The sequence below is a fragment of the bacterium genome (genome assembly GCA_023382385.1).
GTDB lineage: Bacteria > Electryoneota > RPQS01 > RPQS01 > RPQS01 > JABWCQ01.
Genome location: JAHDVH010000002.1, coordinates 288,358 through 346,028 on the forward strand (window position 1 = coordinate 288,358; position 57,671 = coordinate 346,028).

The following is a 57,671-nucleotide window of genomic DNA, read 5'->3' on the forward strand; positions in this document are numbered from 1 at the left end:
ATGTGGGTTCCGTGAACAGTCTTGGATCGCATTATCTGAATCTTTTTGCGTCGTCAATCACGGAGCTGGATTACTGGGGACTCGAGTCGGCGCACTCGACGGGCACCCCGCCACCGGTCGGGAATCTCGTGATTACTCGTGACGGAAACGATATCCGGCTTTACTGGACAGCGGTTCCGGTGGCAGTGAACTACATGGTGCAGTCGTCGCCCAGTATCAACGGTCCGTGGACAACCTTGACGACAACTGCTTCAACCAGCTACACGCATCTGAATCAGGCCAATGACGCGACTACACAGCTTTACTATCAGGTGATTGCCGTTGGTCCGTAGCAGAATCGGGCCGCGAAAACGGTCCTAACCTGAAAAATAGATTGGGGAGAAGAGACGGGGTAGTTTCGCGAGAAACTGCCCTGTTTCTGTGTTTATCCACAGCTGTCTGCCTCATGCGGGGTCGCGATTTTGTCTATATCATATTGTTTTATTTTTGTTTAATGGGTAATTTGCGGGTTGACTCTCGGGGCAATTTTTAGTAATTTTCAATGCTCTCGACAACTTAGAGTTTGGTGAGCTGCAAATATCAGCTTACAAGTACAAGATTAGGAGAACAGATCGTGGCAACGGAAGCCAAAGACAACAAGAAGAAGGCCAGCCCCAACGGCGGCAAAGGCAAGACGAAAATTTATCAGAATTTTATCGCGGGCAAGTGGTGTGATTCGTCGAACGGCAAGATTTCGGAGAATCGCAATCCGGCGCAATGGTCGGACTTGATCGGAACATTCCCGCACAGCACGACGGAAGACGTGGATCGCGCAGTGAAGTCGGCGCAGAAGGCGTTCAAGACGTGGCGTCTGGTTCCGGCTCCGCACAAGGCGAAGTTGTTCTACAACTTGGTGGACATTCTGACCAAGCGCAAGGAGCAGTACGCCTTTGAGATGACTCGTGAGATGGGCAAGCCGATCTTCGAGACACGCGGCGACGTGCAGGAAGCAATTGACACGGCGATGTATGCCGTAGGCGAAGGCTACAGACTATTCGGCAAGACGGTTCCCTCGGAATTGCCGAACAAGTTCAACATGACCATCCGCTTTCCGATCGGCGTGTGCGGACTGATTACTCCGTGGAATTTCCCGATGGCCATTCCGTCGTGGAAGATCATTCCCGCGCTGATGTGCGGCAACACGGTAGTATTCAAGCCTGCGGAAATTACGCCGTTGTCTGCGCACAATCTGGTGGAAGCGATCCTCGACGCGGGATTCCCGCCGGAGATTATCAACATCGTGCACGGGTCGGGCCGCGAAGTCGGCACGCACATGGTGACTCATCCTGATATTCCGGTGATTTCCTTCACAGGGTCATCGGCAGTCGGCAGGATGATTGGCCGCGAAGCGAGCGGGATGCTCAAGCGCGTTTCGATGGAGTTGGGCGGCAAGAACGCGCAGATCGTGATGAACGACGCGGACATCGATCACGCAGTGGATTGCGCGATCTGGGGCGGCTTCGGAACAACCGGACAGCGCTGCACGGCGTCATCACGAGTGATCGTCGAGGAAGGCGTTCACGATCTATTTGTTGAGAAGTTCATCAAGGCCACCAAGAAGCTCAAGATCGGCTACGGCAACGACGCGGGCATCACGATGGGACCGTGCGTCAGCGAAGGACAGCGCAAGACGGTGGCGGAATATGTGGAGATTGGCAAGAAGGACGGCGCGACATTGGTTTACGGCGGCAAGATGTTGACCAAGGGTGAGCACGCCGACGGCTGGTTCCATGAACCGACCATCTTCACCGATTGTAAGCCGAAGATGAGAATCTCGCAGGAAGAGATTTTCGGACCGGTGGTGTCGGTGCTGAAGGCCAAGAACTTTGACGACGCGATCAAGATCTGCAACGAGATCGACTACGGTCTGTCGAGCGCGATCTTCACGAAGAATATCGACAATGCGTATCGCGCGTTCCGCGATTTGGAAACGGGCATCACGTACGTGAATGCGGCGACCATCGGTGCGGAAGCGCACATGCCGTTCGGCGGCATGAAGGCGACGGGCAACGGCCACCGTGAAGGCGGCTGGGAAGCCTATGAATTCTACTCAGAGACGAAGGCTTGCTACGTGGATTACTCGGGCAAGCTGCAGCGCGCACAGATCGACGACTGAGAACTGAGCACGGGCGGGGCGAAGGCTCCGCCCGTGACTCCAGCATTCATGCCTGAACCCGCGACCAAGAAACAGGAGCTTTCCGCGAAGCAGCGCGCCGAGTTGCTCATGGTGCTTTCAGAGCGATTTGAGGCGAACGAGAAGCGGCACAAGGGAATCAGGTGGGCGGACGTGGAAGCGAAACTGCTTGCGACTCCCGCGGCGCTGTGGTCGCTAAGCGAGATGGAGCGAACGGGCGGCGAACCGGATGTGGTGGGGTTTGACAAGAAGACGGGCGAGTTTATCTTCTTCGACTGTTCGGCAGAGAGTCCGACGGGCCGCCGCAGTCTCTGCTACGACCGCGATGCACTCGAAGAACGCAAGGAGAATAAGCCGAAGGGGAACGCGGTGGATGTTGCCGCGGCGATGGGTATCAAGCTTTTGACCGAAGAGCAGTATCGGGAGCTTCAGAAACTTGGTGAATTCGACTTGAAGACTTCAAGTTGGCTGCAGACTCCGGTCGACATTCGCAAGCTCGGCGGCGCAATATTCGGCGACCGCCGCTACGACAAGGTGTTCGTGTATCACAACGGCGCGCAATCGTATTATGCCGCACGGGGATTTCGCGGTTCGCTGAGAGTCTGACTTCCGCGCAGATGCACACTTTTTATGCCACGCTGATTGAGTTTAACACGTGGGCGAACAACAAGACGGTTGACTCGCTGAAGTCGTGTGGCGAGGTGCCGGAGAAAGGTGTCGAGCTGTTCTCGCACATCTTGCAGAACAACTGGTATGTGCTCGATTTGATTGAAGGCCGTGACGACGGCAGACGATGGTACGGCGCGGCGGACTACACGTTGGAAGAGTGCATCGAGACTATCCCCAGGATTGATCGGGCTTACAAAGAGCTGCTCGCAAGCGCTGGACAGGCGGGACTGGAGAAGCCTGTGACTTTCGTGGATGCCGCTGGCAGAACTGTCACGCGGACCATCGCAGAACTGATTTTTCACACGCACGACCACTGCACGTATCATCGCGGACAGATTGCGGCGCTGGTGCGGCAAGCGGGCGGAGAACCGGCCAAGACATGGTTTAACAGGTTTATAGCAGAGACGCGGACATGAGAGCCTACTATCAGCGGCTGTTTCATTTCGATCACTGGGCGAATGTTGAAGTCGAAAAATCGCTAAAGAGCTGCGCGGTTCCGCCACCGAAAGCAGTCGCGCTGCTAAGCCACTATTTGCAGGAGCAATGGGTGGCGCACAAACTCTTGACGACCGGAGTAGCCACGAACCGCAACGAGATTGCTACGCTGACGTTCGAGGAATGTCAGGCTGAAATCCAAAGGCTCAACATCGCCTGGCGGGAGTATCTGGCAAATAAGCCGGACTTGCACTTTGACACAAGTTTCACCTACACGAACGCTGTCGGCAAGCCGACCGACCGCGTGGTGGGAGACCTGCTGACAGACATCGTCGATCATGGGACATATCATCGCGGGCAAATCGCCACGCTGGTGCGGCAGGCGGGCGGCGAGCCGGCAAAGACTTGGTTTACCAGATGGGTGAAGGAAACGAAACGCGGGACGACGGTATAATTGCGGGCCAACGGTAGTCAAAAGAAGTAGTGAAATGAATCTATCTGACATGTTAAAAGGCGCCCAGAGTATGCTTGGCGGTCAGCAGGAAGAGACTAACATCGCCGCGTTAGCAGGACCCCTGTTGGGCATGCTTCAGAAGGAGAGCGGCGGAATCGGTGGACTGCTGGAGAAGTTTCAGAGCAGCGGTTTAGGTGATGTTGCTCAGTCGTGGGTCGGCACGGGCGACAACCTTCCCATATCACAGGATCAGCTGATGCAGGTTTTCGGCGAGCAGAAGCTCGGTGCGATGGCTCAGGAGTCGGGAATGGATTTGAAAAAGTTCCTTCCAATCCTGATGGCCGCGCTTCCGATGATCATCGACAAGTTAACACCGGATGGCGAGGTTAACGACAAGAGCAACAATCTTCTCGAACAGGGCATGGGCTTGCTGGGGCAGTTCCTGAAGAAATAGAAAGTCCGGCGGTGTGCAGAGTCTTTGTTTGCTGCTTCCTGTTGCTGTTCGGCGCAACCGTCGCAACAGCACAGGAAGTCTCCGTGCCGCTGGACAACGCAGGCAAGATCTTTGTCATAACGAGTGAGTTGGAAAACAAGCTCGGGCTGTTTCTGGAATATCCGGGCTTTGTCGAGGCACGGCTCTATCAGGCGAATGATAGTGCATATTTTCTCGAAATTCTCGAGCAACGGGATTCGAGTATCGTGCGCATGCGCGTCCCGCAAACTCTCGAACAGGTCAGGGAACTGCGCAAGCAGGTTTCGAGTGCGATCGCGCAGCGTTCCCCGCAATCGATGTACGATCAGGATGGTCGCGGCGGGTTGATTATCAACAGCGCGATATTGTCTGCAGGGTTTTACGGCTGGGCCATTCCGGTAGCCTCGAAAGCCGACGGATCAGGCGCGGTTGCGCTCTACTTCTTTATTACGGCGGCGGGCGTGTTGGGTCCCTACTTCGCAACCGAGAACGCAGACATTTCGCGCGCGACGGCGATGATGGATTTTTACGGTGGCTCACGCGGCATTGCGCACGGCATAGCACTGTATTACGCGTTTGACCCTGAAGAGGACAGCGAACGCGCGCCCTACGGCTGGGCCACCATCTTCAGTCTGGGCGAACGGATCGCATTGAATCAGTGGTCCGCGAAGTCCGGAATGACCGTTGGAAAGGCCGCAGTGATTGGAGTGGGAGGGGATTTCGGTCTGGGCATGAGTGCGATTCTGGTTTCCGGTCACGAGTTGTGGAACCGTGAGCACCAAAGCGTGGCGGGGATTTCGATTCTGGGCGGTTCGTTGATTGGGATGATTGCCGGAACACAGATGGCGGATCAGGGGAGTTATACACGGGGAGACGCGTATGTGCTGCGCGGTATCGGAATCCTCGGTGCGGCATTGCCGGCGGCTCTCGCGGACGTAGGAGAACAAAGCGGCAAGACGGCCGCGAACTTGGCGACGCTGGGCACAGTCATGGGGTTGGGTCTCGGGCACGGCCTGTTGCGCAACAAGGATTTCTCGAGTTCGCAAGGTTTGACAATTTTGCTGGCCGAGTTTGGCGGCGCTGCTTTGGGAACTGCGGTGGTAATCGCTGCCAAGCCGGACGATTCAGGTCCCTATTCGATGGCCGCCGCAGTCGGCGGGACTCTGGGATTCATGCTCGGATATGCGAACGCCAGCCGCTCAGGCCGCACGATTCGCCGGACGTCGGATTTGGAAATCCATTTCAATCCTCTGCCGCTGATGACCGAACTGCCGCGAGGCTCGAATGCGGAAACGGAACATCGCGCAGGGCAAGCGCTGTCGCTCACCTATAGGTTCTAAGTATGAATGAACTTGCTTCGCATCTGAAACAGATTCAGAAGGCCTTTGAGGGCGACGCCTGGCACGGGCCGTCACTCATGGAGGCGCTGGACGGTGTGGACGCGCATATTGCCAAACGACATTGGATTGACGGAGTGCATACGATTTGGGAGCTGGCGTTGCATACGGTAGCGTGGAAGCGCGCAGTGACCAAGTGGATAGAGGGAGACGATTCGATTCGCGTAGCGGACGACGAGAACTTTCCTCATCCTGAACAGGGCGACACGGCCGAGTGGCAGCACGTGCTGAACCAACTTCGAGTGGCCCAAGCCGAGCTTCTGACGACCGTTTCGCATTTCACGAACGAGAAGCTCTATCAGAATCCGCCGGGCCGCGAGACCGTTTATTCGGATTATATTTTTGGCATCGTTCACCACGATCTCTATCATGCCGGCCAGATTATGCTGATCAAGCGCGCGGCGGAGAAAGAGATTCAGCGGAGCGGAATGAAGTAGACGCGGTTTTAATATGCCGAATGAAGAATATCTCACAACTGCCGAAGCGGCCAAGCTCTTGAAAGTGAGCCGCGGCACGGTGTGTCTGCTGGCTCGCGAGGGGCGGCTGCCGGCCTTGCGGGTGGGCAAGCAGTGGCGGATTCCACATGAGGCACCGGAACTCTGGATGTATCGGCAGAAGCAGGCGGCCGTGCGAAATGCCAAAACGACCACACAACGGTCTGCGGCGCGGGCCAAGCGCTCCGGATTTGATGATTTATTGAAGTTGGCCGCGCCAATCAAACTGCGCAACAGACCTTGACGTGCTGAAGTGCATTGACACAAGCATTCTGCTGGCGGCCACGGATACGACACATCCGCTGCACGCTCGCGCGGCAAAGTATTTGAAGAACTGCGCGGGGGACCCGTGGGTGACGTGCGTGTGCTATGAGAGTCTGCTCCGCTGGTGTGACGTGATTACTTCAAGCGAGCACTGCGCGGCGCCGCTCAAGCCACTGGTTGTGCAAGGTGCGCTCGACGCAATGTTAAAGCGCAGAGAGCCATTGGTGTTGTACGGCGACGAGCAAATCTTGAGACGGGCGCTGAAGCTGTCCGACCGGCACGCTGCGCTGAAAGACCACCTTCACGAAGCACACGTTGCGGCGACGGCGATGGCGCATGGCGTGAACACGATTGTGACTGCGGACAGCGCGCCCTACATTTCGATTCGCGATTTGACGGTCGAAAATCCGTTTGAAACTTTGTTTGCCTGAAGCTCGTGGCAAACTGGTTTGAGGTTTCGAATTTCGGGTTTCAGGAATTCTCCGCAGGGGGTGTGCGGACCTTTGCCGTGGTGGAAGGACAGCAGAGCGCGTTTCCCATAGTGCTCTTGCACGGCACGCCGGCCGCAAGTTTCATCTGGTCTACCACAATTGCGGCAATCGGCCGCTCGCGCCGATGTATTGCACTCGATTTGCCCGGGTGGGGCCGCTCGCTTGAGCGGAACGGTCGGCCGCAACTGGTTTTGTCGCGCGAAAGTTTGCGCAAATGGCTGAGTGATGTCGTGCAGGCACAGCAGATTCAGGAGTTCGACCTGCTGGGCATTGGCGATGGAGCACTGCTTGCATTGGAATATCTACAGGCGGAACCACAGCGGATTCGCAGACTTGGACTGATCAATACTCCTCTCAAGGCAGGTGCGAATCGCCGACTGATATGGCCGTGGCAAAAACCCGGCTGGCGGGCCGCGCGTCTGCAAAGCTGGATTGAACGCGACTCCGGACTGCCGGAAAAGACGAGACAGGCGATTGAGCCGCAGTTTCGGGAATTGTTGTCCGGCGGGTGGCATGCCGAACGCTCACCGGAGTTTCCCGTGCAGGAATTCCGCTCCGGATTTGCGGGATACAAGCGGTGCCTTCGCGAGTTTAAGGGAGAGACCCTGCTGGCATGGGGTGCAAACTATTGTTCTTACGACGAAGGGCAGGCTGCCGACTTCGCGCAGGGCAGAGAGGCTATCCTTTGGCAAGAAGCGGGCAACTTCCCGATGTGGGAACAGCCCGAGGCATATTTAGCCGAGATTGTCGAGTTTTTCAGAGCATGATTTTTCTTCATATAGACTACAATGCGCTGACCCAGCGCTGCACGGGTTCGACGGATCCTCCTTCGGGCATGGACAATTGTTGTTTTCGCCCATGAACTACTAATCGTAACCGGAGGATACCATGTCTCACATCACACCGCAAAATGTCCACGAGACGCTGTCGAAGTATATGCTTGCCGACGGCTTTGATCTCGTATTTGATCTTGAAAAGTCTCATGGCAGCTATTTCTACGATTCGCGTCACAACCGCAAGTTTCTCGACCTGTTCAGCTTTTTCGCGTCCAGTCCGGTCGGCTTCAATCATCCGAGGCTAACGTCGCCGCAGATGATCGAGAAGCTCGGCAAGCTTGCCGTGAACAACATCACGAATTCGGACCTTTACACGGTTGAGATGGCCGAGTTTGTGGATACGTTCTTCAAGATTGCGATTCCGCCGCAGTTCAAGCACTCGTTTTTCGTGGCGGGCGGAGCGCTCGGCATCGAGAACGCGCTGAAGGCTGCGATGGACTGGAAGGTGCGAAAGAATTTCGCGAAAGGCTACCGCCGCGAAATCGGCAATCAGGTAATGCACTTCGAGGAGTGTTTCCACGGCCGCACGGGTTACACGATTTCGATGACCAACACGGCCGACCCGAACAAGTATAAGTACTTTGCGAAGTTGGATTGGCCGCGCGTGCTGAACCCGAAACTGCGTTTCCCGCTGACGGAAGGTCATCTGGAAGAAGTTGAGCGGAAGGAGAGGATTGCGATTGCGCAAATCAAGCAGCACTTCCACGAACGCAGGGACGAAATCTGCGCGATCATCCTTGAACCGATTCAGGGCGAGGGCGGCGACAATCACTTCCGTCCCGAGTTTTTGAAGAAACTGCGGATGCTGGCCAACGAGAACGACGCGATGCTCATCTACGACGAAGTGCAGACGGGCGTCGGCCTGACCGGCAAGATGTGGGCATGGCAGCATTTCGACGCCGAGCCGGATATGTTCTGCTTCGGCAAAAAGAGTCAGGTCTGCGGCTTCATCGCGGGTCCTCGCATTGACGAAGTGGAAGACAACGTGTTCAATGTGTCATCCAGAATCAACTCGACGTGGGGCGGCAATCTGATAGACATGTACCGCTTCAAGACGTATCTCGAAATCATACACGACGAGAATCTGGTCGCGCATGCGGCCAAGACCGGCGAGTCGGCGCTGTTCATGCTCCAGCAGCTCAGTGACGACTATCCGACGATGATTTCCAATGTGCGCGGGCGCGGCTTAATGTGCGCATTCGACCTGCCGAATCCATCGTTGCGCAACCGGATGGTGGACGCGCTCTACGAGCACGGCGTGTGCATGCTGCCTTCGGGCACGCATTCCATCCGCTTCCGTCCGCCGCTGAACATTTCGGAATCGGAAGTCGCGGAAGGCGTCGATGTCATCCGCAAGTGCGCGGGCGAGATTCTCGAACAGGTGCAGCTGCAGCCGGCCTAAGTATAAGCGTTGTCACACGAAACTGACCGGTGCAAATCTTCAGGCCGGGGGCCCTCGCAGGAGGGCTCCGGCCTTGTCTTTTTACAGGCATGACCGAAGAGCAGGCAGCACAATTCCCCACTGGGTCGTTGGCGGTCGTGGCCACGCCGATCGGGAATCTTGGCGACCTGTCGTTTCGCGCAGTGGAAACGCTGAAGCGCGCGGACCTGTTGCTGTGCGAGGACACGCGGCACTCCAAGCGGCTGCTGGACCGCTATCAGATTCAAGTTCCCACAACCAGCTACGGTGCGCACAACCTGAAATCCAAACTCGCGTGGGTCTTGGAGCAGTTGGGGCAAACCAAGCGTGTCGCTCTGATCAGCGATGCCGGAACTCCCGGAATTTCCGACCCGGGAACGATGCTTGTGAGTGCGGTGCTTGCGGCAGGTTACGAAGTTTTCACCGTGCCCGGTCCGGCGGCTTTGATTCCGGCGCTCGTGCTGTCCGGCATGCGAACGGACAGATTTGTCTTTGAAGGATTCCTGCCGCACAAGAAGGGCCGCCAAACCAGACTGAAGCTCTTGGCTTCCGAACCGCGGACGATTGTGCTCTACGAGAGCGTCCACCGGATTCAGAAGACACTCGCGGAACTGCAGGAGTATCTCGGCAACCGAAGAGTAGCCGTCTGCCGCGAGCTGACCAAACTGCATGAAGAGATTGTGCGCGGCAGTTTGAGTGATGCGATTGCGCACTTCGAAAAGCATGAACCGCGCGGCGAGTTTGTGGTGGTGGTCGCGGGGACGGATGACTCAAGCCCCGACGTTGACGACTGACGCCGCCGAACAAGGCGCGTCACCTTTCAAACACTTTCTTACTTCTTACTTTTAGCACCTCTCTTGTATCCTGAACTTTTCAAAATTGGTCCGTTCGTGCTGCACAGCTACGGCTTGATGCTGGCGCTGGCGTTCGGATTCGGCATCTGGATTGCCTCGAAACGCGCACCGCAGCGCGGCATTTCGGGCTCTACGGTAATGGATGTGTCGGTGGCGTCGCTGCTCTTTGGTTTGGCGGGCGGCCGGATTGCTTATGTGATTACGCATTGGGAAGAGTTTGAAGACCGCTGGATTGATATTGTCTCGCCCATCCAGAGCGATGGAACCATCGGAATTGCGGGATTGGTGCTTTTGGGTGGAGTGGTGGCGGGTTTCGGCGGCGCCTATTGGATGACTCGACGGCGCGGCGCGCGCTTTCTGACTTTGACGGATATCATGATTCCGTCGCTCGCTCTGGGCATAGCTTTCGGCAGAATCGGCTGTTTCCTGAACGGCTGCTGCTTCGGCACGGAATGTCATGCGCCGTGGGGAGTGGAGTTTCCCACATCAAGTCTGGCGGGGTCTGTCTTTCCGCACATGAGCATCCATCCGACGCAACTCTACGAAGCACTCGCGATGCTTGCTCTTTTTGGATTTCTGTTGTGGCGGGATCGAGTTCCTCTGCGCGAAGGCGTGCTGACCGGATGGTTTCTCGCACTCTACGGCCTATGGCGCTACTATGTTGAAGGCCTGCGCTGGTACGAATCGGGCATGGTGTTCGGACAGTTGGGAGCACACCGCATCACCTTTTCACGGATTATCTCGGTGCTCATGGTCGTTGCCGGAATCTACTTGATACGTCGCAAATCCGCGGAGGCAAAGACTCCACGTGCTGATTAGTTTCGAAGGGATTGACGGGTCAGGCAAGTCGACGCAGCTGACACTGACAGAAGCATGGCTGACAGGGCTGGGTTACGATGTTTTGCTGACCCGTGAGCCGGGTGGCACGGACGCAGGTGAAGCGATTCGGAAGCTGTTGCTTGACCCCGGCAGCCATCTGACGGCACGGGCAGAGTTCTTGCTCTATTCGGCATCTCGGGCGCAACTTGTGGAACAGGTGCTCCTGCCGCATTTGAGAACCCCGCGCGCCGTAGCATTGGTGGACAGATATGCCGATTCCTCTACGGCTTATCAGGGTGCGGGCCGGAAGTTGGGGGTCGAACCGGTGGAGGCGGTCAATGAGTTCGCCACCGGGAACCTCTTGCCGGATCTGACACTCTACTTAGATGTGGACTATGAAACGTCTATCGCCCGCCGCGCTACTGCCGGCGGCGCACCGGATCGTCTGGAGCAGAATCCGCGCGAGTTTTTTGAAGCCGTGCGCGCAGGCTATCTCGATCTCTGCTCCCGTCATCCCGATCGAGTGGTGCGCATTGACGCGCGCCGTGGGGAAGAAGAAGTGTTTTCTCAGGTCCGGGCGGCCATCAGCGCCCGGTTGCCCAATTAGGCCATTAACCAGATAGTATTATGAAGAGACGTTTGATCCTGCTGCTGATTTCGCTGCTGCCGCTCGCGGCGGTTGCCGAAGTGCGCCCCATGTCAGCGGATGAATTGTACGCGAGAATTCACCATAACATGGGGCTGTTCGGGGACATTTTCCGCGAGATCAGCATTCGCTACGTTGATCAGGTGGATCCCAATGAATTCATGCGTGCAGGCATCGAGGGAATGCTTCGGACGCTGGATCCGTATACGGTCTATATTCCCGAAGAAGACACCGATGATCTCGACGTCATAACCTACGGCAAGTATGGTGGCGTTGGCCTCGAAATTGGCGTGCGCGGTGAAGACAAGGTCTTGACGGTCATCAGCGCGATGGAGGATTCACCTGCTCAGCGCGTCGGCATCCGCAGCGGAGACCGCGTGATTGCGGTGGACGGCAATTCCACAAAGGGCATGTCAACCCGCGAAGCCTCGCGTTACTTGCGCGGCGAACCGAATTCTTTGGTATCGCTGACGATTGAACGCACGGGAACTCCCGAGCCGATTGAGTTTGTGCTGACACGCCAGATCATTGACATCAAGGACGTTCCCTATAGCGGGTTCATCGAGCCGGGCATCGGATACATCAAACTTGCCCACTTCTCGACGCGCGCACAGAGCGAACTGGATGAAGCGCTTGTGGATTTGCAGAGCAAGGGCATGAAAGCCCTCGTGCTCGATCTGCGCGGCAATCCGGGCGGACTGATGAATGCGGCGGTGGGAGTTCTGCAGAAATTTTTGGACAAAGGCGAAGTGGTCGTCTCGACCAAGGGCCGCACACCGGATGCAAATCGCACTTTCAAACTGGGCAGCGATCCGGTAGCGAAGAGTGTACCATTGGCTGTGTTAGTTGACGGGGGTTCGGCGTCGGCGTCGGAAATCGTCGCCGGTGCGATTCAGGATTTGGATCGCGGTGTGCTGATCGGCGAGCCGACTTTCGGCAAGGGACTTGTGCAGTCTGTGATTTCCTTCGAAACGGGCGAAGCTTTGAAACTGACCACCGCGAAATACTTCACACCTTCGGGGCGGTTGATTCAGAAGGTGGACTACTTCGGGGAAGACGATTCAAGCTCTGTTGTTCAGCCACTCGACGAAGTGCCCGACTCAGGCTATGTGACGCGCAACGGCCGGAAGGTCGAAGGCGGAGGAGGGATTGTGCCGGATATTCTGGTGGAGACTCCTCAGCCCGGACAGCTTGGTGTCGAACTCTGGCGACAGGGCAAGTTCTTCGATTTTGTCACGGAGTATATGGCCGACTCTCCCGAACTGAGTGACGCCAGCGTTTCCGACGAAATGCTCGAGCAGTTCCGCAACTGGCTGGTCGAAAAGGGATTCTCCTACGCGGCGGACGGCGAGAAGGAACTGTTGTCATTGCGCGAGATTCTGGCAGACTTCGATCTTGCCGAGAATGCGGAAGCGGATTTTGCGCATCTCGAGTATTATCTTGAACTCGTCCGCGACCGTGACTTTGACATGGAACACGAGTTTATCCGTTCGAGTCTCTCCACGGAGCTGGCCAACTCACTTTACGGAAGCGCGGGCCGTATCGAAGCAAGTTTTGACCACGACCCGCAGATTTTGCGCGCGGTCGAAGTGCTCAAGAACAATGTCGAATACGACAAATTGCTGGCGGTTACGGACACCACAAATCAATCCCGCGAATAAGCGAGGCATGTGGAGTCGTATCTAATCCTGTTCGCCGTCGGTGTCTTTGTCGGGGTGCTGGGCGGCTATCTGGGAATCGGCGGCGCACTGGTGATCACGCCGGTGCTGCTGGCCATGAGTGCGGCCGACAAGATTCCCGAGACTGTTCGGTATCCCCTGGTTTTCAGTTCGACGCTCTTTGCTATTCTGGGGACTTCAATATCGGCGGGTTGGACTTACGCGCGAGCGGGCCGCGTCTACTGGCGCGGATTTAGAGTACTTTCGATTCTGGTTCTGCTCTTTTCATTTGCGGGGTCTTCGCTTGCGGCTCGTTCGTCGCCGGATGTTCTGCGCACGGTGTTCGGACTTTTCGCACTGTTGAGCGCAGGGATCCTCATCTCGCCGCTGAAGGGACATCCGGGCGGAGAATTTCATTTTCATGTGCTGCCGTTTGCCATATTGGGAGCCGCCACCGGATTCCTGTCCGCGTATATCGGCGTGGCGGGCGGGGTGCTGATGGTTCCGGTGCTGCTGTTCATGATTAAACTGCCGCCGGAACTTGCCGTCGGAACGAGCAGCATGGTCGGTGTCGTGACGTCGTTGGCCGGAATGCTCGGCTACGTATACAACGGCTGGAATGTCGCAGAGTTGCCCGCAGGCTCCATCGGTTATGTGTATCCTGCGTACGCGCTCCCGATTTTGCTCGGCACGCTGGTCGGCGGCCCGTTCGGCAGCAAGCTGAATCAAAGCAGCAGCGTGCGCCTGTTCCGCTGGCTATTCGCCGCCTATCTGGTCTTCATCGCGGTTCGCATGTTGTGGCCGCAGTAAATTTCCACTTCTCACTTCTTTATTCCCGTTTTCCATGCAAACCCTCGATTTGAAACTAATCGGTCGCGGCAAAGTGCGCGACATCTATGAATACGACGACCGGCATCTCGTATTCGTCACCTCGAATCGCGTGTCCGCTTTCGATGTGGTCCTTCCCACGCCCATTCCCAACAAAGGAACCGTGCTGAACAGGCTCACAACGTTTTGGATGCAGAAGTTTTCCCACCTGTGCGGAAATCACATCGCCGGGCAGGATTTCAGTGGCTTCGCACGGGAGTTTGCGGCATCACTTCCCGGAACCGCTGCGGGACAGGTGGAAGTCGTGAAGAAGGCCGAGATGCTGCCGGTGGAATGCGTGGTGCGCGGATTCATCACCGGTTCAGGTTGGAAGGACTATCAGAAGACCGGCGCAGTCTGCGGTCATAAACTGCCTGAGCAGCTTCGGCATTGTGAACAGTTCCCTGAACCGCTCTTCACACCTGCCACGAAGGCCACCAGCGGCCATGACGAGAACATCGACTTCGCGCGCATGAAAGATATTGTGGGAACGGAACTCGCCGTTAAGCTGCGTGATTTGTCTATGCAGGTGTATTCGGAGGGCCGTGACTATGCGAAACAACGCGGGATCTTGATTGCCGACACGAAGTTCGAGTTCGGTCTTATTGATGGCGAGTTGGTCCTCTGTGACGAGGTGTTGACGCCCGACAGCTCGCGCTTCTGGCCTGCGGACGAATATGAGCCGGGTCACGACCAGCGCAGCTATGACAAGCAGATTGTGCGTAATTATCTTGAGACTCTTGGCTGGGACAAGTCGCCTCCCGGACCGGAACTGCCACCCGAAATCGTGCAGCAGACGGCGCAGGCCTACGAAGAGATTGCTGCCAAGTTGATGGCGTAGTCTTCGGTCGCGGACGTCCGCATTGTCAATTCGTGGAAAAGTCAAGCGCGAGTCCCCCCTCGGACTCGCGCTTTCTATGGGAACTCCTGCTCCCCCGCAGAAGCAGGCATTTGCTGTTGTTTCCGGCAGGTCAAGAAACCTGCTCGGAGAAGTTGTCGTTACTTCGTGACCTTGATGGTGCGGCTCTTGGCCTCTTCAGCCTTGGGCAGCGCGACCTTCAGCACGCCGTCAGAGTAATTGGCGCTGACGCGGTCGGCGACGATGTTGTTCGGCAGACTGAAGCTGCGCTCGAACTTGCCGTAGCTGCGCTCGACGCGTATGAAGTTGTCCTTCTCTTCATTCACCACGCGGCGCTTCTCGCCCGAAATGGTAAGCACGTTGTTGTTCAGCGTGATGGTGATGTCCTCTTCACGCATTCCGGGAAGTTCGGCGTGAATCTCATAGGAATCGGAATTTTCGGCGATGTCCACATCGGGAGCCCAGCTCCGCATGATGCCGCCGCGATTCCAGCCCATCATGTCATTCAGGACTTCGTCCAGATTCGGGAACGGGTAGTTCTGTTCCACATTGCGCGGGATGTACTTGGTGATCTTCATGGTTGTCTCCTGAGATATTTGGTTAAGTTGTTTGCTTGGTTCTGCCTTCGTTGGCATGTTCACTGACCCATAAGGCAAGCGTAATGCCAGTAACATAAATTACTGTTTATAGAAAAATTATCTGAATTCTCGCGCTTGATTTCTCTGCAAAGTTGGCGGAGGCATCTGCCAGAATGATAGGGCTTATGACATTCTGGCAGGCATGTGTCAGAGTCGCATGAGGTTGCATATTCACAAGCGAGTGGCTATCTTGACAGATTGGAACCGCACTTGGAGTTTCCTCACACACCCCGCGTAGCACCATGATTTCAAAGAAGCTCTGCCCCCACTGCCTCAAAGTCATCTCCTTTAAGCATCGTTTCAAGCGCAAATGCCCTCATTGCTTTCGTGAGCTTCGACGGCACAGCGAGCAGCAACGCACCCTGCTTGGCACATGGTTCGAAGACCGCGGCAAGTGGTGGTGGTTTTTTATCTTGCTTGTGCTGTTTGTCGTGGGAGCGATGGTTGGACAGTTGGCGGGGCGACACTCTGACCTGCTGAACTTCATTAGCGGCCACCCGATCATGTTCGTGCTCACGCTCGTGTATCTGGCCGCGTTCTGCTCGATCATTTCGAGAATCTACTTCCCATTGATGATTGGAGCGCCGCGGATTTTGCGCCGCGAGCGTCCACAGGTTCGCTCCTACAAGATTTTTACTGCCGTCGGCATCGGTCTGGGATTGTTGCTTTCGATAGCGGTGGTCGGCACGCGAGACTACTTCGTTCTACTTCCCGCAAGCGTTCTGCTCTTCACATTGCCCATTGCGCTGATGTGGGCCTATCTTGCACTGGTGCTGCAGGAGCCGGACTACGAAGACGAGCGCGTGTGGTCTTATTTGACAGAACTCGGTGCGGCGGACCGCCTCGACCACCGCCATCGCGGTTACTATGTGCTGGTGATGGTGCCTGTTGCGGCCTTGATTTTCTATTGGATGATGCAGAATCAGTGGATTTATCACTGGTTTTCGGATTCTGTTCTCGTCTCCATGTTCCGTGAACTTTACATGCGCGCGACGGGCCGCTGGGAATAGACTTGGCGCAGCAGAAGTCACACTCGCATCGTCGGAGACGCGCGGCTCCCTCACCGCACAAGGCAGGAATGCTGCCCGGCAGCGTCGTGTATGGCGGTCATGCTCAGTCTACGGGAGCTACCTTGCGCGCGGTGTGCTATGACGTCGAGAATTATGAAGACGTCTTGCTTTCCGGACCGCAGGAGATTCCCGCTTTTCTGGCAAAGCCGGGAGTGAAGTGGATTGATTTGATTGGGTTGGCCGAGACGAGCACGCTGGAGATAATCGGTCGCACGTTGCGTCTGCACCCGCTGCTGATTGAAGACATTGCCAATACCAGCCAGCGCACAAAACTTGAAGAGGACGGCGACCAACTCGTCGTCTTTCTGCGGGACTTCGAGCGCAACAAAGAGACTCAGACTCTCGAAGACACGCAGGTCGCGATTGCGCTCGGGGAAGGATTTATTTTCACCTTCAATGAGACGCCGACGAGCGAACTCGAAGTCATCCGCGAGCGGCTGCGCGTAGGACAGGGTCAGGCGCGGTTGAACGGCGCGGACTATCTGCTCTACCGCATGCTTGACATGCTGGTTGACCAGTACTTCGTCGTGCTGGATGAAGTGAACAGCCGGCTCGAGTCCGTACAGGTTCGTGTGATGGAGACGCCGGGCGATCGCAACCTCCTTCCGGACATCTTCGAGGCACGGCAGGAACTATTGCATCTGCGCGCGAGTATACTTCCCCTGCGCGACGTACTGAGCGCGCTGGAGCGTCGCGAATCTCCGATTATACAACCATTGACGCGCGCTTACTTCCGTGACGTGTATGACCATACGTTGCACGTCGCCGAATCCATTGACACACTGCGCGAACTGCAATCCGCCTCGCTCGAGGTTTATCTCTCGCGGCTGTCCCTGCGGCAGAACGATGTCATGCGCATTCTGACGGTCATCTCGACCATCTTCCTGCCGCTGACTTTTCTGGCCGGCATATGGGGCATGAATTTTCGGAACATGCCTGAACTCGAGTGGCACTACGGCTACTTCGCCGCGCTCGGGGTCATGGCCGTCGTTATGATTATAATGCTGCTCTTCTTCAAGCGACGATCATGGCTTTAGCCAGGCATCTGCCTCGCTTCTGCGCAAATCCGTAAGCACTTTTTCAACTTTTCCATTTCTTCATCTTCTCTCTTAGAATTCTCCTCACATGCCTCGAACAACTCGCGCTCCAAAAAAAGTTCCCGTTTCGATTCACGATTTCAAGAAACTGGTCATGCCCAAGTCCCTTGCGGTGTCGCCCGACGGCAAGCAGGCTGCATACACGCGCTCGTGGATTGACGAAGCGAAGAACAAATCTTTCGCAAATCTGCATCTTCTGAACCTAACGACAGGCAAGACACGGCAATGGACCTTCGGTGATCACACCGACCGTAATCCGGTCTGGTCGCGCGATGGCAAGAGATTGACCTTCTTCCGCCACGAAAAGGGGGAAGACAGAATATACTGTCTGCATATGGACGGCGGTGCGCCGGAGCTATTGTGGAAGGGGCGCGGTTCACTGGCCGGAATGGAATGGGCGTGCGGAGACACCTGTTTGGTCGTAAAATTCCGCAAAGCCGATCCCGATCCCGAAGCCGAGAAGGCCATCGCAGAAGGCAAAGAACCGGAAGGCAAGGCTCCGATTGTGCGCCGGATTACACGGCTCTCCTACCGTTTGGACGGCGCAGGTTTCTTCCCGCAGGACCGCTTCCATTTCTACAAGCTTGAACTTGCATCCAAGTCATGGTCACAGTTGACGCGCGGGCAGGCCGATGACGGAGCCTTTGCGGTGTCTGCGGATGGAACGATCCTCGCCTACGTGACAAATTCCCACCGTGACCCCGATCAGCATCCGTACGACAATGACATTATCTTTTTGAATCTGAAAAGCGGAAAACGCAAGATGTATCCCGGTCCGCAAGGCGAAAAGAGCACCTTGAGTTTTTCGCCGGACGGCAAGTGGCTGGTCTATCTGGGACATCATAATAAGAAAGACGCATGGGGAGTTGAGCCGATTCATCCGTGGCGCGTGGACTTGCGCAACGGCAAACTCAAGAATCTCACACCCAACTTCGACCGTCAAGCCGAAGATTTGTCGCTCTCGGACATCGGATTTGATTTTGAATCATCGCGCGTAACGTGGAGCCGCGACTGCAAGAGCATCTTCTATCCGATCTCGGATCGCGGCGACGTGGCCATTGTGCGCACTCCGGTTGCGGGCGGTGAGCCAAAGAAGTTCTGGGCCGCCGCCGGACAAGCTCCAATCTATGATCTGAAGAATAACACGATGGTCGTCGTGCATGCGGGCTTTCGCGCGCTGGGCGACCTGCACATCTGCGAAGACGTCTCCAAAAAGGGCGCGCGCTTCCGCAAACTGCTGACTCACAATCACGGATATCTCAATTCGATCGAGATGTCGAAGGTTCAGGAAGTCCGCGTGCCCTCGACCGACGGCGCAAGAGTGCACACCTTCGTTTTTACGCCGCCCAACTTTTCGCCGCGCAAGAAGTATCCTGCGATCGTCTACATTCACGGCGGCCCGCGCACTCAATACGCTCGCGTGTTCTTCCACGAAATGCACTTTCTCGCTGCGCAGGGCTACGTCGTGGTCTGTCCCAATCCGCGCGGAAGTCAGGGCTACGGACGCGCGTGGGCCGAATCCATCGTCGCGGCATGGGGCACAAAAGACTGGGAGGATGTGCAGGCGGTGACGGACTGGATATCGGAACAAAAATACGTCTTGCGCAACCGCATCGCTATTTGCGGCGGAAGCTACGGCGGTTATATGACCAATTGGGCTCTCGGCCACACGCGCCGTTATCGCTGCGGAGTCACCGACCGTTCGGTCGTCGAACTGAAGACTTTCGCCGGTTCATCGGACATCGGATACTTCGACCACATGGAGTTCGGCGGATTCTATTGGCAGAATCCGGAAGGCTACACCACCATGTCCCCGCTCACGTATGCCGAGAATATCAAAGACCCGCTGCTGATTGTCCATAGCGAAAACGACCAGCGCTGCGCGATTGAGCAGGCCGAGCAGCTGTTCGTTGCATTGAAGGTGCGCGGCCGCACCGTGGAATTCCTGCGCTTTCCCGAAGAGTCGCACGGGTTGTCGCGCGGCGGACGTCCGGACAGGCGCGTCGTGCGCATGGAGGCCTATCTTGAGTGGTTCAACAGGTATCTCAAGAAGTGAGCAAAGCTCCCAAGCGCTGCGGCTGGCCGGCGGACGATGAGCTGATGATTGCCTACCATGACACCGAGTGGGGCGTGCCGGTGCATGACGACCGCAAGCACTTCGAGTATCTTATTCTCGATGCCTTTCAAGCCGGACTTTCGTGGCGCACGATTCTCCACAAGCGGGAGAATTTCCGCAAAGCTTTCGCCAATTTTGACTACAAGAAGGTCGCGAAGTTCGGGGACAAGGAGTTCGAGCGGCTCATGAATGACGCGGGCATCGTGCGCAACCGCCTGAAGATTCTCGCCGCGATTCAGAATGCGCGCGCCCTGCTGGAAGTGCAGAAGGAGTTCGGCAGCTTCGACGCCTACATCTGGCAGTTCACGAAGGGCAAACAACTCGTGAACAAATTCAAGTCCATGTCCGAGCTTCCTGCCAAGACCGCCGTGTCGGACGCGATGAGCAAAGATATGTTGAAGCGCGGATTCAAGTTTGTCGGCTCCACCATTTGCTACGCCTACATGCAGGCCGCAGGCATGGTCAATGACCACGCCGTGAGCTGTTTCAGACACAAGGAATGCGCGGCGCTGGCGAAGAAATGAAATAGATTGGACTGTGTATGAAGATCGCATTGATACCCGGCTCCTTGCGAGCCGGTTCTTACAATAGGAAACTGATAGCTGTCGCGGAAGGGCTGCTGAACGCGCACGGCGTGTCGACAGACTTGCTGGACTTGAAGAAATTTCCGGTTCCCCCCTATGATGGCGACCTCGAAGCTATGAGCGGACTGCCCGAAACAGTCATAAATCTGAAATCACGCATCGCCGAAGCGAGCGCCGTCGTCATCTCAAGCCCCGAATACAGCGGCGGCATTCCGGGAATGCTGAAGAACGTTCTCGATTGGACGTCGCGCGGCGGCAAGAGTCCGTGGGTGGGAAAGGTCGTGCTGTTGATGGGAGTCAGTGACGGACCGTGGGGCACGAACCGCATGCTGCCGGCTTTCAGGCATTCCATGTCCATCATGGGCGCATTCGTCCTGCCGCAGACCGTGACGATTCCCTACGCGGGAAAAGTCTGGAGTGATGACGGCACGCTGCTCGACGATACGCTTCCTCCTCGCGTGGACAAAGTGCTCGAGCGGCTGCTTGAGTTTACAAAGAAGATGACCGGCTAAGTTTAACAGGTTCGGTTCGCTCATGCAGAAAGTCCTTCGCTGGACATACAGAATTGTTCTCTTTCTTGCGGCAGTCGTTATTCTGACTGTCTTGCGCGAGCTTGTGCTGTGGTTTCAGTTCTTCCGCGAATTCGGCATGTGGGCGGCCTGGCTGTATGTCGGAGCCGCAGCCGCACTGGTCGCCTACTTCGTCGTCCTTCCGCTTTGGCGAATCTTCACACTCCCCAGTTTCGGGATGCCGCTGAATGCCCCGACCGACCGTCAGAAACGGCAGGCTCTCGAGCGGCGCGGCAGATTACTCGGGCTGACGCGCCACGATGTCAAGCAGCGCAGTGACGCGGAGTTGATGGAACATATTCAGCGTGAAGTTGCGGCTCGCAGACCCGAAGCGGACGCCTTGCGCAGGAAATACGTCACTGCGGTGTTCATCGGCACGGCCGCATCGCAAAGTGCCGTCATTGACCTCTTTCTGGTCGTTTCGGCGGCATTGAAACTGACGTGGAAAACTCTGCAGCTCTACGGCGCTCGCGTCCCGCTGCACGACACACTCGCGATTCTCAAAGATATTGCCATCAGCGGTGCGGTCGGAGCGAGCGAACTTGCGGAAACGGGAAGCAATCTGCTCGTCCAGATTTTTATGAAAGGCGGAGCGAAGCTGCCGGGACTGAATATCATCACGGAGTCGGCGGCGGACGGATTCGTGAACGGCTATCTCGTCTGCCGTATCGGACTGGTCACCGAAAATTATTGCACGATTGCCTACACAGACGCCTCGGCGCACTGGAAACCCTCAGCCAAAGCGGTGTCTCGAACGCTCACCGATGTGTTGCAGGAGTCGCGCGACCAAATCTTGAAGTCCTTCGGCCCCGTCTATGGAGGAGCCGTCAATCTCTTCCTCGGCTGGCTGAAAACGGAAGTAGATCCTGCGGAAGACCGGCAGGAAGAATCAAAAAACTATCTTAACAAACTCACAGAATTTATTAACAAGTGGCGATCCGGACCAGAGACAACATAAGAAACGTCGCGATTATCGCGCACGTCGACCACGGCAAGACCACGCTCGTCGATGCGATGCTGCATCAGGCGGGGGTCTTTCGCGAAAATCAGCACGTCGCCGAGCGTGTGATGGACAAGCTCGACCTCGAGCGCGAAAAGGGCATCACGATTCTTTCCAAGAACACCACCATCAAGTGGCAGAATAACCTCATCAACATTCTGGATACGCCGGGCCACTCCGACTTCGGCGGTCAGGTGCAGCGCGTGCTTAGAATGGTCGACGGCTGCCTGCTGCTCGTGGATGCCAGTGAAGGCCCGCTTCCGCAGACAAGATATGTGCTTTCCAACGCGCTCGAACTCGGGCTGTCCCCCATCGTGGTCATCAATAAGATTGACCGACCCGACGCGCGCATCGGGCAGGTGCTCGACGAAGTGCTCGAACTCTTTCTCGATTTGGATGCCAGCGAAGAGCAGTGTCACTTTCCCGTCGTTTACACCAACGCCAAGATCGGCACCGCGACGCTCGATCTGAGCACGGAAGGCGAGAACTTGATGCCGCTCTTCCGCTTGATCTTCGATAAAGTCCCGCCGCCGCAATACGATGATGCCGCTCCGCTTCAATTGCAAATCACGACGCTCGACTACAGCGACTACGTGGGCCGTATCGGCATCGGACGTATCGCCAACGGAACCATCAAGCAGGGAGAGCAGGTCGTCCTGATCAAGAATGACGGTGCCAAGTCTCAGGCGAAAGTCGCGCAACTCTACATCTATGACGGGTTGGCCCGCGTGGACGCCAAGAGTGCGTGGGCGGGTGAAATCGTCGCGCTCGCCGGTCTGGAAAATATGGACATCGGCGACACCGTGACCTCCATCACCGATCCGCGCCCGCTTCCGCCGTTGAAGATTGACGAGCCGACGCTCGAAATGGTGTTCAGCGTCAACACGTCGCCGTTTGCAGGTCGTGAAGGCCAGTATGTCACCACGCGCCAGATTCGCGACCGGCTCTTCAAGGAGATTCAGGGTAATCCCGCACTGCGCGTCGAAGACGCCGAAAACATGGACGGCTACCGCGTCTACGGGCGCGGGGAATTGCAGATGGCCATTCTGATTGAAACCATGCGCCGCGAAGGCTACGAGATGAATGTCGGACGGCCGCGTGTGCTCTTCAAGAACATCGGCGGCCAAAAGATGGAACCCTACGAAAGCGTCTTGATGGACTGCCCCGAGGAATTCGTCGGCGTCGTCACCAGCACGCTCGGGATGCGCCGCGGCCGTATGACACACATGACCGACCACGCCACCGGCTGGGTGCGGCTGACCTTTGAAATTCCCATGCGCGGTTTAATCGGCATTCGTCCGATTCTGCTCACCATGACGCGCGGAACGGCCATCATGAATTCGCATTTTCTTGACTATCGTCCGGTGGAAGGCGACGTCACGCAGCGCGCGACCGGCGTGCTGGTCGCCGACCGTGAAGGCCGCGTCACGGCGTATGCGCTGAACAGCTTGCAGGATCGCGGCGAAGTCTTCGTCGCACCCGGCACGCACGTCTATGAGGGCATGGTCTGCGGTGAAAACTCGCGCGACAACGACCTCGTCGTGAACATCGTGCGCGAAAAGAAACTGACCAATATGCGCGCTTCGGGCAGCGATGAGAATTACAAGATCGCCCCGCCGCGGCCGATGTCGCTGGAAGAAGCTATTGCCTTCATCAACGACGACGAGTTGGTCGAAGTCACTCCGCAGTCCATTCGCCTGCGCAAGATTTATCTGAAGGAAGAAGAGCGCAAGCAGGCGGCCAAGCGCGCCGCCCTCGCCACGGCTTAGCTGCTCCGCACATCTTGAATAATAAAGCCCGTGCATTTCTGCACGGGCTTTCGTTTCTACTCTGCGCCCCTCTCCCCACTTCGACTTTTCCTGACGACCTCCCAGGCTTCGGCTGAGACATCATGCAACCCGATCTCTAACTTCTTTTTGCCCAAATGTTTACAACATTTTTACGAAAAACACTGGACTTTTCGTAAATATTGTATTATATTAGCACCAGCTAACCAACCAAAGCACCGAACCGGAGGAACCGGGCAGACTGGCCAACTGTGGCCCGCCCACGCTTCTGTGCTCTGATGACTCAGCAACCACCTCTCGTCTTGAACCAACTTAAGTAACTCCGACCGCGGGGCGAACACAAGCCAGCGCAATACAGACGAATCCTTCACCCCATGGCGGGTGTCAACCCGCCGAGATCCTTCTCGCTTAGCCCAGCTCTGTCGCCAGTCTCCGCCTGAAGATCAGTACGGCAATCGCGGTCATCAGCGCACCCATCGCTAAACAAACTCCGCATTCCAGCGCAATGCCCGCCAGCCCCTGATCCCGCCAGAAAATATCGTTGAATCCCTGCATGGCCCAATACACCGGCGTCACCTGACTGAGCGTCCGGATGAAATCCGGCAGCATGAAACTCGGAAACATCGCACCGCCGATCGCCGACATGCTGAGAATGATCACCACCTGAATCCCGCTTGCCTGTTCTTCGGTGCGCGACAGCGCCGAGATAATCAGTCCCACGCTGCTCATCACCACCGCGCACACGACAATCATCACGAGCATCGGCAGCAGGTGTTCCCAAATCTGGAGACTGAAAATCAGCCAGCCGTAAATCATCATCGCAAAAAGCTGCACGCTGCCCAGCGTGACAGCATACAGCAGCTTCGAGAGCAGGATTTCTCCTGCGGTCGCGCCCATCAGCAGCAGCCGCGTCGCCGTGCCGTAGTTCATCTCGCGCAGCAGCGACGCCGCAATCGCGCCAACTCCGAACAGCATGAACATCACGGCCGTTCCCGCGGTCGTATGCGACACAGACGGATTGACCACCTGCTGACCGACCACCTGCGTGCGCTGAATCTGATTCACTTTGTCAAACGCCGCACCCATGTTGAAGCCGCCGCTGTCCGCCGCCGAATCGCTTTCACCCAGCAGCATCTCTTCGGGCAGCATCTCCTGAAACGTTCTTCCGCTCTCCGGCAGCTGCACACCGAGATTCTTCTCAATCGCCGCTGCAAGGTCCTGATTGAAACCGAACGTCGAAGTCGAATCGAACATCCCCGACATCATCGCCGACGGCATCAGCATCGGAAACGTCTCGAATGACGTCTTCTGCATCAACCCTAAGAGCACTCCCGCCGTCACCGGATCGCGGGGATCTTCCAGAATCTGCGCACGAATCTCGCCGTTCTTAATCCCCTCAGTGAAACTCTCCGGAAGCACCAACGCGACCGAGTAACTGCCTTTCTGCACGAGCGACGCCGCGCGTGAGCTGTCAAGCTTCACCGTGTCTTTGCCTGCTTTCTCCAGCAGTTGAAGTTCATCGAGCGCGTTCAAGGCCTTGACAAATCTCTCTCCCGCCTTGCCCGAGTCTTGGTTGACCACGAGCACTCTCAACTCACTAAGTCCGCCCTTCCCCTGCCCTCCGAACACAAACCCGAACACCAGAATCATCACCATCGGCACGACGAACGTCAACCCGATGGCCACCGGGTCTGTCAGGAAGATCGCGAGATCTTTGCGGGCCAGATGCCAGATACGTTTCATGCGTCGCGCAGCTCCCGTCCGGTGAGTTCGAGAAACAACATTTCCAGATTCGGCGAAACCACTTCCACGCGCTGCGCCCCGCGAAACTCCGCAAGCTGCGCGAGTATCTCCGCCAATCCGTCATTGGATTGCGGAACATAATCCACTCGCAGACCGGAGCTTCGGCGCGACGCTCCGTGCAGGTCCGGCGCCTTCTCTTCCTCGCTCCGCAGCATGACCCGCACGAAACGCGGCGTCTTGACCAGCGTAATCAACTCCTCAAGAGATCCAAGTCCCAGGACTTTTCCGTGGTCGAGAATCGCGATCGTTCTGCACAAGCGTTCGGCCTCTTCCATATAGTGCGTCGTATATAAAATCGTCACGCCGCTCTGATGAAGTGATTCGAGCAGCTCGAAGATACTCGCGCGCGACTGCGGATCGACTCCGACGGTTGGTTCGTCAAGCAGCAGCACACGCGGTTCGGCAAGTAACGCGACTCCCAGATTAAGCCTCCGCTTCATTCCGCCGGAAAACCCCTTGACCCGCGACTTTCTGCGATCCGAAAGCCCGATCTGCTCCAGCACGTGCTCCACGCGTTGAGCAAGAGTCTTGCCAGACAGGCCGCGCAGTTTGCCGAACAGTTCGAGATTGCCCTGCGCCGTGAGCATGTCGTAGAGTGCGATATCCTGCGGAACCACTCCGAGCGCGAACGGAATTTGCCAACGCTCAAGTTTGCTGTCCAGAATGCGCAGCTCTCCGCCGTCCGGCTCGAGCAGCCCGCACAGCACTCGCATCAGCGTAGTCTTGCCCGCGCCGTTAGGGCCGAGCAGTCCAAAGAAATCGCCCTGCCTGATGCTTAGTGAAACATCCTGCAGGGCCTGCACATCTCCGAAACTCTTCGAGATATGTTTGACTTCAATTGCGTTCATGTTTCACTTCTTTCCTCCGAACAGACCTCCCAGAATTCCCCGAATCAGTGAACGTCCCGCCTGCGACGCGGCGGCGCGCGCGGCGGATTTCACCATCGCGGTCATCACATCATCCGGCTTCCGGCCCGCAGCTTTGGGTTTGCGAATCTCTTCGGCCGGAGCTGCCGCAGCAGACTGCTCCGCCTTCTGCTTCAGCATTTCGTATGCCGACTCGCGGTCAATCGTCTTTTCATAGACTCCTGCGACAATCGACGACTGCATTGTGACAAGTCGCTCACGTTCATCGAGCGGCCCGATGCGCGAAAACGGCGGCATGATATAAACTCGTTCGGCGGGCGCGGGGGAACCCTTTTCATCCAGAAAACTGACAATCGCTTCACCGATACCGAGTTCAGGAATCGCCTGTTCGAGATTCAGCTCAGGATTCGCGCGAAACGTCTCAGCCGCCGCGCGCAATTTCTTCTGTTCGTTCGGTGTGAAGGCACGCAGCGCATGCTGCACGCGATTGCCAAGTTGAGTCAGAACCTTTTCCGGAACATCCATCGGATGCTGCGTCACGAAAAACACGCCGACCCCCTTTGAGCGTATCAGCCGCACGACCTGTTCAACTTTGTCCAGCAAGGCGGCGGGCGCGTCGTCGAACAGCAGATGCGCTTCGTCGAAGAAGAACACCAGCTTGGGCTTTTCGAGGTCCCCGACTTCCGGGAGCTGTTCGAAGAGTTCGGAGAGCATCCACAGCAGCAGCGTGGCGTAGACTTTGGGCGAGCGAATCAGCTGCTCGGCATGCAGGATGTTGATGATCCCGTGACCCGCGCTGTCAGTTTGCAGCAAATCGGAAAGCTCGAACGCCGGCTCACCGAAGAATTGGTCACCGCCCTGCTCTTCGAGCATCAGCAAGGCCCGTTGAATCGCGCCGACGCTGGCGGGCGTGACATTTCCATATTGTGTCGTAAGGTCTTTACGGATTTCTCCAACATGTGCGAGCATCGAGCGCAGGTCTTTCAAATCGAGCAGCAGCAATCCCGCGTCGTCGGCGTAGCTGAAGAGAATCTGCAACACACCGGCCTGAGTTTCGTTCAGCGCAAGCAATCGTGAGAGCAGCAGCGGTCCCATCTCGGAAATCGTCGTGCGCACGGGATGTCCCTGCTTGCCGAACACGTCCCAGAAGATGCAAGGATTCGCGGAGAACTCGTGAGATGGCACGCCAATCAGGTTCAGCCGTTGTTGGAATTTTTCCGAAGATTTTCCGGCAGTTGCCACTCCCGAGAGGTCGCCTTTGACATCCGCGGCAAACACGGGAATGCCCGCGCGCGACATGCGTTCGGCCATGACCTGCAGGGTGACAGTCTTGCCAGTTCCGGTGGCTCCGGTCACCAGCCCGTGACGATTCAGCAGCTTGGGGAGTACTGAGAACTCTCGAGAGTCGCGAATAGCTATGGGAAGCATGAGAAGATGGATTGAGAAGTATTAAAGAGTTAATGAACGCGTCTCAGCTGTCAAAGTCATCGCCGGAACTGGGGCTGCCGGGAACCTTGGATTTCCACAACACACGTCCGGTCTGATCAACATAGCCCCAAAGTCCGCCCGGCCACGTAACGCGCGCGACACCGTCATGAAATTCCTCGGCGACATTGAACTCCACATTCAACACGAGCTTGTTGCTCTTGTCAATATATCCCCAGCCATTGCCGATACGCACGGCGGCAAGACCTTCGCTGAAACTGAACGCCGCGACGTAGGTTGCAGGAATCACAATATTGCCTTCATAGTCCACATGTCCCCACTTGTCGCCCTGTTGCACGAGAATCAAGCCGTCCTGCGGAGTTTTTGCATGCAGGGTATTGATTTGGAATTTGATTCGACCCTTTCTGTCAATCAGCGCATAGTCTACATCCGGCTGCGTGCCAACGCGCACCAGACTATGGCCGTCGACAAAAGCATCTCCCCAAACAAATTGCGGTTTGAACACCCAGTTGCCCGTCGTATCAATGAAGCCCCACTTGTCACCGTCGGCGACGGCGGCAAGGCCTTCTGAGAACTCATGCGCGTTGGTGAATTTGTGGGGGATAACGGTTTCGCCACGTTCATTGATAAACCCGAAGAGCTTGTTGGAGTCGGGCACGGCGGCCAAGCCTTCGCTGAACGATTGCGCGAGTTTGCTGTATTTCGGTTCGACAACCATTTTTCCGGTCTTGTCCACATAGCCGAACTTGCGGTCTACGCGAACGGCACCGAGTCCGTTGGCGAAGCGGCGCGCGCGCTCGTAGGCCGGCTCGATCACCACCGCTCCGCTGACATCCACGTAACCCCACTTGTCCCCGAGCTTGACTCGCGACATACCTTCAGTCATCTGGTCGGCAAAGTCGAATTTCGGCTCAACGGCCAAGTCGCCGTGTTCGTCGACAAAGCCCCAGCGATTATTCTCGAAAATCGGATAGAGTTTGTGGGCAATTGAAGCGGGCCTGTGCGGTGCTTGAACGGGGGCCGGAGCGGCGGGTTTGTCTTTCGCCTTGCAGCCCAAAACCAGCGCAGCGAGCAGGAAAATGGTCACGTATCTGTTCAAAATCATTATAGTTCCGAGTTACTTGGACGAATTTGGTTTTGTTCAATTTACAGAGAACACTCGCGGAATACAAGATTTGGAGTTACTTGTATTAAAATATGACAAAGAGAGGCATGTTTATAAGGAATTGGTAAAAGACGGAACTTTTGGGGAGGGTCAACAGCGTAAATTCTGTAAAATGATAATTCACCGAATTTGAGCATCTGGCAGGGTTTTTCAAAAAATTTGTTGACATAGTTCCACGGGTAATGCAAGTGAGGATATATAATTCGTATATTTGATAGGCCTTGAAATGCAAGCAGTTAACCATCCAGAAAGTGCAGGTTGGCTATGAGAAGATTATGTATTGTTATTTGTTGTCTTGCGATTGCTGCAGGTTCCGTCTTTGCAGCCGAAGGGACTGTTGAGAGTATGGGCAAGAGGTCGGCCCAGCCGGCAGGAAAATTGGTCCCGAATGTATCGGTTGACCAGTATCCGACCTTGTCTCAGCAGGACTTGGAGAGACTGATCTCCTCGCTGAAGGTCGAGGGAGAGATTCTTAAGAGTCACCCTGCGATTCAGGAATTCCAGAGACGTGCCGCATTAAATGGCACGCGCGAAGGCCGCCGTTCGTTGGATCAGGGCGCGGACTACTGTCCGGCGACCGTGATTCCGGGGCTGCCCTACGTCGATGCAGGGACGACCGCCGGGATGGCGAGTGATTTTGGCTGCGATGGAAATATCGGGCCGGACGTGGTCTACTCATTTACGCCAGCGGCAAATATGACGGTCGAAATCACTACCTGTAACTACTACGAGTATGACACTCGTCTGGAGCTTTATCAGGGTGATTGCTCAGGATTCTCGATTGCCTGTAACGACGATTATTGCGGTCTCGCATCCAGAATCGTCGCGAACCTCACTGGTGGTCAAGAGTACACGATCATTGTAGACGCATACTGGGACGGTTTCGGCGGCTACGAACTGTATGTCGGCGAGGTCGCACCGATCGTGTTCGGCCGTTGCTGCTACAACAACAGTCTGTATTGCGTGGATGGTATTGAGCAGTTTGACTGTCAATACTGGTACGGCGGGGTCTGGACCGCGAACGAGACATGCAACAACCCGTGCCCGCCGCCGCCGCCGCCGCCCGGGGCATTGCGCGTGATAACGGTTCCGGTGCCGAGCGGTCTGGGTGTCTCGATTTCGGCAGATTGCCGCGGCGACCTTTACTACACGAACTATGGTGAAGGCGTGCTGCATCAGATGAATTCATTTGGTGTGCTGATCAGTTCAAACCCGATCGTAGACGCTTCGGGCGCCCCGCGCTACATTGACGAAATGGGCTGGGACGAGAGCCGCCAGGTCTTCTGGGGTGGCGAGCTTGGCACGAATGCGATCTGGACGGTGGACCGCAACGGCCTCGCAACGTATCAGTTCCCGGGCATGGGCGGCTATACGTTGACCGACGGTTTGGATTACGACGGCACGGACGGAACGGTCTGGCATTCGACGGACGTCAGCGATTATATCACGCATTTCAGCGCGACCGGTTTGCTGCTCGGAACATTGACATTGTTGGACGAGAACGGCAATCCCGAAGGCGTGATTTCGGGTGTTGAAATGGGCGCGGGCGGCACGGTCTGGGCCGGAAACAGCCCGATCGACGACGTGCGCCGCTGTAACAAGTCGACGGGTGCCTTCATCAGCCGATTTGACGCCGGTCAAGTGCGTTGCGAAGGTATGGAGTGCGACGCGATTAACTTCGCTCCGCAGACGGTTCTATGGGTAAAGGACGCTTACAATAACACCGTGACCGCTTTCGAAATTGAAGCTGGAACGTGTGTGTGCGCGGAACTGCCGGACACCTGCCAGTTCCCGTATGAGGAAGTGGATCACGGTGATCTCGCGGCCTGCAACTATCCGACGCTGGTGAACAATCCTGCTCACGGATTGTCGGGCATCGCGTGGCTCGGCCCGATGGTCGACGGCGAAGTTGCTCCCGAGATTCTGAATCAGGATCAGCTTCCGGAAGACGACGGCGTGTTCTTTGCGAATCTGCCGTGGACTCCCTGCGAATATGAAGACCTGCGCGTGGTGGTAACGGCTGGTCCGGAATATGCTCGTTATGCCGAGTGCGGCGGCCGTTTGTATTTGAATGCCTGGAAAGACGGCAATCTGGACGGCGATTTCTGCGATGAAATCATCTGTCAGGATGTTCCGCCGATCGTCACGGCGAGCGAGTGGATTATTCAGGATGTGCTCGTGGTTCCGGGCGCATGGCCGTTCCGTGTGCTTGATCCGGGCGTACTTGACCTCGGTGTGTACGACGGCGTGTTCCGCTTCCGTCTGACCTCGACTCCGGTCGGTCGCTTCGGCTTCGGCCAAGCAGTTGCCGGCGCTTGCTCAGAGCAGTGCGGTACGTTCGCGTTTGACTTCCTCGGCGAAGTGGAAGATTACATCATCGCTGACGGACAGTTGGATGTCGAGCTTTCGAGCTTCGACCTCGTGCCGGGCAACGGCAGCGTGACGGTGAACTGGAGCACGGCGAGCGAGACGGACAATCATCACTTCCTCGTGCTGCGTGACGACCAGATGATGGCGCAGATTGCCTCACAGGGCAACTCGGCGGCTGGCTACAGCTACACGTGGACTGACGCGAACGTGACCAACGGCACGAGCTACAGCTACAGTCTGGTGGCGGTGGACGTGAACGGCGCTCAGGAAGTCCTCGCGACGGCCTCGGCGACACCGCGCAGCGACGCGGGTGTGGTGAGCGAATACGCGCTGCATCAGAACTTCCCGAACCCGTTCAACCCGACAACGTCGATTCGCTTCGACCTGCTGGACGCGGGCTTCACGACGCTGAAGGTGTTCAACATTCAGGGTCAGGAAGTGGCGACGCTGATCAACGGCTTGCAGAGTGCGGGTTCGCATACGGTGAACTTCGACGCGACGGGTCTGCCGTCGGGTATGTATGTCTACCGTCTGAATGTGAACGGCTACTCGGCACAGCAGAAGATGATGCTGCTGAAGTAAGCACATCTTTCTTCAGATAGTCTCTGACGATTCGGGGCGGTCCGCAAGGGCCGCCCCGTTTTGTTCAACGCATCGTGACGTAAACAGGGCTTGCCGATTCGGCAAGCCCTGTTGTTTCCGGGACCCAGCCTTAGAAAAGATCAGTAGTGATCAATTTCAGGCTGAACGACCATGTTGACTTCGCAGCCGGGCTGATCGGCGATTGCTTTAAGGTCATGCTCGAAGCCGCGAATCATTTTCTTGCTGAAGGCGTAGACGCGCGTGACGGGAGCTTCGGCGGTCGGAAGCTGCACGTAGACGATGCGATGAATCATGTAGAAGCAGAGAATCAGGCCGATACTTGCCACGGCAAAGCCGAGCCACAGGAATTCAGTTCCGAGCGTGCGACGGACTTCGAAGATAGTCGCGATTCCGGCTTCAGCGCGGGGATTAACGATGTCGGTAGCTTCGTAGAGGGAATTGCCGATGGTAATCTGATGCCCCTTCATCTGGAGGAAGGACCAGATGGTCCGTTCAAAGCCGTTGGGACCCTGCGCGAGCATTTCCACTGCGGGATTCTGCATCGTGGCGCTGGCGGAATAGGCCATGCGGCGTGCGTCGAGCTTGAAGTCTGGCAGCAGTTTGCCGGCGGTGATCTTGATGGTGTCACCGGGAATGTCCACGCTTTCGCCTTGCTTCAGCGGGATGCTGTGCAGGAGATTGCCCAGGGTATCGGAGACAGTCAAGGTAATCTGGTCATAGGAGGCAATCACGCGCGGGCGGTCGGGGTCGTAAGAGCTTTGATAGAGACGAAAGCCCGCGTAACGCAGAGGTGTATTGACGGAGATTTGCTTCTTGTCGACCTCCTGCCCGTCTTCGAGAATGGTGACGCTGCTGATATACTGCTTGATGTTTCCGCCAGTGGAGCGAATATCCCAGTCGTTGGAAATCCACTCTTCCTCCATAGAGACAAACTCGGTGCCGCCCATCTGACTACGGCGTTCGATGCGCCATGAATTGGGGCTGTCTTTTTCAACGAGACGGCCAATCCACTCATTGTCGACGAGCACCCATTGACCGGGCTGAAGCGGATAGTATTCAATTCGAAAGCTGTCGATGCGAACTTCGAAGGGCATGCCTTCGACCGAGACGGTATCTCCTGCATATCCGCCCGCGCGCGTATGTTCCCCGCCGAATGATCCGACGAGTCCGCCGATGGCAATGAGGAGCAAACCGATATGTGTCATCAACGGCCCCCAGAGCGCGGGACGACCCGACTCACCAACCCAGACGCCTTCGTAGTTGGCGCGCGTGGAAAAGGATTTGGAGAGCCGGTCTATCAGATTCTTGGCGGTCTCGGAAGTGGTGAGATAGATGTGAGCGGTGCGTTCGTTGACGACACGCGGGTCAAGCTCCGGCTTGCGGCTCCACATCCGCCAGACAATGGGCGTGCGTTCGAGCACACAGGCGAAGAGCGAGAGCGACAGGACGCCGATCAACAGACGGTACCACCACGAGCTGAACGGCCTGTCCATTTCGAGTGTTTTGTACACCAGTTGTCCGAAAGCACCCGCCGCATTGCCCGGTTCCTGCTTCATCCAGAGCGGGTCCACAAGTTCGCCGCTGAAGAGAGACGCAAGCGAGAGCACGCCGAGGACAATCAGAATCCAGATGGCAAACTTCATGGTGGAGAGCATGGCCCACCACTTTGGTTTGCGGCTGACGTGCGGAGTGCTGTTATTAGGAGTGGTTGTGTTCATGCTGAGTTAGGCGTAGGCGTGCAGTCCGCCGAAGAAGTAGTTGCCGAACAGCGAAAGCATCATCATGGCGAAACCGATGAGCGAGAGAACGGCAGTGCGCGGCCCGGACCATCCGCGCTGATAGCGGGCGTGCAGGAAGGCACTGTAAAAGAGCCAGATGATGAGCGCGCCGACTTCCTTCGGGTCCCAGCTCCAGAAGGAACCCCAGGCGCTTTCGGCCCAGATAGCACCGGCGAAGAGCGCACCGAGGGTGTAAAGCGGATAGCCGAGCGCGACGGCGCGGTAGTTCACTTCATCGAGCAGTCTGCCGTCAAGATGGAGTTTGCCGGCAACTTTGCCGAAACCTAATGCGGTATGCAGGAGAAATGCTCCGATAGTTCCGAAGACGAGCGTGACGCCGAAGAATTCAAAAATGCGCAAGGGGCTGTCGGGAGTCAGGCCGAGTTTGCCGGTGCTCATGAGGATTCCACCGGCCAGCGCTCCGAGAAAGAGTCCGGAAAAACCGATGGCGGTCCAGTAGCGCGTTTCGACGGATGGAGTGCTTTTGAAGAGATAGTTCCAGACAAAGCCTGCGGGAACCAAGTAAATACCGAGCAGCATCAGCACATTGCCGCCGCGCATGGGAGCACCGAGCAACTGCATGGTGGATTGGTTCGCAAACGCATCGCTGACGTTGCCGATGACAGCAATAATCAAGGGAATAAAGACCAAGACGCGGAGTGGGACGCGAACGGAGGGCTGGAAGGGTCGCTTGGCTTCTTCTTCACTGCGCACGGCGAGCAGATAAACAAAAGAGACGGCCGCAGCAACGGCGAATGCTCCGGCACCGACAGACGCGAGAGTCACGTGAATGATAAGCCACGAGCTGCGCAGCGCGGGCATCAGTTGCTGGCTGGGATCTTTCGGCAGCAACGACGCCGCGACCATCAGCATGATGACGACCGGAGAAATCAGCGCGCTGATTACCCAATTCTTGTAACGCCACGTGAGGAAAGCGAAACTCAGCACAGCCATCCAGCTCATGACCGCCATGTATTCGTACATGTTGGACATGGGAAAGTGACCGGTGTGATTCCAGCGCCAGAAGAAGGCAATCGTCTGCGGAATGAAGCCTGCAGCGAAAGCTACAGAGCCGAGTTTGGTCCAGAAGGGCTTGCGCGCGGCAAGCCAAATTGTGAAGGAGAGCCAACCAACAAGATAGGCCCAGAAAGCAAACCAGAAGAGTTGTACGTCAAGTGTGGGTGCCATAGGACACCTGCTTAGTTATTGTGAATTAGTGAAGGACAACGTCAGTAATTTCGGAAAACGTTCGCGTATAGTCAAGCAGTATTGGCGTTTATTTGTCACATTCATGCAAATCAGTTTTACCGGAAGACAGCGGATGTTCAGACATAACATGGAATGAGACTGCACATATCCGATTCGCGAAAGAAAAAGCATTCCTCTTGGTTATTTGGGCCTGCGAATCGGAGTAGGCAGAAGTTCCTTGCCGGAGCTGTACGTATCGGCACGGTGGCACTCGATGCAGGCTTGAGTGAATCCGTGAGTGCGAGTCTCCTGCTCATGGCACTTCACACAAAGCTGGCGTTCAGTAGTGCCGGAGTTAAAGGGATTCGGCAATGGAAAAGAACCCGAAGGAAAGCCATCCTGCAGAAGGTTGACGACGCGAAAGTCCCAACGCCCCAGGTCTACGGCACTGGAGCCGTGTGCGCGATGGCAGGAAATGCACGTGATTTCGCTGCGATGATCTGGTCCGTTGGTGCTGTTTATCGTGACATCGCTGCTTTCAAATGGAACTTGCGGCAAGTAGGCAGTTAGGGGATTTCCCCCTGTGGGATCAGCGGTTCCATTGTAGTGCTCATATGATGCGCGCGTGCCTCCACTCAATGGACCACGCACAGGGTGCTGGAAACCAGTCTTGGTTTCTTCGTGATAGAGTCCATGGCAGTTGCGACACCAGTTTGTCCAACCGGACTTGTAGGCAGTATGCAGCGATTGTGATTCAGCGGCGCCTTGCAACGGAATACCGTCTGCAACAGGGGCGGGGAAACTAAAGACAAAGTCACCGGCAGGGATGCGGCCCACTCCATGAAGCAAACGGAAGTTTTCGTTGCCGTGGGGATCGTGACAACTTGTGCAACCGAGGGAAGCGGAAGGGTAGGAACCGCCGGGCGAGAGCTGATGCACAGGATCGCGCGTGGAGTTTTGCGACGGAGCGTCACAGTTGTGCACGCCGTGACTGCCGGAGAGCGGAAACATCGCACCGTTCGGTGCATCGTTGATGTTTGGAGCACCCGTGAAGATGAAGTTTCCGCCGCCGCGCTCGGGAGAGGGGTGCATGAGATTGTCGGCCCAAACAGCACCGTTGCCCGCAGCGTGACAACTCAGACACATGTCGGAGGGAGAGTTAGCTCTCAGTAAATAGTTGTTCTCGTACGTGGGCATGACGGGGAAACCGTCCGCGAGCGTGTGCATGGCATGACAGACTGAGCAGGAACCGACGCCGCCGGAATGCACCGCCTGCGCTTGCGCGCTTGACGAAATGAGCGTCGCGAGAAGTAGAGATTTGAATATATTCATGAGTATTGGGGCTATCCTTCAGCCGCCGCACTTGTGAACTTGTAGCCCGCCGCGTACACGGTATGAAGATGGCGGGGATTGCGCGCGTCATCTTCGAACAATTTGCGCAGGCGGACGATCAAGTTGTCAATCGTGCGAGTGGACGGATAGCGGTCATATCCCCAGACAGTTTCGATTATCTCGTCGCGCGTGACGACGTTGCCTTCACGCTCGGCGAGCAGTTTCAGGAGCATACACTCTTTTTGCGTCAGGGCGACGGGGCCGGCGGGAGTTTCCGCGGAATAGGCTTCGAGATTGACAACCGACGATCCGATTTTGAGCAACGCGCCGCGCTCGGGAATCTGACGATACCATTCATTGCGGCGGAAGATGGCGCGGACGCGTTGAATCAACTCGCGGATGCTGAACGGTTTGGTGATGTAGTCGTCGCCACCAAGCTCAAGGCCACGGACGCGAGCATCATCACTATCGCGGGCGGTCAGAAAGAGGATCGGAACATGATTCCCTTTCGCTCTGACACGTTCGCAGACGTCAAATCCGCTGGCGCCGGGCAGCATGACGTCCAGCAATACTAAGTCGTGCTTTCCGCTCAGAATTTCCGAGATTGCCGTGATACCATCGGCGACATGGGCCGTTTCAAAGCCCTCGGCTTCAAGATTCAGTTTGAGCCCCGCGGCAATGTGGGCTTCATCCTCGACAATCAGGATGCGATCAGACATGCAGTTCGTCCTGTGCGGCGGGGATGGTTACAACAAACTGTGAGCCTTTGCCCTTGCCCGCGCTGTGCGCACTGACGGATCCGCCCATTGCCTGCACAATCTCCTTGACTAAGTAGAGTCCGAGACCGACGCCTTGATTGGCGCGGGTATCTTCATTGCCGATGCGGTAGAAGCGTTCAAAGATGCGTTTTGTTTCATCGGGTTCGAATCCCTGTCCTTCGTCGGTGACGGTCAATTCGATTTTCCCGTCGCGGCGGGCGAGGTAGACGTCGATCATGCCGCCGGCGGGAGAATACTTGACGGCGTTATCAACAAGATTCTTAACAACGAGCTGCCAGCGGCGCGGGTCGGCCATAGCCATGAGTCCGTACTCGGTGTCGACGTTTAGTCGATGCTTGCCTGAAAACTGAATTCGATCCTTCAACTCATTGACCGCGCGCACGGTTTCCTCGCTGATGTCCACGCGTTCGAGGGGCAATGCGGCGCCGGGAGTCAGCACGCGCTGCGCCTGCAAGAGCCGATCGATCAGGTCGTTCAAACGATTCAGATCCAGCGACATCACGGCAAGCAGCTCGGCCCGTTTTTCTTTTGGCAACTCACGGTCACGGAGTGTATCAAGATACATGCGAAGCGAGGTGATCGGGGTCTTCAGCTCGTGCGACGTTGCAGACAGGAACACGGATTGGCGATGCTCGATATCAAGTTCTTCGCGAAGCGTGCGAAACATATAGAGCACCGCGACGAGCACGAGCAGGCCGAAGAAGGCTCCTTCCGAGATAAACATGCGCATCCGCCTATGGACGAACTCCCGAAGGTCGGCGCGCGCGGAGGGTTTCACTTCGATAGCTCCGGCAGGAGTGATCTCAAGATCGCGGAAGGTTGTCGCAAGCCAAGCATCAAACTCCGAACCCAGAGTATTACGCTGCATGTAGGCGACGACGATTTGCTGCTGCCAATAGCCATTTTGCGTTTCGATGAGCCGGCGGCCTTCATTGTATTGGAAGACGGCCCACCATGCGAGCTGCGCGAGTGCAAAGAACGAGATGAGCGCAAACACGACGAAGTGCCGCCGGAAGGGCAGCTTGGGTTGTCGCCAGGCAGTGCGCAGCCATCCGAGCATTTTGTTGATTGAGAACCCTGATGTTTATGTGACTGTCAGCGCATCACGCGCGGCTTGAATCGTGCGCTCGATGATTTGGTCATCATGCGCAAGGGAGACAAACCAGCATTCGTATCCCGACGGCGGAAGATGTACGCCGTGATCCAGCATTGCGTGGAAGAATTTGCGGAAGCGTACATGGTCCGCCCGCTGCGCATCCGCGTAGTTTTGAATCTTATGATCTGCGAAGAACAGCGTCAGCATGGAGCCGACGCGCTGCACGAGGGCGGGAACATGTGCGTCGGCACAAACTTTGAGCAGTCCCGCTTCAAGTTTTGCGGAACGCTCTTCGAGCAAGTCGTATACACCGGCATCGAGTTGCGCAAGAGTGGCGAGTCCCGCAGACATGGCAAGCGGATTTCCGGACAGCGTGCCCGCTTGATAGACTGTTCCTTGCGGCGCGACGTGCGACATCAAATCAGAACGTCCGCCGTAAGCTCCGACTGGCAGCCCGCCACCGATCACTTTGCCAAAAGTTGCGAGATCCGGCATGACACCATATCGCTCGATGGCACCGCCGCGCGCAACGCGGAAGCCGGTCATGACTTCATCATAGATCAGCAACGCGCCGAACTCATCACAGAGAGTACGCAGACCTTCGAGGAATCCCGATGCGGGCGGAATACAGCCGACGTTTCCGGCAACGGGTTCGACGATGACGGCCGCAATTTCACGGGGTTCAGCGTCAAAGATCGCTCGCACAGATGCGAGGTCGTTGTAGATTGCGCAGCGTGTATCCTGTGCGGCGCCGCGGGTAACACCCGGTGAATCGGGCAGGCCGAAGGTAGCGGCCCCTGAGCCTGCCTGAACTAAAAAGGAATCGGCGTGGCCGTGATAGCCGCCGGAGAACTTTACAATCACATCGCGCTTCGTAACGGCACGAGCGAGACGGATTGCACTCATCGTCGCTTCGGTTCCGCTATTGACGAAGCGCACCATTTGGAGTCCGGGGACCCGCGCGGTGATTTCTTCCGCAAGCAGAACTTCCGGCGTCGAGGGGGCGCCATAGCTGAAAGCCTTGTCGACAGCACGATGAACCGCTTCGACGACGGGTCGCGCGCCGTGTCCCAGTATCATTGGTCCCCAGCTACCAATGTAATCAATATACTCATTTTCGTCAACGTCCACCAGCACCGCACCGCGGGCGGAGGCCATGACCGGCGGCTGCCCGCCGACGGATTTGAAAGCGCGCACGGGGGAATTCACACCGCCGGGCAGCACGCGCTGTGCGCGAGTGAACCACTCTTCAGATTGTTCAATGGAACGCGCGGATTCAGTCAGTATTGCATCATTCGGCATGACGACTCTCCGTGTTCAGCCATTCGGCGGCTTCAACCGCATAGTAGGTCAGAATAAAGTCTGCTCCGGCGCGTTTGAAAGCAAGCAGCGTCTCAAGAATGAGTCGTTTGCGATCCACCCAGCCGCGTTGCGCGGCGGCTTCGATCATGGCATACTCACCGGAAACATGATAGGCCGCAGTCGGGCGGCGGAATTTCTCCTTGATGGTGTGCAGGATATCGAGATAGGCGATACCGGGCTTCACCATCAGCATGTCCGCGCCTTCGGCGAGATCGAGTTCAGCCTCGCGCAGCGCTTCATCAGCGTTGGCGGGATCCATTTGATAACCGCGACGATCTCCGAACTGCGGAGCGGAATCCACCGCAACACGAAACGGTCCGTAGAAGGCGGAGGCATATTTGACGGCATAGGACAGAATGGGAATATGCGAGAATCCGTGTTCATCGAGAGAGTGGCGGATCGCACCGACGCGTCCGTCCATCATATCAGAGGGCGCAACCACATCGGCTCCGGCGCGCGCGTGACTAAGCGCAGTTTTTGCGAGCAACTCGAGCGTCGCATCGTTATCTACGTCGGTATCATGAATCGCTCCGCAGTGTCCGTGGTCTGTATACTCACACAGGCAGACGTCGGTAATGACAAGCAAATCAGGATAGGCCTGCTTGATGGCACGGACGGCGCGCTGCACTTCGGCGTTGTCATCAAATGCGGCGGAGCCGATTGCGTCCTTGTGTGTCGGCACACCGAACAGAATCACGCCGGGCACTCCGGCATGGTAACAGCGTCCGGCGATTTCGGTCACGCGATCGACGGACCAATGAAATTGTCCGGGCAAACTGCTGATTTCATGCTTGACATCGCTGCCGGGAACGACGAACAACGGCTGAATGAAGTCGGTCGGATGCAGATGTGTTTCCCGCACGAGACTCCTCAGCATGGGTGTGCGGCGAAGCCTGCGGGGGCGATCAATGGGAAAGCTCATGGTTCAGTTTTTCGAGAATTTCTTCAACGGCCTGACGGTCCTGACCTGCGAAAGCGACGGCAATGGCGCGGGCGAGCGTAAGATCACTGCCATCGGCTGCTGCGCGGCGCATGTTGGCGACAATCAGACTCGTCACCTTTTTCATCATAGAGCGGGAGAATTTATCGACCTCTTCAAGGTCTTCTGCGCGAAAGTGATGTGCCTGATGCTCAACTTCAGAAGCACGAATACTTTCGAGCGCAATCTGCAGCTGCTGAATGCTCGGCGCGATGCGATTCTGACGATACCACTCAGAGAACTCGGCGACTTCTTTGTCTACGATGTCTTCAGCGCGGACGGCCTCTTTTTCGCGAGCCTTGATGTTCGTGGCGACAAGCTCCTGGAAGTCGTCCACGGTGTAGAGATAGACTTCGTCGTGCTGCGCGAAATCCGGATCGACGTCGCGGGGCACGGCAAGGTCGAGGAACAACAGCGGGCGTTTACGTGAACGCAAGGAGCTTCCAGCAGTATCCAGCGAAATCACCGGAGCTTGAGAGGAAGTGGCACTCACAACTATATCCGCCCATGCCAAATCGTCGGCGGAAGGTGGAAACGAAGTGGCTTGGCCACCGATGCTATCGGCGAATTGCAGTGCGTTCTCGGCGGTCCGATTACTGACACGCCAATTGCGCGCACCGACATCGGCGAGATATTTCGCCGCGAGCCGGGAGGTTTCGCCGGCACCAACGAGCAGAATGTTCTTCTCATCAAGCTTGCGGAAGAGTCTCTGCGCGAGTTCGATGGCCGCATAGGCGACGGAGACCGCACCCTGCGAGATCGCGGTGCGAGTGCGGACTTTCTTGCCGCAGAAAATGGCATGAGTAAAAAGCTTGTTCAAGATGCCGCTCGTGCCGGCGAGTTCAAGAGCGGCAGCGTATGCCGTTTTTACTTGAGCAAGGATTTGAATCTCGCCGAGCATCTGGGAATCGAGACCGGAAGCGACGCGAAAGAGGTGACGCACGGCGGCGGTATCCCGATGCACGTATGCAACATTGGCCTCGGCAAGCTCCAAGCCGCAGATATCCGCATAGAGCGCGCGTAACTCAGACTCTTCAAAATGGTAGGTCGGAGACAGATACAATTCGGCGCGATTACAGGTGGACAGGATAACGGCGCCTTCAATGTTCGGATGCCGCACCAGTTGCTGAATCAAGGCAGGCAGCGCGTCGGGTGAAACGGCGGCGCGTTCGCGGAGACCAAGCGAAGCCGAGTGATGATTGAGACCGATCATCTCAAGTTTCATGACTGGCCCCGGAAGAAAATTTGGGTGACGGAGCCTGCGAGCAGGAAGAACATCAAGGCGGTCAGTGCGACTGTCAGCTTGGCCTGTCTCTGGTCACCCAGCCAGTTTTTTCGTTCTGAAATCGCGAGAATTGTCGCCACGAACCAAAGGGCGAACATCTCATGCAGGTGGTTGAAGAAGCTGGGCGTGCCGGCACGCTGGATGAACATAAAGACGGTGGATGAAGCGAAACTGATGGTGATGAGCAGCCAGCCGTTGTAAACCGCGAGCGCGCGCAATCTGTGCATATCTTCCATCGAGGGAAGAGCCGTGAATAGCCGTCCGAATTTGCGCTGGACAAGCACTCTCCGCAGGAGAATCGCACCGGCGCTGTAAACGCCGCTGCCGAAGAGCATTGCGACTCCGGCGGTGGAGAGAACGATATGGACGGCGGACCAGATCGAGTGAAGTTCTCGCGGACCTTCCGTGTGCCGCAGTCCGCCCGCCACACCGGTCAGCAGCAGGACGGTGACAATCACGATGGGCAAAACCGTGAGCATGCGTTGTGAGATACGACGTTCAACGAGCAATTGATCCATCCAGACCAGAAACGCGAGGAAGACGCTGATCTGTCCTGCCGTAAGAATCGGAAGTTGGCGCTGGTCGATACTAAGGAGCGTCAGCCACAACGCATACAGAGCCGCGGCTATCCAGCCCACGCGGACGGCGATTTTTTCGAGGTGTTCGTCGGGACGCTGGTAAAGCATCATCCAGAGCGAGAAAAGGCCGCCAAACACCAGGAGCATCAATCCGGGGAAAAGTGCGTAGATGAACATATCAGGCCATCCTCCACTGCGCGAGCAGCGTGCGCGCGACGCGGAAAGCGTCTTTTGCACAACCATTGACCGACACGCCTCGATAGCCTGCTCCCGTCAGGATAAATCCCGGAAGTTGTCTTTCGAGAAGCTCCAGTTCTCCGATACGGCTTAGATGACCTTGCGTATACTGGGCAATGCCCTTAGGGTGACGGAAAATCCGACGGAAGCAAGGCGCGCTCTTCACGTTGTACAAACGGCGGTGCTCGTCGGCGGCGATTTGCTCAACTTCGTGATCTTTCAGGTCCACTATCTGGGGATCATGCGCTCCGCCGATCATGGTGCGAAGCAGATGGAATCCGTGCGGAGCCTGATTGGGGAAGATGGCATCGCACCAGAGCGATCCCAGTGCGCGGTAGTCCTCACCGCGCGGGATTAAGACTCCGAAACCATCCAGAGGATGACCGACATCAGCGATGGGATGCGCGTGGGCGACCACATCGATTGGAGCGTAGGGAATTTCCCGTAGCGCTGAGGCGGCGTTTGAGGACACAGCATTGAGAATCTCGGCTGCGGCGTATGCGGGACATGCGAGGACGACGGCGTCCGCCGTAAGGGTTCTGCCTTTTGCGTGAACCTCAAAGACTTCACCACGCGGCCGCAAGGACTGGACGGGCGAGTTCGTAATGATGTCAGCGGCAAGCTGCTGTGCGAGAGTCTCGGTAAGTTCACCCATGCCGTTACGAAACGTCGTGAGCGTCGCGGCCGCTCCGGCAGGTCCGCCCGTCAATTCGCCGGACTGTTTGGCAGCACGCTTCTTCGCGATCATCGCGCGCATCAGACCGCCGTACTCGGTTTCCATCTCAACCATTTTAGGAAAGACGGCGCGCAACGAAAGTTCTTTGGCGTTGCCCGCGAAGATTCCGGAAACCATCGGGTCGATCATGTATTGCGCGAAGTCTTCTCCAAGGCGACGCCTGGCGAAGTCATAGACGGATTCGTCATAACCATTGCGCTTGGCCGGAATAACCGGTTCGAGCGCCATGCGCAGTTTTGCTCCGACAGGCAGGATGTCCGACTGCAGGAACGAGCGCGGAGAGAGCGGCACTTCGCGCATCTTGCCATGATGATAGATGAAGCGCTTGCTCGCGTGTCCGGAGGCACGCACCAGCCGCTGCTCGAGGCCGAGAAGTTTGACAAGCTCAAGCGTCGCAGGTTCATTGTCGAGGAAACCGTTCGGTCCCCATTCGCAGAGAAAGCCTTCGGCGAGTTCCGTGCGCGTCGCGCCACCAGTGAAAGCTGCGGCTTCCAGAATAGTCACCTGCGGGTCTGCTCCGCGTTCGCGCGCGAGGGTGCGAATCAGAAAGGCGCTGGCCAGTCCGGCGACACCTCCGCCGATTACCACGACGCTTGGCCGAAGGGGATTAGCAGGCAACGGCATGACAGGACTCCCGCAACAAATTGAGTAACGCAGCGGAGAAGCGCGTGTCGTCATTGAAGACGCGCACGCGAACATACTTCTTGACACCCTTCCGCTCAACAATTTCCTTAGCAACGGAATCGAGATCGTAGAGTGTTTCGAGACAGTCGGAAACGAAGCTCAGGGGCATCATGACGATGGGATCGTCACATTGGGTCCATTCAGAGAGCACATCTTCCATATATGGTTTCGTCCATTCGACGGGTCCGACTTTGCTTTGATAGGCAACTATCCAGCGCGTTCCGTGCGGCAAGCTCCGCGCGAGTTTTTCCGCTGTAGCACAGACGCGGTCAGGGTAGTCGTCACCTCGGTTTACATAGATTTTCGGAATGCCGTGAGCAACAAACATGACGCGCGCGCGCGGACCTGCTTCCGACAGAGCATCGCGAAGGTAGTCCCACCAGATCGCCAGCATGCTCTCCTCCTGTCCCCAGTCTTCAATGTAGTCGAACGTCAGGTGACAGGACTTAGCTGCTCGTCGGACTTCTTTCATCACCGAACCGGTCATCGTGTGCGTGTAGTGGGGGAAAAGCGGAATGACGTTGAGATGACGGATGCCTTTTCCGGCGAGCGCGGCAATCGCTTCAGGGATCGTCGGCGAAATATAGCGGAATGCCCACATCACCTCGGTTTGTTCGCCGCGCAGGGAGAGTTCGTTCAAGATGTTTTGTCGAAGAGCTTCCGTCCAATCGAAAAGCGGACTGTAACCGCCAATGCCTTCATATCGCTCGGCGACTTCTGATGCGCGGCTCCGTGCAATGAGCGACGCAAGCGGCTTGCGGATAATCGCCGGAAGGTCAATGATCGCGGGATCGCTGAAGATTTCACGCAAATAGGGTTCTACGTCGATGCGGCGGGCGGGGCCGCCCATATTTACCAGTAGGATTGCTTCACTCATCATCTATTCCTACAAGGTTTTCGAGTAGACGACGTTCGCCTGATCGGCGAGGTAGCGATCAAAGGGCATGGCAAGGTTCCTTACGAAGAGCTGCCCAAGCGGCGTGACGCGAAATCCGCCGTTGTCGCGTTTGACCAGCCCGCTGCTCTCGAAGGAGGAGATGTGATCGATTGCCGAGTTCATTCTTGCCACGAATTCGTCACCAAGCTCGTGCATATGCTTGGGCAAGTTGATCTCAAGATTGCACATCAAGTGGTTGATAATCTGTTTGGTTGTCCGGTCATCGGCACTCAGTTCGTGTCCGCGCTCGAGGGGCAGGCGGCCCGCTTCAACCGCGTCAGCGTAGGCTTCCGGTGAGGGGATATTCTGAGTGAAGAGATTGCGAAACTCGCTGATTCCGGAGCAGCCGAGTCCGAGCAGTTCAAGGCCGCGCGTGGTGGTATAGCCCATGAAGTTGCGCCAGAGACGGCCTTGATTCTGAGCGAGGGTCAGATCATCGTCGGGCAGCGCGAAGTGATCCATGCCGATGCCCACATAGCCGGAGTCACCGAGCACGCGATGGGCATCGAAGATCATGCCGAGGCGCTCACGCGAGGAGGGCAGATCATTCTCGTCGATGGCGCGCTGATGTTTCATCCGCGACGGCAGGTGAGCGTAACCGAAGCAAGCAAGTCGGTCAGGCCGCAATCCGGCCACGGCTTGCAGGGTTTCCAACCATGTTGTGCGCGTTTGACGGGGCAGCCCGTAAATCAGATCAATGTTGATGCTCGTGAAGCCGTACTCGCGGGCGCGGGTGATGAATCCGGTGATCTCATGTAAATTGTACTCACGCCGCACGGCTGCCTGCACTTCAGGATTCAGATCCTGCAATCCGGCGGAAATGCGGCGGAAGCCGCGTGCGGCAAGCAGCTCGAGATGTTCGTCGGTGGTGACACGTGGATCCACTTCAACGGAACGATCCGCGACGGGTGCACCGGGGATTTTCTCAATCAACAGATCAAGCATGCCCGCCAAGCGATTCAGCGGAACATATGTGGGAGTTCCGCCGCCCAAGTGCAATTGACTGTGGCGAACAGGGCGCACGAACTTGCTTGTGACCAGCCGGATTTCACTTTCGAGCGCATCCATGTATCTATTCATGCGCGACTCGTCATGGGTGATGTGCGCGTTGCAGCCGCAATAGAGGCAGCGTTGACGGCAGAACGGCAGGTGCACGTAGACGGCGATACTCTCTTGCTCTTGTCCCAGCCTGTGTAAAGCATCTACAAACGCTTCTTCGCGGACCGGAGCATGCCATACGGGAACAGTCGGATAAGAGGTATATCGCGGCCCGCGGCCATCCAGCTCGTTGACCAGCGCGAAGGCTCGCTCTTCAGAGATGTCGTGCCAGCTTAAGCGGTTCATGTCTATTCTCCGCGAATTTCATCGAGCAGAATGTCGACGTGCTCGATAGGCGTTTCGGGCAGAATCCCGTGGCCAAGATTGAAGATGTGGCCGCGCTGCGGCGCCTCATTCAGAATCTGACGAGTGCGCGCGCGGATCGTCCGCTCATCGGTCAGCAGCAGGATGGGATCAAGGTTTCCTTGCAGTGCGACACGCTGACCGAAGCGGCGGCCTGCCTGCTCAAAACTCATGCGCCAATCCAGGCCGTAAACAGTTGCTCCAACCTTCGCCGCAGACTCAAGGTGCATACCGTTCAGAACGAAGTAGGTGAGCGGGACGTCGAGCGATCTCAATTCGGAGAAAATCCGCTGCAAGTGCGGCAGACTGAACTCTGCGTATTCGTCGTCCGTGAGAATCCCCCCCCACGTGTCGAACAGCTGGAGCGCATCGGCACCGGCCTCGACTTGCGCGCGCAGATAAGAGATGGTTAACGTGCTGAGTTTCTCCATGAGCTCGGAGAACGCGTGCGAGTCCGCATACATCATCCGTTTCGTGCGCCTGAAGGGATCGGGCTTGCCGCCTTCAATCAGATAACAGCCCACGGTGAAGGGTGAACCTGCAAAGCCGATCAGGGCTTTGTCATCGGGAAGCTCGCGACGAATCAATTTGACGGCATCGAGAACTTGGCCGAGTTCTTCCCGCGGGTCGAAGTCCCGCAGTTTGGAAACGTCGTTGTGCGCACGCACCGGCCGCTCAATCACAGGGCCGTGTCCACTGTCGAAGTGCAATCCTGCTCCGAGGGGAATTGCAAGCAACAGGATGTCGCTGAAGAGGATGGCGGCGTCGAAATCGAAGCGGCGAATCGGTTGCAGGGTAACCTCGCAAGCCAGTTCAGGTGTGTAGCAGACGGAGATGAAATCGTGCCGTTCTCGTACGGCGCGATACTCGGGAAGATAACGTCCCGCCTGCCGCATGAGCCATACGGGAGGAATGGCGAGCGCTTCACCGCGTGCGGCACGCACATACTTGGAGGTTGCGGTGCGCTGTTCAGATACAGGTTTCATTGCGGAAATGACTTCAGACATGATCGGGCTCGTGTTGCATGAGACTCGCGCGAACGGCTTTCGTGATGGATAGTGCGTCGGGGTGAGTGGCTGTAGAGATTCGTGAGTGTCCAAGTGCGCTTAGTGCACGTTGAGTCGTCGGGCCGATGGCAATGGCCGCGAAGGGCCACGGCAACGGCAGAGCGCGGTGAAGTGCATGCACGGCACTCGGTGCAAAAAAGACTGCTGCGTCCACCGGAAGATGCGATTGCAGTTGCCGGGAAAGTTCGCGTGGCTCGCGTGCAATCGTGCGATAGACCGGCAGCGCGTGTATTAATAGACCATTGCTGCGGCAGATGTCCGCAAAATCCGATCTGTGCTGGTCTGGACACGGATAGAGCAGTTGCGTCCCGAGCGGGAGCGTGCGGCTCAACTCTTCCGCGAGGTGCGCTCCGGTTCCCACCGAGGAGATGACTTCAGGCTCTTGAGCGAAGTACACTCGCACGGCGTTGGCGGTTGACTCACCGACGGCTGCAATCATGACGTCGAAGGGTAGAACCTGTTTTGTGCTCCGGAGTGCTTCAAAGAGTCCGCGCACACCGTTCGCGCTGGTGAAGGCAACCCACGGCGTGGCGATTTCCAGCTTTTCGGGAGTGATATACTCTGTTGTGGTGGCCGGAAGAGCCGAGCAAGCGAAGCCTTCCGCGTGCAGAAGGTCGCAGAGTTCGCTGCAGAGTTCCGGTTGACGGATTAACAACACCCGCTGGAGCATGCCTGACTCTGGGAAAGTTCGGTGAAGAGTTCCTGCGGCAACGCATCAGGCAGATTGCCGCGCACGGTGGCGCGCACTGGCCCGGACAGCGCGTCAAACCAGAAACCTTCCATGATCCACACGTCGCCGTTACGGGATGCGTATGCGCCTAACGGCAAGCCGCATCCGCCGCCAAACAGGGCCTGCAATTGCCGCTCGATGCGGGTTGCAGTGAAAGACTCAGCGTTGTGCACGGCCTCGCGCACTATGGAAAGACGCGAATCATCCGCGCGCATTTGAATAGCGAGTGCTCCTTGACCGGGGGCCGGAACAAACAGCGACGGAGCGAGACGTTCGACGCGAAACTCGGAGAGATCGAGCGCGAGCCTGCGAACGCCGGCACTCGCCAGCATGATAGCATCGTATTCGCCATCACGCAGTTTTCTTAAACGTGTCGGGACGTTGCCGCGCAGATCTTTGGTTTCCAGATCCGGACGCAACGCCAACAATTGGGTTTCGCGGCGGACGGCACTGGTTCCGACAAGTGCTTCCGGTTTCAGGAAGAGATCGTCTTCATCAGAGGTCGCAGCATCCGGTCGCATAATGAGCAGATCGGCGGCATCTTCGCGCGCAGAAACGGCGGCCAACGTCAGCCCTTCGGGGGCTCTGGATGGCATATCCTTATAGGAATGCACTGCGACATCTATTCTCCCGTCCAGCAGGGCTTCTTCGAGTTCTTTCGTGAAGTAGCCGCTGCCTTCCAGTTCGCGTAGAGGGCGGTCTGTGACTCGGTCACCCTGCGTGGTGATAATGTTGACCTCGATGGTCATATTTAACTTCTGTTCGAGGAAATTTTTCACCCAGTTCGTCTGTGTGCGGGCGAGGTCGCTGCCCCGAGTTCCGATAATCATGAGTTCGATCCGTAATTATGGTCAACTTTCGGCACTCAACATAACAAACACACCTCAATCGAGTGTCATGCAATTGTCACGAAGCGAATATGTAGCAAAGTCACGATCTATGACAGGAGGAAATTGGATATAAATAGTCACATTTGAGTTTCCGAAACTGTGCTTAGTATTCACAAAAGGTTAGTATCGAAGAGCGCGCAAAAGCGACTGGTTTGTTTGCACCAATTGGAACTTGGAAAAGAGGAGTTTGGAAGCCTACTCCTCCTATTAAGTCTATAACTGCACGATTGCACTTGACCCACAAAGGGGGGTTCGTGAAATCTTTCGCAAGATAATTCAACTGCTTAGTCGTCGTCGCAGCGGACGAATGTGTGTTGTGGAGTATCCACAGGTGCCTTTGCGTTTTCCTCTTCCATATTGTATCTTTGTTGCAAGCTTGAGTGCGGTAAAATGGCCTGTAAATCTGACAAATAAGGCCGATTTTACGTTCAAGCAGCCGAACAGACCGTCAACAGATGCGAACAAGAGTAATGTATACCCTCAAGTCCAGATGCAGTTTCAATTGCCGAACGGTGAAGACTCTGCTGTGGGTCGCGATGATGGTATTCGCTCAGTTGGCATGGTCGCAGACTTACGACATTACGCAGAGTCTTCGTTACCCGGCGGGTGACAACGGCAGTCCTCAGCCGACGAATTTGTATGTGGATCGTTACACGGGCGACATATTCCTCGCGGACGCTTCCACTTCGCGCATTGTCATTTATGATTCGCAGCGCCGCTTTAATTTCGAATTCTCGACGCGCAGTCACGTCGTATCACCGCGGAAAGTCGCGGTTGACGCGCAGGGCAGGATCTACGTCTTAGGCGATACGCGGACGCACACGCTGGCGGTGTTCGATTACAACGGCGAGTTTCTGAATCATCTTGATCTGACTGCCGAAGATGGTTCTCAACTGGAGCCTGCGGACTTCGTCTTAGACAATGAGAACAAGCTGTATCTCCTGTCCCTCGAGCCGCTGCGAATGAACACGTATACGTCTTCGGGTTCAGCGATTGAGCAGTTTGAGATACTGGGTGACGACGAAGCAACGCGGATGTCGCCGGTGATTGGAAACTTCCTGATTGACCGTGACCGGCTGCTTCTTCCGTTGCCGATAGCCGGAACGGTGGCGGTGATGGACCTGGCAGGCAAGCTGATTCGCTTCGTAGGCTATAGCGGCGGCGGACCCGGTGAGTTAAGTTTTCCGGCAGCGTGCTGTCCAACCGATGACGGCGGATATGTGGTTTTGGATAAGCACCGTCACCTGCTGCAGTTCATCGGGAGCGACGGACTTTACAAGTATGAGATCGGCGGAGCCGGATTGGTGGAGGGCTGGTTCTTTCACCCGACCGCATTGGCAAAGTGTCATGACGGGACGTTGCTGGTAGGTCAGATACATGCCAATCGCGTGCAGGCTGTTACGCCGCAAGTGACTCCGATTGTGACAGGCTCGTAATTCAAGGGACAACCCTTTTCATATATGCATACAATAACAAAAAACAAAGTTGTGAAACATTCCCCGATAGGGATGGATATCTCACGTCTAAGGAGGTCTCTAATGAGACGGTCGGTTCTTCTTTTCCTGGTAACGGCCGCGCTGGTTTGCTTGCCGTTATCGAACGCGCTGGCGTTTCATGATGAAGGTGTGGCGTATTGCGCGGGCTGCCACACGATGCACAATACGAACGGCAATAATGGGCTGGTTGACCCGTCAGGTCAAGGCTACCCGTATTTGCTGAAGTATGCGAACGCGACGGATCTATGTTTGTCCTGCCATGCCACGAGCCGTGGCGCGGTATGGATGGCCGATCCGATGGCTCCGGGTCCGGAACGCGGCCCGGGAAACTTTGCCTTCCTACTGGAAGACAATATCAATGACGGACGTCTTGGCGGCGCGAACCCGATTCCGGGTTGGCGTGCGGGTCACACCGTGATTTCACCGAGCCGCGGCACGGTGGCTGATGCCTTGAATCCGATTTCCCCGGGAGGCAACTACCCCGCCTCGCAACTGGGCTGCACGAGCTGCCACAATCCGCACGGCAACCAGAACTACCGTCTTCTGTACGGTGTCGGCGAGCGCGCGGAACCGGGTAACTTCAGCTACACTCAGCCAGCACCGATCGCGGAAGGTCTGCCTTTCTCCGGCGCAGGGTCGAGCGAAACGAACAGCAATCACATCGCATACAAGAGCGGTATGAGCGGCTGGTGCTCGAACTGCCATGGCAACTTCCATCAGAACGATACGCAGTATCGTCACCCGAGCGGCGTTGGCATGAGTTCAGCGATTCAGAACATCTACAACACTTACAACGGCACGATGGATCAGAATGGCGGCAGCCCTGCAACGGCTTATCTCGCGCAGGTCGCGTTTGAAGATCCTGACATGTTGATCACGTCGACTGCAGGCCCGGACGCTAACAGCAAGGTGAGCTGCATTTCGTGCCACCGTGCACACGCATCCAGCGCTCAGAATTCAGGTCGTTGGGACTTCAACGTTACTTTCTTCCAGCAGGATGGTGTTGAGTCCGGTTCTTATGTGATGCCGCAGACCTACAACAGCCCGAACCAGCGTTCGATGTGTAACAAGTGCCACAACAAGGATCGTAACAACCACAACCCTTTTTAGTGAATTGCGAGCCTGTAGATCCCTTCCCTCGCAAGCTATAGGCAGCAGTTCTTAACTTCGCGGGTTGGATACCGTGGTTCCCCGGTACCGCTTTCTCCCCGGCATGGGCCGGGGAACCACGGTGAATCTTTGTAGAGCGTTTTTGCTCTTTGATTAGACAAGAATTAAAAGGCTGCACACAGCGGCGGCAAAACTCGAATTACTGTGAAGGACCGGTTGCGGACCCTTATCCATGGCAACGGTCCTTCTTTTTGCCCCTGCATGTGACAGATAAACGATTACGCTTCATAACTATTATTGATTATATTTGAAAGCTCCGATGCGAGCGCGTTTTCGAGATATTTCAGGCCTGAACCGGGCCATCGCCACCAGCGTCTTTCTCCTATTTAGCATGTTGGTAGGGCCAGCGGATGTGCGGGCGGACTGGGGTGGGACAATTTCGGGCAACGCGACGACCTCCGAAGGGGGGGACACGCGCACCCGATCGTTGGATCAGCAATACACATTGTTCACGAGCGGAAGTCCGACACCAACAATTCGCTACTCATTGAGCGGATTGTTTCGCCACCTGCGGAGTCAAATCGGAGATGGCCCGTACTTGTGGAGTAATGAGGTCAGTCCGACAGGGGTCATCAACTGGAACATGGGCGTTTTGGACACGCGAGCCAACGCTTCCTATCGGGCGGATCGCGACGAATTGGGGACGAACAGGCTGACCAACCGCATGGCATCTGTTTACACACAAACAACTTGGCAGACGTTGCCGCGCCTGTATGGTTCCCTGAGCTGGGCTAAGAACGTCAATGATTTGGACTTATTGGGTTATGACACGCGCAGCCGCACGATGGCGGCAGGTGGAACATATAACCACCGCAGGCTCTATCTCAACTATGAATATTCGGACTACCTGACGCATAACGAGCTGGACGATATCGACCGCAGCTCCAAGTCGCACAACGGACGCGCGGATTTCGGCACCAGCCTGTTAAAACGCATCGTCAGCTTTCAGACAGGATATCAGATTACGTCGCGCAAGGAGAGTGAACGGTCATCCGCCACAGGTGAGACGCTGGTTCCGCTGCCGACGATGGCGGGGCTTTATCTTGCGGACAATTCACCGGAATTTGACGCATTGGAGAGCGCACCGTCGTTGGTAGACGGCATCACGGAGATTCCGGCGGGTGACTATAATCTCGTGAACGGCACGGCGCACAATTTTGGATTGGATTTCGGCGCGCCCGTCACCGTGGATCACCTCTTCTTATATGTGGATACGCTCGATGTCGGAACGCTCACCTGGTCGATTTGGCAAAGCTCGGATAATCTCACTTGGACACCTGTCGCGCGGGATGTGCGGGGGACGTTCAGGTCGCCGTTCTGGCGCTACGAGTTTTCCTTTGCTCCGGTCGAGACGCGCTACATTAAGCTGTCGCTCACTCCTCAGCTGCAAATCACTCCGATAGAAGTGACGGAGTTGCGAGGATTTGTCACGCGAACTCAGTTGGGGGATTTGGGACGCACGACGGATCATCGCGGTTCGGCCCGCATACAAGTTCAACCGGCAAAGTGGTTCGGGTGGGAAGTTGGCGGCGACGTGCTGCGGCAGAGTGAGACACAGTTTGCCTTGGCGCGCGAAGAAGATGTTTTTCAGGCCTCCACAAGATTCAACCGTCTCCGCCTGCTGGACACAGCGGTGCGCTACACGTGGAGCCGTTCCAATTACCTTGATGCGGGCGACCGAGACGTCCAGACGTCACTGATCAGCGCAATCGTAAGATCAAAGTGGAATCGCGCGCTGAGCACCGCAGGGTTAGTGGAGCGTTCGGACGAGCAATTGGACGAAGTCTTATCGCGGCGCAACAACCGACTGAGAGCGGATATCAATGCGCTGCTCTTTCCCGCTCTGCGCGTGACCTCTCAGTTTGCCTATGCCGAGGACGAGCGTTTCGCTACTGACGACGTGATTTTCACGCGTTCGGTGACCACCGCGTTCGAGGGTGAACCGACGACGCGCTCACAGATCACCGTGACGCACAGATATGAAACACAGAACGCTCATGTATCGGCTGTTCGCAAGTACCGCACGTCCGTCGGCGGCCGCTTGAACTACCGATTGACGGATAAGATCAGCATCACCACGAGCGCCACGACCTCCGAGGATCCGACTCGAACCGATCGCAGCTATGACGCCATTGTGGGATGGAATCCATCGCACAAGCTGTCCATCGGCGGCACGTTCAACAGGATCGAAGGTTCTTTGGCCGAGGACGCAAATCAGTATTCACTGCAGACGGTATACTATTGGACGAGCCGGACGGAAATCACGGCATCCTACTCGGTCAACGAGCGGGCGGACTTTGCCACAACTTATTCGTCACGCATATCGCTGCTTTCGCGATTTTAATCAGAACAATATTGGTTCCGGCAATGCACATTAGACTACAGATTGCGATTATCATTCTCTCTACGGTTCTTTCGGGGTGTGCGGCGAAACGCGCGACGGTTTTTTTGCATCCCGAGTATGACTTCGGTTTTGTAGAGCGAATCGCAGTCGCGAATTTCGAGAATTTGTCCACCGAGCAGGGTGTCTCCGCCTATGCGACGCGCTTGTTCATCACCGAAGTGCTCGCCGCGCAGGCGTTTGACGTGGTCGAGCCGGGTGAAACCGCACGGGTTCTGCGCGACATCGGTCAGACGCGGGCGGGCGAGCTTGACTTAGCCGGTCTTCGGCGCGTGGCGGACTCTTTGGGAGTTCAGGCAATAGTCTTCGGTTCAGTGGGTGAAGCCACCCAATTGCCGGGCCGTTCGTCTTCCACGCATGTTGTGAGCATCGATGCGCGCATGGTGGATTGTCAGACCGGAACCACAGTTTGGTCGGCGGCCGTTTCCGTGGGGGGTCCGGGTCCGGTTGCTCGCACGTTCGGAGCAGGCGACAATTCGCGCGGCGATGCGGTTCACAAAGCCGTTCGCAAGCTTGTCAAGCTGCTGTTGAGCTGATGCTCCGTCACCTGCTCATAGCGGCACATGTATTTGTGCTTCTTTGTCATAGCGTAAACGGACAGACAGTAGAACGTATTGCGCTGCTTCCGTTCACAGAGGAAGGTGTCGAACAGTCTGCACGTTCGATCGTCAATCAGCACGCGCGGCGGCTGCTGATCCGACAGGGATTCTCGGTTGCGGTGGAAGACTCCGTGTTGTCGGCGTTACGAGACTTGCGCATCAGGAACACCGCAGCTCCAACGCCGCACCAAGTTCGAGAGTTGTGCGCCTTGTTGGACGTCACGTCGATTATCACCGGAGCAATCCACAGATTCTCGGCGGAGAGCACGTTCACGGAGGCAGCACTTTGTGCGCGGATGATACGGGGCAAAGACACGCAGGTGCTCTGGAGCAATTGCGCGGTCAGTTCAGGAGGCGGAAACGATGCGCTATTGTCAACACCTGCACACGGGCAGGAGCGACTGGCAAAAGGGACCGTCAAGAAAGTCTTTCGTTCCTTAAAAGCAAGCTTGAAGCAATCAGACCGAAGAGTTTCTGGGATGACATTCCGGACGCGCAAGGGTCGGCTCGAGATTCCCTGCCAACGCGTGGCCATCATTCCGCCGGTGGACGAATCAGAAGCCCAATACGCAAGCTTGCTGATCAGCGACTTGCTTGCCGCGGAAATGCGCCGACGCGGATTCACGGTGCTGGACGCCGGAAGTGTTCGCAACCTGCAGCTTCAGACTGAGGATTTGCGATACGGACAGGCCGTAGATGTTGTAAGCCGCGCACTTGCGGACAGTCTGGATGCGGACCTCGTGATTACGGGAGCGGTCAGCGGGTTCACCTCTTCCCGACTTGCAGGCCTGGGGAGCGTTCCTGAAGTTTCGCTGGAGCTGCGGATGATTGAGCCGAAGCGGAACCTTGTATTATGGGCGACGAATCTGCGGCGCACGGGACAAGACAAGCAACGATTTTTCAAGCTCGGCGCCGTGCACAGTCCGGCACGCCTTGCACAGGATATGATTCACGATTTCGTAAACGACCTGCATATCACGCGGTCACACGTCACATTGACCAACCAACCATAGTATGAACCGATTACTTATCTTGCCTTCGCTCGTAATTGTGACGCTGTTCGGAACCGCGTTCGCACAGGCACCCGCAGTCCTCGCCACCGTAAACGGCGAAGAAATCACAACGGACATGCTGGCTCGGGAGTTGGGCCGGATCCACGCTGCACAGACAACCGAAGTGCAGCGCACGGACTTCGACTTTGAACGGCTGGTACAGTCCATGATCAATAATAAATTGATCGTACAGGACGCCTACGCACTGGGGTTGGATCAGGAAAAGACGATCACGGAATCCGTTCGCTGGTTTCGCGAGATGATTGCCTATCAGCAGTTAATCGCCGACATTCAGCCGAAGAATCTTGAGATTCCGGAAAGTGAGTTGCGTGCGGGATTTGAGCGTTACTTCCGCAGAGCGATGCTGAGACTGATATGCGTGGCGGACTCGGGTTTTTGCGCCAGCCTTGCCGACAGTATTCGCAACGGCGTCTCGATGGCTTCGCTGGCTTCGCGCTACGCGATTGACAAGTATCGTGACCTCGGCGGGGATGCCGGAGTATATCCATTATATAGTCTTCCCGAAACACTGTTTGAGAAGCTTGAAGGCGCTCGCACGGGTGAACTGCTCGGCCCCCTTTATTTGTGGAGGACATGGGCCTTGGTGCGACCTGACGCATTCTTGCCGCCGGACAAGGCAGTGTATGACAGCGTGAAATCGGTTATCTACGAGCAGCTCTGGTCGGACAAGGCGACGGCGATTCGTAACGAGTTCATCGAACGCGAAGCGGAATCCATTTTGGTCTGGGCGGACTCCGCAGCGGTGGATTCAATTCCGGAACGCATCGACTTGAATATGCCGGCCAGCAAGCGGGTGGTGCTGCGCGTCGGGAAGTCGCGTGAACTGCTTGAAGACGAACTTCAGAACAAGTACATTCACCGCTTTGTGTCGCGCAAGGATCGCGATGCGCGGGAAGTGTTGTGGGAGGTTTTCAATGAGCAGCGCCAAATCATGTTGCTCAAGGAAATTGCACATAAGCAGAAATACGTGGATGACCCGCGATTAGACGAGGAAGCCGAAGCTTTCAAAGACTCGATGATGATCGTCCGCTACTTGGAGTCCGTCATTGCTCCGACTATCAAGATCAGCGACGCCGAGATCAAAGCTTATTACGATGCGAATCCCGACAAGTTCCACAAGCCGGGCCGCGTGCGGGTGGCAATCATCACTCGCGAGACACAGGAAGAAGCGCAGATGGACTATGAGCGGATTCTGGCCGGCGCAGATTTCACCTGGATAGCCAAGCAGTATTCGATTGACGAATACAAAGATCGCGGCGGCTTGCGGGAGTGGGCGGATCTTGAGAAATTTCCGAGCATGATCGCCGAGCAGATCGAGATGCTTCCCATCGGCGGGTGTCTCCCTCCGCTACTGGGAGATGAGGGCTTTGTGGTGTTGAAACTGGTTGAGCGCGAGCCTGGTCCGCGCCGTTCGCTCGACGAAGTGCGGTCGAGTATTCGCGGACATATCGAGCAAAAGAAGCAACTCGAAGCAATTGAAGCGACCATCCGCGACTTGCGGAACGATTCGGAGATCGTGATCAACCAACAAGCCATTCAGAGCTTGCAGGCCGACACTCCCCGGAACAACTGAACTAACCGAGAACTTCCAAGCCATGGAGACTTTTCTCCTGAAATTTCGATCCTTTTTGCAGTGGCTGTCAATCAATCTGCTTGCCGGACTGCTCATTGCAGCTTTGGCATTTCCGCCGCACATCGAGGCTCAGGTCAAGCGCGGATCACGCTTTAGCAAGCAGCAGAATTGTCTGGAGTGCCATGACGCGAAGGAGTATCGGGGCAAGTTTGCGCACGAGCCGGCTGAAAAAGGTGACTGTGCCGCTTGTCATTTACCGCACGGAAAAGTCGGCGCGTTGCGCTTGAAGGATACCGGCGCGGATCTCTGCCTGAGCTGTCATGCCGCGGACTCGTTACGATTGTCGGCGAAGTTTGTGCACGAGCCATCGCGCGCGGG

General features: G+C 56.5%; 53 protein-coding genes (2 of these 53 only partly in view). 33 read left to right on the forward strand and 20 right to left on the reverse strand.

Features of this window, described 5'->3' with window-relative positions; all coding sequences use genetic code 11:
• From KJZ99_05450 to KJZ99_05535, 18 genes are all read left to right on the forward strand, one after another.
• Nucleotides 1-332, forward strand: the end of a protein-coding gene (locus tag KJZ99_05450; protein MCL4305339.1) for a hypothetical protein. 2,974 nt of this gene lie to the left of the window's left edge; only the last 332 of its 3,306 coding nucleotides appear in the window; the start codon falls outside the window, past its left edge; its stop codon occupies nucleotides 330-332.
• A gap of 347 nt (nucleotides 333-679) precedes the next feature.
• Nucleotides 680-2,155: an aldehyde dehydrogenase family protein gene (locus KJZ99_05455; GenBank protein MCL4305340.1), complete on the forward strand. Its 1,476-nt coding sequence runs from the start codon at nucleotides 680-682 to the stop codon at nucleotides 2,153-2,155.
• A 48-nt stretch (nucleotides 2,156-2,203) separates the two neighbouring features.
• Nucleotides 2,204-2,779 (forward strand): DUF4256 domain-containing protein, encoded by a 576-nt coding sequence (locus KJZ99_05460; protein ID MCL4305341.1) that lies wholly within the window; start codon nucleotides 2,204-2,206, stop codon nucleotides 2,777-2,779.
• 11 nt (nucleotides 2,780-2,790) lie between these two features.
• Nucleotides 2,791-3,258 carry a hypothetical protein gene (locus KJZ99_05465; GenBank protein MCL4305342.1) on the forward strand — a complete coding sequence of 156 codons (468 nt, stop codon included), beginning with the start codon at nucleotides 2,791-2,793 and terminating at the stop codon, nucleotides 3,256-3,258.
• Nucleotides 3,255-3,731: a hypothetical protein gene (locus tag KJZ99_05470; protein MCL4305343.1), complete on the forward strand. Its 477-nt coding sequence runs from the start codon at nucleotides 3,255-3,257 to the stop codon at nucleotides 3,729-3,731. Before KJZ99_05465 ends, KJZ99_05470 begins: the two co-directional genes overlap by 4 nt.
• A gap of 49 nt (nucleotides 3,732-3,780) precedes the next feature.
• Nucleotides 3,781-4,185 carry a DUF937 domain-containing protein gene (locus KJZ99_05475; protein ID MCL4305344.1) on the forward strand — a complete coding sequence of 135 codons (405 nt, stop codon included), beginning with the start codon at nucleotides 3,781-3,783 and terminating at the stop codon, nucleotides 4,183-4,185.
• Between the two features lie 11 nt (nucleotides 4,186-4,196).
• Nucleotides 4,197-5,543, forward strand: a complete 1,347-nt coding sequence (locus tag KJZ99_05480; GenBank protein MCL4305345.1) for a hypothetical protein — start codon at nucleotides 4,197-4,199, stop codon at nucleotides 5,541-5,543.
• Nucleotides 5,544-5,545: 2 nt separating this feature from the next.
• Nucleotides 5,546-6,037 (forward strand): DinB family protein, encoded by a 492-nt coding sequence (locus KJZ99_05485; protein ID MCL4305346.1) that lies wholly within the window; start codon nucleotides 5,546-5,548, stop codon nucleotides 6,035-6,037.
• Between the two features lie 13 nt (nucleotides 6,038-6,050).
• Nucleotides 6,051-6,338: a helix-turn-helix domain-containing protein gene (locus tag KJZ99_05490; GenBank protein ID MCL4305347.1), complete on the forward strand. Its 288-nt coding sequence runs from the start codon at nucleotides 6,051-6,053 to the stop codon at nucleotides 6,336-6,338.
• 1 nt (nucleotide 6,339) lies between these two features.
• The gene (locus tag KJZ99_05495) at nucleotides 6,340-6,789 is read left to right on the forward strand and encodes a PIN domain-containing protein (GenBank protein MCL4305348.1); all 450 of its coding nucleotides are present in this window, start codon (nucleotides 6,340-6,342) and stop codon (nucleotides 6,787-6,789) included.
• A gap of 5 nt (nucleotides 6,790-6,794) precedes the next feature.
• Nucleotides 6,795-7,616 carry an alpha/beta hydrolase gene (locus KJZ99_05500; protein ID MCL4305349.1) on the forward strand — a complete coding sequence of 274 codons (822 nt, stop codon included), beginning with the start codon at nucleotides 6,795-6,797 and terminating at the stop codon, nucleotides 7,614-7,616.
• 121 nt (nucleotides 7,617-7,737) lie between these two features.
• Nucleotides 7,738-9,087, forward strand: a complete 1,350-nt coding sequence (gene lat, locus KJZ99_05505) for an L-lysine 6-transaminase (GenBank protein MCL4305350.1) — start codon at nucleotides 7,738-7,740, stop codon at nucleotides 9,085-9,087.
• An 89-nt stretch (nucleotides 9,088-9,176) separates the two neighbouring features.
• The gene (gene rsmI / locus KJZ99_05510) at nucleotides 9,177-9,899 is read left to right on the forward strand and encodes a 16S rRNA (cytidine(1402)-2'-O)-methyltransferase (GenBank protein ID MCL4305351.1); all 723 of its coding nucleotides are present in this window, start codon (nucleotides 9,177-9,179) and stop codon (nucleotides 9,897-9,899) included.
• A gap of 63 nt (nucleotides 9,900-9,962) precedes the next feature.
• Nucleotides 9,963-10,778 (forward strand): prolipoprotein diacylglyceryl transferase, encoded by an 816-nt coding sequence (gene lgt / locus KJZ99_05515; protein ID MCL4305352.1) that lies wholly within the window; start codon nucleotides 9,963-9,965, stop codon nucleotides 10,776-10,778.
• Nucleotides 10,768-11,385, forward strand: a complete 618-nt coding sequence (gene tmk, locus KJZ99_05520) for a dTMP kinase (protein ID MCL4305353.1) — start codon at nucleotides 10,768-10,770, stop codon at nucleotides 11,383-11,385. Before lgt ends, tmk begins: the two co-directional genes overlap by 11 nt.
• 20 nt (nucleotides 11,386-11,405) lie before the next feature.
• Nucleotides 11,406-13,085, forward strand: a complete 1,680-nt coding sequence (locus KJZ99_05525; protein MCL4305354.1) for a S41 family peptidase — start codon at nucleotides 11,406-11,408, stop codon at nucleotides 13,083-13,085.
• A gap of 9 nt (nucleotides 13,086-13,094) precedes the next feature.
• Nucleotides 13,095-13,892 (forward strand): sulfite exporter TauE/SafE family protein, encoded by a 798-nt coding sequence (locus tag KJZ99_05530; GenBank protein ID MCL4305355.1) that lies wholly within the window; start codon nucleotides 13,095-13,097, stop codon nucleotides 13,890-13,892.
• A 34-nt stretch (nucleotides 13,893-13,926) separates the two neighbouring features.
• Nucleotides 13,927-14,790 (forward strand): phosphoribosylaminoimidazolesuccinocarboxamide synthase, encoded by an 864-nt coding sequence (locus KJZ99_05535; GenBank protein MCL4305356.1) that lies wholly within the window; start codon nucleotides 13,927-13,929, stop codon nucleotides 14,788-14,790.
• Nucleotides 14,791-14,948: 158 nt separating this feature from the next.
• On the opposite strand, the gene KJZ99_05540 is transcribed toward KJZ99_05535, so the two are convergent.
• Nucleotides 14,949-15,386 (reverse strand): Hsp20/alpha crystallin family protein, encoded by a 438-nt coding sequence (locus tag KJZ99_05540; GenBank protein MCL4305357.1) that lies wholly within the window; start codon nucleotides 15,384-15,386, stop codon nucleotides 14,949-14,951.
• Between the two features lie 302 nt (nucleotides 15,387-15,688).
• Here KJZ99_05540 and KJZ99_05545 point away from each other — a divergent pair, with 302 nt between their 5' ends.
• From KJZ99_05545 to typA, 7 genes are all read left to right on the forward strand, one after another.
• A complete protein-coding gene (locus tag KJZ99_05545; GenBank protein MCL4305358.1) occupies nucleotides 15,689-16,456 on the forward strand; it encodes a hypothetical protein in 768 nt (255 codons plus the stop codon).
• Between the two features lie 2 nt (nucleotides 16,457-16,458).
• The gene (gene corA, locus KJZ99_05550; protein ID MCL4305359.1) at nucleotides 16,459-17,553 is read left to right on the forward strand and encodes a magnesium/cobalt transporter CorA; all 1,095 of its coding nucleotides are present in this window, start codon (nucleotides 16,459-16,461) and stop codon (nucleotides 17,551-17,553) included.
• A gap of 154 nt (nucleotides 17,554-17,707) precedes the next feature.
• Nucleotides 17,708-19,669 (forward strand): S9 family peptidase, encoded by a 1,962-nt coding sequence (locus KJZ99_05555; GenBank protein ID MCL4305360.1) that lies wholly within the window; start codon nucleotides 17,708-17,710, stop codon nucleotides 19,667-19,669.
• A gap of 44 nt (nucleotides 19,670-19,713) precedes the next feature.
• Complete coding sequence (locus KJZ99_05560; protein ID MCL4305361.1) at nucleotides 19,714-20,253, forward strand: DNA-3-methyladenine glycosylase I; 540 nt, start codon at nucleotides 19,714-19,716, stop codon at nucleotides 20,251-20,253.
• Between the two features lie 17 nt (nucleotides 20,254-20,270).
• Nucleotides 20,271-20,825, forward strand: coding sequence for an NAD(P)H-dependent oxidoreductase (locus KJZ99_05565; GenBank protein ID MCL4305362.1), 555 nt, complete (start codon nucleotides 20,271-20,273; stop codon nucleotides 20,823-20,825).
• A gap of 22 nt (nucleotides 20,826-20,847) precedes the next feature.
• A complete protein-coding gene (locus tag KJZ99_05570) occupies nucleotides 20,848-21,840 on the forward strand; it encodes a YcjF family protein (GenBank protein ID MCL4305363.1) in 993 nt (330 codons plus the stop codon).
• Nucleotides 21,819-23,651 carry a translational GTPase TypA gene (gene typA, locus KJZ99_05575; GenBank protein MCL4305364.1) on the forward strand — a complete coding sequence of 611 codons (1,833 nt, stop codon included), beginning with the start codon at nucleotides 21,819-21,821 and terminating at the stop codon, nucleotides 23,649-23,651. Before KJZ99_05570 ends, typA begins: the two co-directional genes overlap by 22 nt.
• A gap of 426 nt (nucleotides 23,652-24,077) precedes the next feature.
• Here the strand turns inward: typA and KJZ99_05580 are convergent, their stop codons facing one another.
• Genes KJZ99_05580 through KJZ99_05595 form a run of 4 tightly spaced genes read right to left on the reverse strand, consistent with a single transcriptional unit; the run spans nucleotide 24,078 to nucleotide 28,889 of the window.
• Nucleotides 24,078-25,412: an ABC transporter permease gene (locus KJZ99_05580; GenBank protein MCL4305365.1), complete on the reverse strand. Its 1,335-nt coding sequence runs from the start codon at nucleotides 25,410-25,412 to the stop codon at nucleotides 24,078-24,080.
• A complete protein-coding gene (locus tag KJZ99_05585; protein ID MCL4305366.1) occupies nucleotides 25,409-26,320 on the reverse strand; it encodes an ABC transporter ATP-binding protein in 912 nt (303 codons plus the stop codon). The genes KJZ99_05580 and KJZ99_05585 overlap by 4 nt, the downstream gene beginning before the upstream one ends.
• 3 nt (nucleotides 26,321-26,323) lie before the next feature.
• Nucleotides 26,324-27,766 (reverse strand): DUF853 domain-containing protein, encoded by a 1,443-nt coding sequence (locus KJZ99_05590; GenBank protein ID MCL4305367.1) that lies wholly within the window; start codon nucleotides 27,764-27,766, stop codon nucleotides 26,324-26,326.
• Nucleotides 27,767-27,809: 43 nt separating this feature from the next.
• A complete protein-coding gene (locus KJZ99_05595; GenBank protein ID MCL4305368.1) occupies nucleotides 27,810-28,889 on the reverse strand; it encodes a WG repeat-containing protein in 1,080 nt (359 codons plus the stop codon).
• Between the two features lie 405 nt (nucleotides 28,890-29,294).
• Here KJZ99_05595 and KJZ99_05600 point away from each other — a divergent pair, with 405 nt between their 5' ends.
• Complete coding sequence (locus tag KJZ99_05600) at nucleotides 29,295-31,901, forward strand: T9SS type A sorting domain-containing protein (protein MCL4305369.1); 2,607 nt, start codon at nucleotides 29,295-29,297, stop codon at nucleotides 31,899-31,901.
• Nucleotides 31,902-32,041: 140 nt separating this feature from the next.
• On the opposite strand, the gene KJZ99_05605 is transcribed toward KJZ99_05600, so the two are convergent.
• From KJZ99_05605 to hemC, 15 genes are all read right to left on the reverse strand, one after another.
• Nucleotides 32,042-33,640 carry a cytochrome c biogenesis protein ResB gene (locus tag KJZ99_05605; protein MCL4305370.1) on the reverse strand — a complete coding sequence of 533 codons (1,599 nt, stop codon included), beginning with the start codon at nucleotides 33,638-33,640 and terminating at the stop codon, nucleotides 32,042-32,044.
• Between the two features lie 6 nt (nucleotides 33,641-33,646).
• Nucleotides 33,647-34,888 carry a cytochrome c biogenesis protein CcsA gene (gene ccsA, locus KJZ99_05610; GenBank protein ID MCL4305371.1) on the reverse strand — a complete coding sequence of 414 codons (1,242 nt, stop codon included), beginning with the start codon at nucleotides 34,886-34,888 and terminating at the stop codon, nucleotides 33,647-33,649.
• 201 nt (nucleotides 34,889-35,089) lie between these two features.
• A complete protein-coding gene (locus tag KJZ99_05615) occupies nucleotides 35,090-36,220 on the reverse strand; it encodes a hypothetical protein (protein MCL4305372.1) in 1,131 nt (376 codons plus the stop codon).
• An 11-nt stretch (nucleotides 36,221-36,231) separates the two neighbouring features.
• Complete coding sequence (locus KJZ99_05620; GenBank protein MCL4305373.1) at nucleotides 36,232-36,939, reverse strand: response regulator transcription factor; 708 nt, start codon at nucleotides 36,937-36,939, stop codon at nucleotides 36,232-36,234.
• Nucleotides 36,932-38,059, reverse strand: a complete 1,128-nt coding sequence (locus KJZ99_05625; protein ID MCL4305374.1) for a HAMP domain-containing histidine kinase — start codon at nucleotides 38,057-38,059, stop codon at nucleotides 36,932-36,934. Before KJZ99_05625 ends, KJZ99_05620 begins: the two co-directional genes overlap by 8 nt.
• Nucleotides 38,060-38,083: 24 nt before the next feature.
• A complete protein-coding gene (gene hemL / locus KJZ99_05630; protein ID MCL4305375.1) occupies nucleotides 38,084-39,397 on the reverse strand; it encodes a glutamate-1-semialdehyde 2,1-aminomutase in 1,314 nt (437 codons plus the stop codon).
• The gene (gene hemB, locus KJZ99_05635) at nucleotides 39,387-40,379 is read right to left on the reverse strand and encodes a porphobilinogen synthase (protein ID MCL4305376.1); all 993 of its coding nucleotides are present in this window, start codon (nucleotides 40,377-40,379) and stop codon (nucleotides 39,387-39,389) included. The genes hemL and hemB overlap by 11 nt, the downstream gene beginning before the upstream one ends.
• Entirely contained in the window at nucleotides 40,363-41,661 is a 1,299-nt protein-coding gene (gene hemA / locus KJZ99_05640) for a glutamyl-tRNA reductase (protein MCL4305377.1), read from the reverse strand. Before hemA ends, hemB begins: the two co-directional genes overlap by 17 nt.
• A complete protein-coding gene (locus tag KJZ99_05645) occupies nucleotides 41,658-42,476 on the reverse strand; it encodes a hypothetical protein (GenBank protein ID MCL4305378.1) in 819 nt (272 codons plus the stop codon). The genes hemA and KJZ99_05645 overlap by 4 nt, the downstream gene beginning before the upstream one ends.
• A 1-nt stretch (nucleotide 42,477) precedes the next feature.
• On the reverse strand, nucleotides 42,478-43,896 hold the full coding sequence (hemG, locus tag KJZ99_05650) for a protoporphyrinogen oxidase (GenBank protein ID MCL4305379.1): 1,419 nt from the start codon (nucleotides 43,894-43,896) through the stop codon (nucleotides 42,478-42,480).
• Nucleotides 43,880-44,833, reverse strand: a complete 954-nt coding sequence (gene hemH / locus KJZ99_05655) for a ferrochelatase (GenBank protein ID MCL4305380.1) — start codon at nucleotides 44,831-44,833, stop codon at nucleotides 43,880-43,882. Before hemH ends, hemG begins: the two co-directional genes overlap by 17 nt.
• A 9-nt stretch (nucleotides 44,834-44,842) precedes the next feature.
• On the reverse strand, nucleotides 44,843-46,237 hold the full coding sequence (hemN, locus tag KJZ99_05660; GenBank protein ID MCL4305381.1) for an oxygen-independent coproporphyrinogen III oxidase: 1,395 nt from the start codon (nucleotides 46,235-46,237) through the stop codon (nucleotides 44,843-44,845).
• Nucleotides 46,238-46,239: 2 nt separating this feature from the next.
• A complete protein-coding gene (hemE, locus tag KJZ99_05665; protein MCL4305382.1) occupies nucleotides 46,240-47,280 on the reverse strand; it encodes a uroporphyrinogen decarboxylase in 1,041 nt (346 codons plus the stop codon).
• 13 nt (nucleotides 47,281-47,293) lie between these two features.
• Nucleotides 47,294-48,031: a uroporphyrinogen-III synthase gene (locus KJZ99_05670; protein ID MCL4305383.1), complete on the reverse strand. Its 738-nt coding sequence runs from the start codon at nucleotides 48,029-48,031 to the stop codon at nucleotides 47,294-47,296.
• A complete protein-coding gene (hemC, locus tag KJZ99_05675) occupies nucleotides 48,010-48,921 on the reverse strand; it encodes a hydroxymethylbilane synthase (GenBank protein MCL4305384.1) in 912 nt (303 codons plus the stop codon). Before hemC ends, KJZ99_05670 begins: the two co-directional genes overlap by 22 nt.
• A gap of 572 nt (nucleotides 48,922-49,493) precedes the next feature.
• Between hemC and KJZ99_05680 the strand changes: the two genes are divergently transcribed.
• The 7 genes from KJZ99_05680 to KJZ99_05710 form a co-directional block, all read left to right on the forward strand.
• Nucleotides 49,494-50,417, forward strand: coding sequence for a hypothetical protein (locus KJZ99_05680; GenBank protein MCL4305385.1), 924 nt, complete (start codon nucleotides 49,494-49,496; stop codon nucleotides 50,415-50,417).
• Nucleotides 50,418-50,519: 102 nt separating this feature from the next.
• A complete protein-coding gene (locus KJZ99_05685; protein MCL4305386.1) occupies nucleotides 50,520-51,587 on the forward strand; it encodes a hypothetical protein in 1,068 nt (355 codons plus the stop codon).
• Nucleotides 51,588-51,906: 319 nt separating this feature from the next.
• A complete protein-coding gene (locus KJZ99_05690) occupies nucleotides 51,907-53,991 on the forward strand; it encodes a hypothetical protein (GenBank protein ID MCL4305387.1) in 2,085 nt (694 codons plus the stop codon).
• Between the two features lie 23 nt (nucleotides 53,992-54,014).
• Nucleotides 54,015-54,584 (forward strand): hypothetical protein, encoded by a 570-nt coding sequence (locus tag KJZ99_05695; protein ID MCL4305388.1) that lies wholly within the window; start codon nucleotides 54,015-54,017, stop codon nucleotides 54,582-54,584.
• Nucleotides 54,584-55,660: a hypothetical protein gene (locus tag KJZ99_05700; protein ID MCL4305389.1), complete on the forward strand. Its 1,077-nt coding sequence runs from the start codon at nucleotides 54,584-54,586 to the stop codon at nucleotides 55,658-55,660. Before KJZ99_05695 ends, KJZ99_05700 begins: the two co-directional genes overlap by 1 nt.
• A gap of 1 nt (nucleotide 55,661) precedes the next feature.
• On the forward strand, nucleotides 55,662-57,293 hold the full coding sequence (locus KJZ99_05705; protein MCL4305390.1) for a peptidyl-prolyl cis-trans isomerase: 1,632 nt from the start codon (nucleotides 55,662-55,664) through the stop codon (nucleotides 57,291-57,293).
• A gap of 22 nt (nucleotides 57,294-57,315) precedes the next feature.
• Nucleotides 57,316-57,671, forward strand: the 5' end (the start) of a protein-coding gene (locus tag KJZ99_05710; protein MCL4305391.1) for a cytochrome C. It continues 1,636 nt past the right edge of the window; only the first 356 of its 1,992 coding nucleotides appear in the window; it begins with the start codon at nucleotides 57,316-57,318; its stop codon lies off the right edge, out of view.

Coding starts and splice junctions, on each gene's coding strand:
- KJZ99_05460 (MCL4305341.1), top strand. CDS start 2,204: ATGCCTGAACCCGCGACCAAGAAACAGGAGCTTTCCGCGAAGCAGCGC.
- KJZ99_05465 (MCL4305342.1), top strand. CDS start 2,791: ATGCACACTTTTTATGCCACGCTGATTGAGTTTAACACGTGGGCGAAC.
- KJZ99_05470 (MCL4305343.1), top strand. CDS start 3,255: ATGAGAGCCTACTATCAGCGGCTGTTTCATTTCGATCACTGGGCGAAT.
- KJZ99_05475 (MCL4305344.1), top strand. CDS start 3,781: ATGTTAAAAGGCGCCCAGAGTATGCTTGGCGGTCAGCAGGAAGAGACT.
- KJZ99_05485 (MCL4305346.1), top strand. CDS start 5,546: ATGAATGAACTTGCTTCGCATCTGAAACAGATTCAGAAGGCCTTTGAG.
- KJZ99_05490 (MCL4305347.1), top strand. CDS start 6,051: ATGCCGAATGAAGAATATCTCACAACTGCCGAAGCGGCCAAGCTCTTG.
- lat (MCL4305350.1), top strand. CDS start 7,738: ATGTCTCACATCACACCGCAAAATGTCCACGAGACGCTGTCGAAGTAT.
- rsmI (MCL4305351.1), top strand. CDS start 9,177: ATGACCGAAGAGCAGGCAGCACAATTCCCCACTGGGTCGTTGGCGGTC.
- KJZ99_05525 (MCL4305354.1), top strand. CDS start 11,406: ATGAAGAGACGTTTGATCCTGCTGCTGATTTCGCTGCTGCCGCTCGCG.
- KJZ99_05535 (MCL4305356.1), top strand. CDS start 13,927: ATGCAAACCCTCGATTTGAAACTAATCGGTCGCGGCAAAGTGCGCGAC.
- KJZ99_05540 (MCL4305357.1), bottom strand. CDS start 15,386: ATGAAGATCACCAAGTACATCCCGCGCAATGTGGAACAGAACTACCCG.
- KJZ99_05545 (MCL4305358.1), top strand. CDS start 15,689: ATGATTTCAAAGAAGCTCTGCCCCCACTGCCTCAAAGTCATCTCCTTT.
- KJZ99_05555 (MCL4305360.1), top strand. CDS start 17,708: ATGCCCAAGTCCCTTGCGGTGTCGCCCGACGGCAAGCAGGCTGCATAC.
- KJZ99_05560 (MCL4305361.1), top strand. CDS start 19,714: ATGATTGCCTACCATGACACCGAGTGGGGCGTGCCGGTGCATGACGAC.
- KJZ99_05565 (MCL4305362.1), top strand. CDS start 20,271: ATGAAGATCGCATTGATACCCGGCTCCTTGCGAGCCGGTTCTTACAAT.
- KJZ99_05570 (MCL4305363.1), top strand. CDS start 20,848: ATGCAGAAAGTCCTTCGCTGGACATACAGAATTGTTCTCTTTCTTGCG.
- KJZ99_05580 (MCL4305365.1), bottom strand. CDS start 25,412: ATGAAACGTATCTGGCATCTGGCCCGCAAAGATCTCGCGATCTTCCTG.
- KJZ99_05585 (MCL4305366.1), bottom strand. CDS start 26,320: ATGAACGCAATTGAAGTCAAACATATCTCGAAGAGTTTCGGAGATGTG.
- KJZ99_05590 (MCL4305367.1), bottom strand. CDS start 27,766: ATGCTTCCCATAGCTATTCGCGACTCTCGAGAGTTCTCAGTACTCCCC.
- KJZ99_05595 (MCL4305368.1), bottom strand. CDS start 28,889: ATGATTTTGAACAGATACGTGACCATTTTCCTGCTCGCTGCGCTGGTT.
- KJZ99_05600 (MCL4305369.1), top strand. CDS start 29,295: ATGGGCAAGAGGTCGGCCCAGCCGGCAGGAAAATTGGTCCCGAATGTA.
- KJZ99_05605 (MCL4305370.1), bottom strand. CDS start 33,640: ATGAACACAACCACTCCTAATAACAGCACTCCGCACGTCAGCCGCAAA.
- ccsA (MCL4305371.1), bottom strand. CDS start 34,888: ATGGCACCCACACTTGACGTACAACTCTTCTGGTTTGCTTTCTGGGCC.
- KJZ99_05615 (MCL4305372.1), bottom strand. CDS start 36,220: ATGAATATATTCAAATCTCTACTTCTCGCGACGCTCATTTCGTCAAGC.
- KJZ99_05620 (MCL4305373.1), bottom strand. CDS start 36,939: ATGTCTGATCGCATCCTGATTGTCGAGGATGAAGCCCACATTGCCGCG.
- KJZ99_05625 (MCL4305374.1), bottom strand. CDS start 38,059: ATGCTCGGATGGCTGCGCACTGCCTGGCGACAACCCAAGCTGCCCTTC.
- hemL (MCL4305375.1), bottom strand. CDS start 39,397: ATGCCGAATGATGCAATACTGACTGAATCCGCGCGTTCCATTGAACAA.
- hemB (MCL4305376.1), bottom strand. CDS start 40,379: ATGAGCTTTCCCATTGATCGCCCCCGCAGGCTTCGCCGCACACCCATG.
- hemA (MCL4305377.1), bottom strand. CDS start 41,661: ATGAAACTTGAGATGATCGGTCTCAATCATCACTCGGCTTCGCTTGGT.
- KJZ99_05645 (MCL4305378.1), bottom strand. CDS start 42,476: ATGTTCATCTACGCACTTTTCCCCGGATTGATGCTCCTGGTGTTTGGC.
- hemG (MCL4305379.1), bottom strand. CDS start 43,896: ATGCCGTTGCCTGCTAATCCCCTTCGGCCAAGCGTCGTGGTAATCGGC.
- hemH (MCL4305380.1), bottom strand. CDS start 44,833: ATGAGTGAAGCAATCCTACTGGTAAATATGGGCGGCCCCGCCCGCCGC.
- hemN (MCL4305381.1), bottom strand. CDS start 46,237: ATGAACCGCTTAAGCTGGCACGACATCTCTGAAGAGCGAGCCTTCGCG.
- hemE (MCL4305382.1), bottom strand. CDS start 47,280: ATGAAACCTGTATCTGAACAGCGCACCGCAACCTCCAAGTATGTGCGT.
- KJZ99_05670 (MCL4305383.1), bottom strand. CDS start 48,031: ATGCTCCAGCGGGTGTTGTTAATCCGTCAACCGGAACTCTGCAGCGAA.
- hemC (MCL4305384.1), bottom strand. CDS start 48,921: ATGATTATCGGAACTCGGGGCAGCGACCTCGCCCGCACACAGACGAAC.
- KJZ99_05685 (MCL4305386.1), top strand. CDS start 50,520: ATGAGACGGTCGGTTCTTCTTTTCCTGGTAACGGCCGCGCTGGTTTGC.
- KJZ99_05690 (MCL4305387.1), top strand. CDS start 51,907: ATGCGAGCGCGTTTTCGAGATATTTCAGGCCTGAACCGGGCCATCGCC.
- KJZ99_05695 (MCL4305388.1), top strand. CDS start 54,015: ATGCACATTAGACTACAGATTGCGATTATCATTCTCTCTACGGTTCTT.
- KJZ99_05700 (MCL4305389.1), top strand. CDS start 54,584: ATGCTCCGTCACCTGCTCATAGCGGCACATGTATTTGTGCTTCTTTGT.
- KJZ99_05705 (MCL4305390.1), top strand. CDS start 55,662: ATGAACCGATTACTTATCTTGCCTTCGCTCGTAATTGTGACGCTGTTC.